Source organism: Roseovarius ramblicola (assembly GCF_042430665.1).
GTDB classification, from domain to species: Bacteria; Pseudomonadota; Alphaproteobacteria; order Rhodobacterales; family Rhodobacteraceae; genus Roseovarius; species Roseovarius ramblicola.
In genome coordinates this window covers 1-56,233 of record NZ_JBHMEC010000010.1, presented here as the reverse complement: position 1 = coordinate 56,233, position 56,233 = coordinate 1, and the positions used below count along the sequence as shown (strand labels likewise).

49 protein-coding genes and 1 pseudogene (1 of these 50 cut by a window edge) are annotated in these 56,233 nt (G+C 67.6%); 19 read left to right on the top strand and 31 right to left on the bottom strand.

Annotated features, from left to right (window positions below; all coding sequences use genetic code 11):
- Nucleotides 1–495: the 3' portion of an MBL fold metallo-hydrolase gene (locus ACFFU4_RS06615; RefSeq protein WP_377068323.1), read on the top strand. Its footprint begins 393 nt before the window's first position; 495 of the gene's 888 nt are visible here — the last part of the coding sequence; the start codon falls outside the window, past its left edge; it ends in the stop codon at nt 493–495.
- Nucleotides 496–1,099: 604 nt separating this feature from the next.
- Here ACFFU4_RS06615 and argE read toward each other — a convergent pair.
- Entirely contained in the window at nt 1,100–2,263 is a 1,164-nt protein-coding gene (argE, locus tag ACFFU4_RS06610; RefSeq protein WP_377068321.1) for an acetylornithine deacetylase, read from the bottom strand.
- A 178-nt stretch (nt 2,264–2,441) separates the two neighbouring features.
- Between argE and ACFFU4_RS06605 the strand changes: the two genes are divergently transcribed.
- Both ACFFU4_RS06605 and ACFFU4_RS06600 read left to right on the top strand, forming a co-directional pair.
- The gene (locus ACFFU4_RS06605; RefSeq protein WP_377068319.1) at nt 2,442–3,677 is read left to right on the top strand and encodes a hypothetical protein; all 1,236 of its coding nucleotides are present in this window, start codon (nt 2,442–2,444) and stop codon (nt 3,675–3,677) included.
- Nucleotides 3,674–5,065 (top strand): cytochrome P450, encoded by a 1,392-nt coding sequence (locus tag ACFFU4_RS06600; protein ID WP_377068317.1) that lies wholly within the window; start codon nt 3,674–3,676, stop codon nt 5,063–5,065. The genes ACFFU4_RS06605 and ACFFU4_RS06600 overlap by 4 nt, the downstream gene beginning before the upstream one ends.
- Before the next feature lie 96 nt (nt 5,066–5,161).
- On the opposite strand, the gene ACFFU4_RS06595 is transcribed toward ACFFU4_RS06600, so the two are convergent.
- The 6 genes from ACFFU4_RS06595 to ACFFU4_RS06570 all read right to left on the bottom strand — a co-directional run bounded on the left by ACFFU4_RS06595 (nt 5,162) and on the right by ACFFU4_RS06570 (nt 12,901).
- Nucleotides 5,162–6,376: an NADP-dependent isocitrate dehydrogenase gene (locus ACFFU4_RS06595; protein WP_377068315.1), complete on the bottom strand. Its 1,215-nt coding sequence runs from the start codon at nt 6,374–6,376 to the stop codon at nt 5,162–5,164.
- Nucleotides 6,377–6,753: 377 nt separating this feature from the next.
- Nucleotides 6,754–8,958 (bottom strand): NADP-dependent isocitrate dehydrogenase, encoded by a 2,205-nt coding sequence (locus ACFFU4_RS06590; RefSeq protein ID WP_377068313.1) that lies wholly within the window; start codon nt 8,956–8,958, stop codon nt 6,754–6,756.
- Nucleotides 8,959–9,181: 223 nt separating this feature from the next.
- Nucleotides 9,182–10,408, bottom strand: a complete 1,227-nt coding sequence (locus tag ACFFU4_RS06585; protein ID WP_377068311.1) for an MFS transporter — start codon at nt 10,406–10,408, stop codon at nt 9,182–9,184.
- Nucleotides 10,405–10,728 (bottom strand): potassium channel family protein, encoded by a 324-nt coding sequence (locus ACFFU4_RS06580; protein ID WP_377068309.1) that lies wholly within the window; start codon nt 10,726–10,728, stop codon nt 10,405–10,407. Before ACFFU4_RS06580 ends, ACFFU4_RS06585 begins: the two co-directional genes overlap by 4 nt.
- Nucleotides 10,729–10,734: 6 nt before the next feature.
- Entirely contained in the window at nt 10,735–11,382 is a 648-nt protein-coding gene (locus ACFFU4_RS06575; protein ID WP_377068307.1) for a DsbA family oxidoreductase, read from the bottom strand.
- Nucleotides 11,369–12,901 (bottom strand): class I adenylate-forming enzyme family protein, encoded by a 1,533-nt coding sequence (locus ACFFU4_RS06570; protein ID WP_377068305.1) that lies wholly within the window; start codon nt 12,899–12,901, stop codon nt 11,369–11,371. The genes ACFFU4_RS06575 and ACFFU4_RS06570 overlap by 14 nt, the downstream gene beginning before the upstream one ends.
- A 345-nt stretch (nt 12,902–13,246) precedes the next feature.
- Between ACFFU4_RS06570 and ACFFU4_RS06565 the strand changes: the two genes are divergently transcribed.
- Complete coding sequence (locus ACFFU4_RS06565) at nt 13,247–13,864, top strand: sugar transferase (RefSeq protein ID WP_377068473.1); 618 nt, start codon at nt 13,247–13,249, stop codon at nt 13,862–13,864.
- Nucleotides 13,865–13,979: 115 nt separating this feature from the next.
- The gene (locus ACFFU4_RS06560) at nt 13,980–14,954 is read left to right on the top strand and encodes a KpsF/GutQ family sugar-phosphate isomerase (RefSeq protein ID WP_377068471.1); all 975 of its coding nucleotides are present in this window, start codon (nt 13,980–13,982) and stop codon (nt 14,952–14,954) included.
- A gap of 92 nt (nt 14,955–15,046) precedes the next feature.
- Here the strand turns inward: ACFFU4_RS06560 and speE are convergent, their stop codons facing one another.
- From speE to ACFFU4_RS06545, 3 genes are all read right to left on the bottom strand, one after another.
- Nucleotides 15,047–15,892 carry a polyamine aminopropyltransferase gene (gene speE / locus ACFFU4_RS06555; protein WP_377068303.1) on the bottom strand — a complete coding sequence of 282 codons (846 nt, stop codon included), beginning with the start codon at nt 15,890–15,892 and terminating at the stop codon, nt 15,047–15,049.
- On the bottom strand, nt 15,889–16,416 hold the full coding sequence (gene speD / locus ACFFU4_RS06550; RefSeq protein WP_377068301.1) for an adenosylmethionine decarboxylase: 528 nt from the start codon (nt 16,414–16,416) through the stop codon (nt 15,889–15,891). Before speD ends, speE begins: the two co-directional genes overlap by 4 nt.
- A 226-nt stretch (nt 16,417–16,642) precedes the next feature.
- Nucleotides 16,643–16,849 carry a DUF1127 domain-containing protein gene (locus ACFFU4_RS06545; RefSeq protein ID WP_377068299.1) on the bottom strand — a complete coding sequence of 69 codons (207 nt, stop codon included), beginning with the start codon at nt 16,847–16,849 and terminating at the stop codon, nt 16,643–16,645.
- 119 nt (nt 16,850–16,968) lie between these two features.
- Between ACFFU4_RS06545 and ACFFU4_RS06540 the strand changes: the two genes are divergently transcribed.
- The 3 genes from ACFFU4_RS06540 to rpsI all read left to right on the top strand — a co-directional run bounded on the left by ACFFU4_RS06540 (nt 16,969) and on the right by rpsI (nt 19,456).
- Entirely contained in the window at nt 16,969–18,333 is a 1,365-nt protein-coding gene (locus ACFFU4_RS06540) for an aminotransferase-like domain-containing protein (protein WP_377068297.1), read from the top strand.
- 167 nt (nt 18,334–18,500) lie between these two features.
- Nucleotides 18,501–18,965 carry a 50S ribosomal protein L13 gene (gene rplM, locus ACFFU4_RS06535; RefSeq protein ID WP_129433510.1) on the top strand — a complete coding sequence of 155 codons (465 nt, stop codon included), beginning with the start codon at nt 18,501–18,503 and terminating at the stop codon, nt 18,963–18,965.
- Nucleotides 18,965–19,456 (top strand): 30S ribosomal protein S9, encoded by a 492-nt coding sequence (rpsI, locus tag ACFFU4_RS06530; protein ID WP_377068294.1) that lies wholly within the window; start codon nt 18,965–18,967, stop codon nt 19,454–19,456. Before rplM ends, rpsI begins: the two co-directional genes overlap by 1 nt.
- A 120-nt stretch (nt 19,457–19,576) precedes the next feature.
- Here rpsI and ACFFU4_RS06525 read toward each other — a convergent pair whose 3' ends face one another.
- On the bottom strand, nt 19,577–20,053 hold the full coding sequence (locus tag ACFFU4_RS06525) for a GNAT family N-acetyltransferase (protein ID WP_377068292.1): 477 nt from the start codon (nt 20,051–20,053) through the stop codon (nt 19,577–19,579).
- A 315-nt stretch (nt 20,054–20,368) separates the two neighbouring features.
- Between ACFFU4_RS06525 and ACFFU4_RS06520 the strand changes: the two genes are divergently transcribed.
- The 6 genes from ACFFU4_RS06520 (at nt 20,369) to ACFFU4_RS06495 (ending at nt 26,813) form a co-directional block, all read left to right on the top strand.
- Entirely contained in the window at nt 20,369–21,115 is a 747-nt protein-coding gene (locus ACFFU4_RS06520) for a glutathione S-transferase family protein (protein ID WP_377068290.1), read from the top strand.
- A 106-nt stretch (nt 21,116–21,221) separates the two neighbouring features.
- A complete protein-coding gene (gene tig, locus ACFFU4_RS06515) occupies nt 21,222–22,553 on the top strand; it encodes a trigger factor (protein ID WP_377068288.1) in 1,332 nt (443 codons plus the stop codon).
- 131 nt (nt 22,554–22,684) lie between these two features.
- Entirely contained in the window at nt 22,685–23,278 is a 594-nt protein-coding gene (locus ACFFU4_RS06510) for a LysE/ArgO family amino acid transporter (protein WP_377068286.1), read from the top strand.
- Nucleotides 23,279–23,364: 86 nt separating this feature from the next.
- Nucleotides 23,365–24,291, top strand: coding sequence for a pirin family protein (locus tag ACFFU4_RS06505; RefSeq protein WP_377068284.1), 927 nt, complete (start codon nt 23,365–23,367; stop codon nt 24,289–24,291).
- Nucleotides 24,292–24,389: 98 nt separating this feature from the next.
- A complete protein-coding gene (locus ACFFU4_RS06500; RefSeq protein ID WP_377068282.1) occupies nt 24,390–25,310 on the top strand; it encodes a DMT family transporter in 921 nt (306 codons plus the stop codon).
- A 264-nt stretch (nt 25,311–25,574) separates the two neighbouring features.
- On the top strand, nt 25,575–26,813 hold the full coding sequence (locus ACFFU4_RS06495; RefSeq protein WP_377068280.1) for a glycosyltransferase family 4 protein: 1,239 nt from the start codon (nt 25,575–25,577) through the stop codon (nt 26,811–26,813).
- 108 nt (nt 26,814–26,921) lie between these two features.
- Here the strand turns inward: ACFFU4_RS06495 and ACFFU4_RS06490 are convergent, their stop codons facing one another.
- The 7 genes from ACFFU4_RS06490 to ACFFU4_RS06460 form a co-directional block, all read right to left on the bottom strand.
- The gene (locus ACFFU4_RS06490) at nt 26,922–28,511 is read right to left on the bottom strand and encodes an FMN-binding glutamate synthase family protein (RefSeq protein WP_377068278.1); all 1,590 of its coding nucleotides are present in this window, start codon (nt 28,509–28,511) and stop codon (nt 26,922–26,924) included.
- 108 nt (nt 28,512–28,619) lie between these two features.
- Nucleotides 28,620–32,351, bottom strand: a complete 3,732-nt coding sequence (locus ACFFU4_RS06485; protein ID WP_377068276.1) for a translocation/assembly module TamB domain-containing protein — start codon at nt 32,349–32,351, stop codon at nt 28,620–28,622.
- Nucleotides 32,351–34,117, bottom strand: a complete 1,767-nt coding sequence (locus tag ACFFU4_RS06480; RefSeq protein ID WP_377068274.1) for an autotransporter assembly complex protein TamA — start codon at nt 34,115–34,117, stop codon at nt 32,351–32,353. Before ACFFU4_RS06480 ends, ACFFU4_RS06485 begins: the two co-directional genes overlap by 1 nt.
- A 121-nt stretch (nt 34,118–34,238) precedes the next feature.
- A complete protein-coding gene (locus ACFFU4_RS06475) occupies nt 34,239–37,352 on the bottom strand; it encodes an efflux RND transporter permease subunit (RefSeq protein ID WP_377068272.1) in 3,114 nt (1,037 codons plus the stop codon).
- Nucleotides 37,349–38,461, bottom strand: a complete 1,113-nt coding sequence (locus tag ACFFU4_RS06470; protein WP_377068270.1) for an efflux RND transporter periplasmic adaptor subunit — start codon at nt 38,459–38,461, stop codon at nt 37,349–37,351. Before ACFFU4_RS06470 ends, ACFFU4_RS06475 begins: the two co-directional genes overlap by 4 nt.
- Nucleotides 38,462–38,550: 89 nt before the next feature.
- Nucleotides 38,551–40,674, bottom strand: coding sequence for an ATP-binding protein (locus ACFFU4_RS06465; protein WP_377068268.1), 2,124 nt, complete (start codon nt 40,672–40,674; stop codon nt 38,551–38,553).
- 14 nt (nt 40,675–40,688) lie between these two features.
- The gene (locus tag ACFFU4_RS06460) at nt 40,689–41,255 is read right to left on the bottom strand and encodes a putative pterin-binding protein (RefSeq protein ID WP_377068266.1); all 567 of its coding nucleotides are present in this window, start codon (nt 41,253–41,255) and stop codon (nt 40,689–40,691) included.
- A gap of 149 nt (nt 41,256–41,404) precedes the next feature.
- Here ACFFU4_RS06460 and ACFFU4_RS06455 point away from each other — a divergent pair, with 149 nt between their 5' ends.
- A complete protein-coding gene (locus ACFFU4_RS06455; protein ID WP_377068264.1) occupies nt 41,405–42,010 on the top strand; it encodes a response regulator transcription factor in 606 nt (201 codons plus the stop codon).
- A gap of 89 nt (nt 42,011–42,099) precedes the next feature.
- Here the strand turns inward: ACFFU4_RS06455 and ACFFU4_RS06450 are convergent, their stop codons facing one another.
- The gene (locus ACFFU4_RS06450; protein WP_377068262.1) at nt 42,100–42,609 is read right to left on the bottom strand and encodes a PhnA domain-containing protein; all 510 of its coding nucleotides are present in this window, start codon (nt 42,607–42,609) and stop codon (nt 42,100–42,102) included.
- Nucleotides 42,610–42,775: 166 nt separating this feature from the next.
- Nucleotides 42,776–44,575, bottom strand: a complete 1,800-nt coding sequence (lepA, locus tag ACFFU4_RS06445; RefSeq protein ID WP_377068260.1) for a translation elongation factor 4 — start codon at nt 44,573–44,575, stop codon at nt 42,776–42,778.
- A gap of 80 nt (nt 44,576–44,655) precedes the next feature.
- Between lepA and ACFFU4_RS06440 the strand changes: the two genes are divergently transcribed.
- A complete protein-coding gene (locus ACFFU4_RS06440; protein WP_377068258.1) occupies nt 44,656–44,934 on the top strand; it encodes an acylphosphatase in 279 nt (92 codons plus the stop codon).
- 53 nt (nt 44,935–44,987) lie between these two features.
- Here the strand turns inward: ACFFU4_RS06440 and ACFFU4_RS06435 are convergent, their stop codons facing one another.
- Complete coding sequence (locus ACFFU4_RS06435) at nt 44,988–45,473, bottom strand: PaaI family thioesterase (RefSeq protein ID WP_377068256.1); 486 nt, start codon at nt 45,471–45,473, stop codon at nt 44,988–44,990.
- A gap of 67 nt (nt 45,474–45,540) precedes the next feature.
- Nucleotides 45,541–46,407: a methylenetetrahydrofolate reductase [NAD(P)H] gene (gene metF, locus ACFFU4_RS06430; protein WP_377068254.1), complete on the bottom strand. Its 867-nt coding sequence runs from the start codon at nt 46,405–46,407 to the stop codon at nt 45,541–45,543.
- A gap of 105 nt (nt 46,408–46,512) precedes the next feature.
- Between metF and ACFFU4_RS06425 the strand changes: the two genes are divergently transcribed.
- Nucleotides 46,513–47,418 carry a LysR family transcriptional regulator gene (locus ACFFU4_RS06425; protein WP_377068252.1) on the top strand — a complete coding sequence of 302 codons (906 nt, stop codon included), beginning with the start codon at nt 46,513–46,515 and terminating at the stop codon, nt 47,416–47,418.
- 25 nt (nt 47,419–47,443) lie between these two features.
- Here the strand turns inward: ACFFU4_RS06425 and ACFFU4_RS06420 are convergent, their stop codons facing one another.
- From ACFFU4_RS06420 to ACFFU4_RS06380, 9 genes are all read right to left on the bottom strand, one after another.
- On the bottom strand, nt 47,444–48,685 hold the full coding sequence (locus ACFFU4_RS06420) for an MFS transporter (protein ID WP_377068250.1): 1,242 nt from the start codon (nt 48,683–48,685) through the stop codon (nt 47,444–47,446).
- 423 nt (nt 48,686–49,108) lie between these two features.
- The gene (locus ACFFU4_RS06415) at nt 49,109–49,546 is read right to left on the bottom strand and encodes a hypothetical protein (RefSeq protein ID WP_377068248.1); all 438 of its coding nucleotides are present in this window, start codon (nt 49,544–49,546) and stop codon (nt 49,109–49,111) included.
- A 100-nt stretch (nt 49,547–49,646) separates the two neighbouring features.
- Nucleotides 49,647–50,408: a CPBP family intramembrane glutamic endopeptidase gene (locus ACFFU4_RS06410; RefSeq protein WP_377068246.1), complete on the bottom strand. Its 762-nt coding sequence runs from the start codon at nt 50,406–50,408 to the stop codon at nt 49,647–49,649.
- A 360-nt stretch (nt 50,409–50,768) separates the two neighbouring features.
- Nucleotides 50,769–51,278 carry a YHS domain-containing (seleno)protein gene (locus ACFFU4_RS06405; RefSeq protein WP_377068244.1) on the bottom strand — a complete coding sequence of 170 codons (510 nt, stop codon included), beginning with the start codon at nt 51,276–51,278 and terminating at the stop codon, nt 50,769–50,771.
- Between the two features lie 50 nt (nt 51,279–51,328).
- Nucleotides 51,329–52,192, bottom strand: coding sequence for a cysteine hydrolase family protein (locus ACFFU4_RS06400; protein WP_377068242.1), 864 nt, complete (start codon nt 52,190–52,192; stop codon nt 51,329–51,331).
- Between the two features lie 193 nt (nt 52,193–52,385).
- Nucleotides 52,386–52,580: a hypothetical protein gene (locus ACFFU4_RS06395; protein WP_377068240.1), complete on the bottom strand. Its 195-nt coding sequence runs from the start codon at nt 52,578–52,580 to the stop codon at nt 52,386–52,388.
- A 61-nt stretch (nt 52,581–52,641) separates the two neighbouring features.
- Nucleotides 52,642–53,250, bottom strand: a complete 609-nt coding sequence (locus ACFFU4_RS06390; RefSeq protein WP_377068238.1) for a pyridoxamine 5'-phosphate oxidase family protein — start codon at nt 53,248–53,250, stop codon at nt 52,642–52,644.
- Between the two features lie 11 nt (nt 53,251–53,261).
- Nucleotides 53,262–53,726: a nuclear transport factor 2 family protein gene (locus tag ACFFU4_RS06385; protein ID WP_377068236.1), complete on the bottom strand. Its 465-nt coding sequence runs from the start codon at nt 53,724–53,726 to the stop codon at nt 53,262–53,264.
- 86 nt (nt 53,727–53,812) lie between these two features.
- Nucleotides 53,813–54,361, bottom strand: coding sequence for a carboxymuconolactone decarboxylase family protein (locus ACFFU4_RS06380; RefSeq protein WP_377068234.1), 549 nt, complete (start codon nt 54,359–54,361; stop codon nt 53,813–53,815).
- A 169-nt stretch (nt 54,362–54,530) separates the two neighbouring features.
- On the opposite strand from ACFFU4_RS06380, the gene ACFFU4_RS06375 reads away from it, so the two are divergent.
- Both ACFFU4_RS06375 and ACFFU4_RS06370 read left to right on the top strand, forming a co-directional pair.
- Entirely contained in the window at nt 54,531–55,133 is a 603-nt protein-coding gene (locus ACFFU4_RS06375) for a TetR/AcrR family transcriptional regulator (protein ID WP_377068232.1), read from the top strand.
- Nucleotides 55,134–55,372: 239 nt separating this feature from the next.
- A pseudogene (locus tag ACFFU4_RS06370) lies at nt 55,373–55,614 on the top strand (transposase); the annotation flags it as partial.
- Nucleotides 55,615–56,233: the final 619 nt, after the last annotated feature.

The following is a 56,233-nucleotide window of genomic DNA, read 5'->3' as shown; positions in this document are numbered from 1 at the left end:
CTCTTTGAGGATGGCGACACCTACATGATCGGCACCATGCAGGGCTTTGCCATCGCCACGCCCGGCCATACCCCCGCCTGCATGGTGCATGTCATCGGCAACGCGGCCTTTGCCGGGGATACGCTCTTCATGCCCGATGGCGGCTCGGCGCGGGCCGATTTTCCGGGCGGCGACGCGGGCGCGCTCTATGACAGCATCCAGAAGGTTCTGGCCCTGCCGGGCGAGATGCGCCTCTTTATCTGCCACGATTACGGCCCCGGCGGGCGCGAGATCGCGTGGGAGACGACGATCGCGGAGGAGCGCGAGACCAACATCCATGTCGGCGGCGGCAAGACGAAGGAGGAATTCGTCCGGTTCCGCACCGAGCGCGACGCGCAACTTTCGATGCCGCGGCTGATCATCCCGTCGATCCAGGTCAACATGCGCGCCGGCGAGATGCCCTATGACGGGCAGGGCAACATGACGCTGAAGGTGCCGATCAACGCGCTGAAGTGAGCACGGTGCCCGGCCCGGAACCCGGGTGGAACCTGTCGTGTCGGGTGCCCGGCATGGTCGCCCGTTCTTGAAATTCCGTCGCAACGGGGGAATTCTTGAACGTGAGAGGTGCAGCATGGCCACGCATCTCTGACCGACAGCAATTCCCCGCACCGCCCGGAAAAATGCGTTGCGCATCTGCGCTTGTCCGACGCAAGTGTTCGGCACCTGATGAACGGGCGCCTGTCTGTCTCTGGTGCGCGCCTGGTTGCGTGGACGACGGTCCGGTGGCAGGCGTGCGGTTCCTGGCAGGGGTCGTCGTGAAGGGGGCGGATCTGGTCTGGAGCGGACGGTGGATGCTTGGTCCCGGCGCGGAATCAAGGCCGAAGGCCGCCGCGCCAACGCCAGGCCGCCCCGTCGCACCGGAGGTGCGCCGGTATACGCGGCACGCCTTCGGCGTGACGGACTGGCGATATCGTCAAGTATGCGCACCGATTACAGGTTTTACGGATGCTGAGACATAAAGTGCCCTGAATAACCGTCGGATCGCCAGCCCGCGGCCTGACGATGGCGCGGCTCACCCAACGTCCCCTCAAGGCCATTCCCGTCGATGCCCGCCCCCGGCTCAGGCGTCGAGCTTGTCGCCGAGGTGCCAGAGCATGTCGATGCAGTTCTGCAACTGGTCGAGCGAGATGAACTCGTCGGGCTTGTGCGCCTGCTCGATGGAGCCGGGTCCGCAGACCACCGCCGAGGTGCCGTAGCTCTGAAACAGCCCGGCCTCGGTGCCGAAGGGGACAAGCTCGGGCGCGTCGGCGCCGGTGAGGTCCATGACGATGTCGCGCGCCTCGTTGAGGGTGGCGGGCTCGAGCCCGTCGACCTCGCCGATCACTTCGGTGGTGATCGCGGCGTCGGGAAAGATCGCGCACATCCGCGGCAGCAGCATCTCCTCGCAATAGCGCCTGAGATCGTCCTTGACGAACTCGGCATCCGAGCGCTGCACCGGGCGCATTTCCCATTCCACGGCGGCGTTGGACGCGATGACGTTATGCGCCACGCCGCCCTTGACCGAGCCGGTGTTGATGGTGGACCAGGGCGGGTCGAAGCGGCTGCCCTCCGGCGCGCGGGCGCGCAGCGCCTCGGCCAGTTCCAGCAGGCGGTTGACGTAGCGCACGGCGTATTCCACCGCGTTCACCCCGCGTTCGGGGGCCGAGCCGTGCCCGGCCTGCCCGTAGAAGCGGGTGGTGTATTCGTAGCAGCCCTTGTGCCCCTCGATCACCCGCATCGAGGTGGGCTCGCCGATGATCGCCACGCCCGGGCGGATGCCGCGGGCGCTCAGGCTGTCGATCAGGGCCTGGCCGCCGAGGCAGCCCACCTCCTCGTCATAGGTGAAGGCGAAATGCAGCGGGCGGGCTGTCGCACGCTTGGCGAGCAGCGGGGCCATCGACACGGCGGTGGCGATGAAGCCCTTCATGTCGCAGGTGCCGCGCCCGTAGAGCCGCCCGTCATGCTCGATCAATTCGAACGGGTCCGACGCCCAGTCCTGTTCGGCGACCGGCACCACGTCGGAATGGCCCGACAGAACGATGCCGCCATCGCGCTCGGGGCCGAGGGTGGCAAAGAGGTTGGCCTTGTGGCCGATCTCGTCGTGGAAGATATCGACCCGCGCGCCGCAGGATTCCAGCCGGTGGCCGAGCCAGGCGATCATGTCGAGATTGCTCACCTCCGAGATGGTGGGAAAGGCGACAAGCTCGCGCAGGAGGGCGACGGTATCGGCAAGCTGGGTGCTCAAGGGGACCTCGGATGTTGGACGAGTCTGGAAACCATGTCACAGTGAATCCACCCGCGCCCGGCGTCAAGCCCCTGTCACGGGGGCGGAAATCGGGCGTGCCGGGCGCGGCGCGCAGGGGCCTTAAGCTCGCCGGATTTCCGCTGTAGGCTGAGCACGAGAGGCGGGAACGCGGGCGGATATGCGAAACGAGGACGAACGGGGCCGGGAGGAGGCGCGGGCGCAGGGCGGCGTGCGGCGCCGTCGGGTGTTCTACATCCCCGGCTACGACCCGATCCCGCCGCGCCGCTACCGCGAGCTCTACCGCCAGGAGGCGGCGGCGCAGGCCGCCGTCTCGGGCCACGAGATCACGCTTGCGCCCGCGGCCGGCGGGGGCCGCTTTGGCTGGGACGTGGCGGCGCGGATCGAGGGGCAGCGGGCGGCGGCGCGGATCGAGGTTCTGGGCTGGTCCGACATAGTCAAGGGCAGCATGGCGCAGGGGATCCTGGCCACCTACGGGCAACTGATCCGCACCGCCACCACCTATATCGGCACCGGCGCGCTGTTCCGGCTGATGCGGCTGCGCAAGGGGCCGGTGATCGCGGCGCTTTACCCGGTGGGGGTCTTGCTGGTGCAGCTTGGGCTGGCGCTCTTGGCGGCGTGGCTCCTGGGGCGGGTGCTGGCGATCCTGCACCCGTGGGCCGCGTGGGGCGGGCTGGCATCGGTGCCGGTGGTGCTGGCGGCATTCCGGCGCATGGATGGCCGGTTCTACGCCTATTACCTGATGCACGACTACGCCTGGTCGGCGCGGTGGCTGGGGGCCTGTCCGCCGGAAATGGAGGCGCGGATGGCGGTGTTTGGCGACGCCATCGCCGACGCCTTGCAGGACCGGTGCGACGAGGTGCTGGTGGTGGGCCACTCGTCGGGCGCGCATCTGGCGGTGTCGGTTCTGGCCGGCCTGATCCGCGAAGGCCGCGTGCCCGCGGATGGCCCGGCGCTGTCGTTCCTGAGCCTGGGGCAGGTGGTGCCGATGGTCTCGTTCCTGCCGCGCGCCTGGCGGCTGCGCGCCGATCTCGCGTATCTGAGCGGGCGCGAGGAACTGTTCTGGCTCGACGTGACCGCGCCCGGCGATGGCTGTGCATTCGCGCTGTGCGACCCGGTGGCCGTGAGCGGCGTGGCCCCCCCGGCGAAGCGCTGGCCGCTGGTGATCTCGGCGGCGTTCACGCGGACGCTGAGCCCGGCGCGGTGGCGCAGCCTTCGCTGGCGGTTCTTCCGGCTGCATTTCCAGTATCTTTGCGCCTTCGACCGGCCCGGCGACTACGATTACTTTGCGATCACGGCGGGGCCGCGGACGCTGGCCGACCGGTTCGCGGGCCGCACGCCGTCACCCGCGCGGATCGAGCGGGCCGTTTCGGGCTATCGGAGCGTGGCACCATGATCCCGCCCAAGCCCCCGGCGCGGGAGGGCCGCGTCTCGCTCTGGCGCTACATGCGGCTGTTTCGCGCCGACATCCTCTCGGCGCAGCCGGCGCGGCTCTACCGCGCGTGGATGGCCGAGTTTCGCACGCCGTTCTTTCGCTCCTACCTGTGCAACGATCCCGGTCTCGTCGATCTGGTGCTGCGGCAGCGGCCCGAGGACTTTCCCAAATCCACAAGGGTTTCGGAGGGGTTGCGGCCCTTGCTCGGGCAGTCGGTCTTCGTCACCAATGGCGAGACATGGAAGCGTCAGCGCCGGATCATCGACCCCGCCTTCGAGGGCGGGCGGCTGCGCGACACGTTCCCGGCGATGGTGGCGGCGGGGCAGGGCGCGGTGGCGCGGCTCAAGCCGCTGGCGGATGGCAGCCCTGTGGAGATCGAGGAACAGACCAGCCACGCGGCGGCGGACGTGATCTTTCGCACGCTGTTCTCGATCCCCATCGAGAACGCGACGGCGGCGCGGGTGTTCGCGCAGTTCAAGGCGCATCAGCGCACGCAGCCGGTGCTCAACCTTGCGGCGTTTGTCCCGCTGCCGCGCTGGTTTCCGCGCTTTCATCGCCGCCGGACAAGGGAGACCGCCCATACCATCCGCGCGCTGATCACGCAGTTGACGGCGCAGCGCATGAACGAGATCGAGGCGGGAAACGCGCCCGACGATCTGGCGACCAAGATCATGACCACCGCCGATCCCGAAACCGGCGCGCGGTTCGACACAACGGAAATGGTCGATCAGGTTGCGATCTTTTTCCTTGCGGGTCACGAGACGAGCGCCTCGGCGCTGGCCTGGGCGCTCTATCTGCTGGCGCTTTACCCCGACTGGCAGGAGCGTGTGGCGTCGGAGGCGGCGGAGGTGATGGGCAACCGCGCGCCGGAATTTGCCGATATGGGGCGGCTGCGGGTGGCGCGCGACGTGTTCCGCGAGACGCTGCGCCTCTACCCGCCGGTGCCGATGATGGTGCGCGAGACGGCCTGCCCCGAGCGGTTTCGCGGGCGCGAGGTGCCGCGCGGTGCGCAGGTGGTGCTGAGCCCCTGGCACCTGCACCGCCACGAACGGCTGTGGGAGCGGCCCGATGAATTCGACCCTGCGCGCCATGCCGACGGGAACGGGAGGGACGGCCTGCGCCGGGCCTGGATTCCGTTCTCGGCGGGCAGCCGCGTCTGCCCCGGGGCGGGGTTTGCCATGATCGAGGGGCCGCTCTTGCTGGCGATGCTGGTGCGGGCCTACCGGGTCGAGGCGGTCGCGGGCCGGGCGGCGATGCCGGTGGCGCATCTGACGGTGCGGGGCCGCGACGGGATATGGCTGCGGGTCATGCCGCGCGGGCAGGGAGGCGGCCGCCGTGCCGATGCCTGACCCCGGGGACATGGCGGGAGCGGCGCGGCGTTGCAGGCGCTCGCGCCCAGCGGCGACCGGTTGCCATCCCCGCCGGGAGCGGCCGTTCGCGGTCGCTCAGGCCCCGAGCGCCTTGTCGAGATTCTCGTCCACCTTTTCGAGAAAGCCCATCGTGGTGCGCCAGCCCTGATCGGGGCCGACGAGGAGCGCGAGATCCTTGGTCATGTCGCCCGATTCGATGGTCTCGACCACGACCCGTTCCAGCGTGTCGGCGAAATGCGCCAGCTCGGCGTTGTCGTCAAGCTTGGCGCGGTGTTTGAGCCCGCCGGACCAGGCAAAGATCGAGGCGGTGGAATTGGTCGAGGTCTGTTCGCCGCGCTGGTGCTGGCGGTAGTGGCGGGTGACGGTGCCGTGGGCGGCCTCGGCCTCCATGATCTTGCCGTCGGGGGTGAGCAACTGGCTTGTCATCAGCCCCAGCGAGCCAAAGCCCTGCGCCACGGTGTCGGACTGTACGTCGCCATCGTAATTCTTGCAGGCCCAGACGAAGCCGCCGTTCCATTTCATCGCGCAGGCCACCATGTCGTCGATCAGGCGGTGCTGGTATTCGATGCCCCTGGCCTCGAACCTGTCCTTGAATTCCTCTTCGTAGACCTTCTGGAAGAGGAGCATGAACTGCCCGTCATACTGCTTGAGGATGGTGTTCTTGGTGCTGAGATAGAGCGGCCAGCCCATGTCGAGCGCGTAGTTCATCGAGGCGCGGGCGAAGTCCATGATCGAGGCGTCGAGATTGTACATGCCCATGTAGACGCCCGAGGAGGGGGCCTTGTAGACCTCTTCCTCGATCACCGTGCCGTCCTCGCCCACGAATTTCATCGACAGGGTGCCGGGGCCGGGGAATTTCATGTCGGTGGCCTTGTACTGATCGCCGAAGGCGTGGCGCCCGATGACGATGGGCCGGGTCCAGCCGGGCACGAGGCGGGGCACGTTGCGGCAGATGATCGGCGCGCGGAACACCACGCCGCCCAGGATGTTGCGGATGGTGCCGTTGGGGCTGCGCCACATCTTTTTCAGGCCGAATTCCTCGACCCGGCCCTCGTCGGGGGTGATGGTGGCGCATTTGACGGCGACGCCGACCTCCTTGGTCTTTTCCGCCGCGTCGATGGTGATCTGATCCTCGGTGCGGTCACGCTCCTCGATACCGAGATCGTAATAGAGCAGGTCCAGGTCGAGATAGGGAAGGATGAGTTTCTGCTTGATGAAATCCCAGATGATGCGGGTCATCTCGTCGCCGTCCATCTCGACGATGGGGTTCTCGACCTTGATCTTTGACATGGGGCGCGCTCCGGGGTTTGGGTGGGTCTGGTCAGGCTATATCAGCGGTGGGGTGGTGCGGGAAGGGTTGGGGGGCGGCATTGGCCTGTAGGGGCTGTTGGGGTGAGCCGCGCCATTGCATGTCCGCGGGCAGGCGAGCCGACGGGTGTTCAGTGCGCTTTATGTCTGCTTTCCCGCAAAAGTCTTAATCGGCGCGCTGGCTTGGCCAAATCGCCTGTCCGTCACGCCAAAGGCGTGCCGACTGTATCGGCGCACCTTCGGTGCGACGGGGCGGACATGCGATGGCGCGGCGGCCTTCGGCCTTGATTCCGCGCCGGGGACAGGGAGGCGAATGTCCCTTCCAAGCCAGAATCGCCCCCCTGCCTCCGCCGCTCACCTCACCCGATGATGCCGTTCAGCGTCGCCGAGGGGCGCATCACCGAGGCGAGTTTCTCCGCGTCGGGGTGGTAGTAGCCGCCGGTATCCGCCGCGCTGCCCTGCGCTGCCGCCAGCTCGCCGGTGATCTGCGCCTCGGCCTCGGCCAGCGCGCGGGCCACGGGGCCGAATTCCTCGGCGAGGCCCGCGTCGTCCGATTGTGCGGCCAGCGCCTCGGCCCAGTAGCGGGCGAACCAGTAGTGGCTGTCGCGGTTGTCCGGCTCGCCCGCCTTGCGCGACGGCGAGCGGCCATGGTCGAGCACCTCTTGCGTCGCGGCCTCGACCGCTTCGCCCAGCACGCGGGCGCGGGCGTTGTCGTGGGTCTGTGCGAGGAACTTGAGGCTTTCGCCGAGCGCGCAGAATTCGCCGAGGCTGTCCCAGCGCAGGTGGTTTTCGGCCAGAAGCTGCTGCACATGTTTCGGGGCCGAGCCGCCCGCGCCGGTCTCGAACAACCCGCCCCCGTTCATCAGCTTGACGATCGAGAGCATCTTGGCCGAGGTGGCCAGTTCGAGGATCGGGAAGAGATCGGTCAGGTAGTCGCGCAGCACGTTGCCGGTGATCGAGATACAGCTCTCGCCCCGCGTGATGGTTTCCAGCGAGGCGCGGGTGGCGGCGCGCGGGGTCATGATCTCGAACCGGTCGGCAACGCCCTCGGCATCGAGGATCGGCTTGATATATTTGATGAGTTCGGCGTCGTGCGGGCGCGCCTCGTCGAGCCAGAAGATCGCGCGGTAGCCGGTCTCCTTCTGCCGCGCGATGGCGAGGTGCACCCAGTCCTCGATCGGGGCCTTGCGGGCGTTGGACGAGCGCCAGATATCGCCCGCCTCGACCTGCGTTTCGTGCAGCACCGTGCCGTCGTCGAGGATCATCCTGACGGTGCCCGCCTGCGGGATCTCGAAGGTGGTGGGGTGGGAGCCGTATTCCTCGGCCTTCTGCGCCATCAGGCCGATATTCTGCACCGTTCCGGCGGTCGCGGGGTTCAGTTTTCCGTTCTCCTTGAAGAAGCGGATCGCCTCGTCATAGACCGGCGCGTAGGAGCTGTCGGGGATGACGCAGACGGCGTCGTGCTCCTTGTCGTCGGGCCCCCAGCCCTTGCCACCGCCCCGGATGAGGGCGGGCATCGAGGCGTCGATGATGACATCCGAGGGGACGTGCAGGTTGGTGATTCCCTTGCCGGAATCGACCATGTACATCGCCGGGCGGTCGGCCATGCAGGCGTCGATGGCCTGGAGGATATCCTTGCGGTCCTTCACGCGCTCCAGCAGGTCGCCCAGCCCTGCATTGGGCGACACGCCGAGCGCCTTCATCTCGTCGCCGTATTTTTCGAACACGGGCGCGAGGAACTGTTTTACCGCGTGGCCGAAGATGATCGGGTCCGACACCTTCATCATCGTAGCCTTCATGTGCAGCGAAAACAGGATGCCCTCGGATTTGGTTTTTTCGATCTCCCCGGCGAGGAAGGCGTCGAGCGCGGCGGCACTCATGCAGGTGGCATCGACCACGGTTCCTTCGGGGTAGCTCAGCCCGTCCTTGAGCACGGTTTCGCCGGTCGCCGTCTCCAGCACGACCTTCGCGCCGGTCGCTCCGGGCAGGGTGGCGGAGCGCTCGTTGGAGAAGAAATCGCCCGCCGACATGGTGGCGACGCGGGTCTTGCTGTCTGGCGACCAGTCGCCCATGCGGTGCGGGTTGGCTTGCGCGTACTTCTTGACCGCGGGGGCGGCGCGGCGGTCTGAATTGCCCTCGCGCAGGACCGGGTTCACCGCCGAGCCCTTGAGCGCGTCATAGCGTGCGCGGACGGCTTTCTCGTCGTCGGTCTGCGGATCAAAGGGGTAGTCGGGCAGGGTATGGCCCTGGCCTTGCAATTCGCGGATCGCCGCCACGAGCTGCGGCTCGGAGGCGGAGATGTTGGGCAGCTTGATGACGTTGGCGGCAGGCGTTCTGACAATCTCGCCCAGCGCCTTGAGGTGGTCGGGCTGACGCTGATCGTCGGTCAGATAATCGGGAAAGGCGGCGAGGATGCGCCCGGCGAGCGAGATGTCGCGCGTCCCGACGGTGATGCCGGCGGCGGACGCGAAGCGTTGAATGATCGGCAGGAGCGAGCCCGAGGCGAGCTCGGGGGCTTCGTCCACCTTTGTGTAGATGATGTCGGGGGTGTCGGTGTTGGCCATCTCTGGGCTCCTCCTTGCGATCCGGTGCGGTCCGGACGACTCGTCCGCTTGGATGCCTCATAGCGGAAACGCGTGGCGCGGGAAAGATAGTATGCGACGGTATACATAAAAAATGAACGAAATGGGCTCGGAGCCTTTAACGCAGCCTGCCGTTCGAAAGCGGATAGGTGCTGTGTGGTGCTGCGCGGGTCCTCAACCGGCGGCGGGTCGAATGGCAGCGCCCTCACACCGTCTCTGCCGCCGTGCCGCGCAGCCCGTGCAGCAGCGCCAGCCCCGCCAGCACCGCCGCCAGCACGCCCAGATGCGCGGGCATCGGCGTGCCGTCGAATTGCTGGCCGATGGGGATGGCGAGCGCCACGCTGCCCAGCGTGGCGACCGCGCCGGTCACGCTCGCGGCCATGCCCGCGACCTCGCCCATAGGTGCCATCGCCAGCGCGTTGAGATTGCCGAGCGTGAAGCCCGCCTGCACGAACACGCCGGTTTGCCAGACAAGGAACACCGCGAATTGCGGCCCCGGCGGCAGGCCCACGGCCCATGCGAGGATCGCCAGCGAGGTGAGCGCCACCTGCACCGTGAGTGCCGCGCGCACCATCCGCACCATGCCAAGGCGGCCCACCAGCCGCGCGTTCACCAGGCTGCCGCTGCCCGCGACCAGCGCCATGCCGAAGAACCAGAACGGAAATTCCGCGCCGCGTCCGAAGGTCGCGTCAAATGTCGGCTGCACCACGCTGAGCGAGGTGAAGAGCGTGGTCATCGCCAGCATCTGCACCGCGATGGCGCGGCGGGTGACGGGGTGGGCCACCACCTGCCGCATCGCCAGCGCCAGCGGGCGCAGGCGAAACCGGCTGCGGCGGGCGGGCGGCAGCGGCTCCGGCAGGCGCAGCATCATCCAGGTCGAGAGGGCGAGGGCGAAGAGGATGAACGCCGCGAACACCGCCCGCCATCCCGCCAGCGCGATCAGCCCCGCGCCGATGAGCGGGGCCATCGCCGGGGTGAGCGCGAAGACCATCATCACAAAGGACATCAGCCGCGCCATCTCGCGCCCCGCGGCGACATCGCGGATGATTGCCAGCGCCACGATGCGGAACGCCGCCGCGCCGAGGCCCTGCACCGCGCGCGCCGCGAGCAGCGTGTCGAGCGATTGCGCCGTGATTGCCAGCGCCGCGCCGCCCATGTAGATCGCGGCGCCCGCGAGGATCACCGGGCGGCGGCCATAGCTGTCCGAGAGCGGCCCGGCGATCAGCGTGCCCAGCCCCAGCCCGGCCAGAAAGGCGGTGACGATCAATTGCGCGCGGTTGGGGTCGGCGGGGCTGAGATCGGCGGCGATGACCGACAGCGCGGGCAACATCGCGTCGATGGAAAAGGCCACCGAGGCGGCCATCATCGCCATCAGCGCGATGAACTCCGCGCGCGGCGGCAGCGGGCGCGCCGGGGGCTGCGGGGCGGTCATTTCTTCTTGCTGCGCTGGGCGGCGAGGGAGTGGCGGGCCTCGGATTCCGCCTCGCTCTCGCGGCGGTGGCGGGCGATGGCGTGAAAGCCGAAGCGCTGGATCGCCGCCGCGAAGATACCGAGCCCGGTGATGATGAACACTGTGGTGCCGATCTTGCCCGCCACCGTGGCCGGCACGAGGTTGCCATAGCCCACGGTCGAGAGCGTGACCACGGTGAAGAAATAGCTGTCGAGCCAGCTCCACCCCTCGACGAGGCGGAAAAACACAGTGCCGCCGACGATCACGGCGGCGAGCAGGACCAGAAGCGTGCGCGCGCGCATGGGACTTCAGCCTGCGCCGTTCGCCGTCTGCGTGGTCATCTCGTCGATCACCCGCAGCCACATTTCGGGCGGCTGGCAGCCGGGGACCGCGTGTTGACCGGCCACGACAAAGGTCGGCACGCCGGTCACGCCCATTTGCCGGAACTGCGCGTCGCGGGAGGCGATTTCCTCGCGGTCGGCATCCGAGGCCAGCAGCCGCGAGACGAGCGCCGCGTCGATCCCCAGACCGTCGGCGAGATCGGCCAGCACCTCGTGGTCCGAGATGTCGCGCCCCTCGTGGAAATAGGCGCGGAACAGCGCCATCGCCATCGGCGTCTGGCAGCCCTCGACCTCGGACCAGTGCAGCAGGCGGTGCGCGTCGATCGTGTTGGGCGTGCGCGGGATCGCCGCAAAGTCGATGTCGAGCCCCGCCGCCTCGGCGCGTTCGAGCACCGGCGCATAGGCCCGCGCCGCGCCGTCGCGGCTGCCGAACTTGCCCTCCAGGTATGCGCGCCGGTCCATGCCCTCGGGGGGCATGTCGGGGTTGAGCTGGAATGGCTGCCAGTGGATCTCGAACGGGTGGTCGGGGCGCTGCGCGAGCGCCTGGTCGAGCAGCGTCTTGCCGATGTAGCACCAGGGGCAGATCGGGTCGGAGATGATGTCAAGCCGGACCATTGAGGGCCTCGTAGATCGGCCGCAGGGCGCGGCGCAGGAGTTTTCCGTTAGCCCCCGTCGGCAGGCTTTCGACGTGAAAGAAGCCGTGCGGGCACTTGTAGGCCGCAAGCCGGGCGCGACAATGCGCGTCGAGGCTCGCGGGATCGAGCGGTTCGGGGCCAGTATAGAAGGCCATGACGAGGCGCGCATCCTCTTTCACCTCGATATCGGTGACGGCGGCCTCATGGATGCCGGGATGGAGGCCGAGCGCCGCCTCGACCTCGATGGGTGAGACGCGGTAGCCGCCCGCGTTCATCATGTCGTCGGCGCGGCCCATGTAGGTGACGGTGCCTGTCGCATCCATCGCGCCGCGATCGCCGGTGCGGAACCAGTCGCCGACGAATTTCTCCGCCGTCGCCTCTGGCGCGCCCATGTAGCCCAGCATCAGGCCGGGATCGTCGCGGCGGATGGCGATGGTGCCTTCCGCGTCATCGGCCACCGGCGCGCCATCGTCGCCGATGATCGCCACCCGGCGCCCCTTTTGCGGGCGGCCCAGCGTGCCGGGGGGTGCCGGGCGGTCGGGGCTCGCGGAGATGAAGGTAGAGCATTCCGACATGCCATAAGCCTCGTGGATGGCGGTGCCGGTGGCCTCGTGCCAGCGGGTGCGGATCGCATCCGACAGCTTCTCGCCCGCTGCAAGCCCGTGGCGCAGGCGCGGCAGGGGCGGCAGCGACCCGGCGGCCAGCATCTTGCGGTAGACGCCGGGGGCGGCGGCAAAGAGCGTGGCGTCGTGCCGTTTGAGCAGCAGCGGCAACTGCGCGGGCGTCACGCCGGGCGCGGGAATCAGCGCGGTCGCGCCCGCGCGCCATGGGTCGAGCAGCCCGGTGCCGAGGGTAAAGGTCCAGTTGAACGCGCCCGCGTGGCACAGCCGGTCCTCCCCGGTCAGGCCGTACCAGCCCGCGTGCATCATTTCGCGTGCGATAATGGCACGGTGAGCGTGCATCACCGCGCGCGGTTGGCCCGAGGTGCCGGACGTGTAGATGATATAGGCGAGCCGGTCGGGATCGGCCATGTGATACGCGGCGGGCGGCAGCGCGCGCATGGCGTCGAGCGCCGCCTCGTCCAGCACCGGCAGGCCGGTATCATTCGGGCAGGCGATGCCATCGCCGCGCAGGATCAGCCGCGGTTCTGTGGTGGCGATCACGCCCGCGACTTCCGGCTCGGTGAGCTGCGGCGAGGTGGGCACCGGCACCAGCCCGGCGGTGATCGCGCCGAGATAGGCGAGCGGGAACTCGACGGTGTTGCCGAGCCGCATCAGCACCCGGTCGCCCGGTTCGAGCCCCCGCGCCAGCAGCCCCGTTGCCGTGCCGCGCACCGCAGCCTCGAGCCGTGCGTAGCTCCAGCGTTCGGCACCCGACAGCCCGATCACCGCGAGCGCCACCTTGTCAGGGTGGCGGGTGCCGGCGGCCAGCACGTGGGCGGCGAGGTTGAAGGGTACGGGGCAGGGCGGCGGCGGCCCCTCGTCGAAGATCGCGGTCATGGACGCCGCTTATTCAGCGGCGGTTCGGGATGCAAGGGCACGCGCGCCCGTGGCGGGTATTTGCCGGTTTCGCGGACACGCGGGGCCGCGTGTCAAATGCCGCCGATTTCAGGGTGATAGCCGAATGGACGGGCGCACCACTCCGCCGACGGCGCGCCCTTTGCACAAGGGGCCGACTTGACCTTAAGATGTTAACAAGAATTCACTTCCCGCCTTACGTGTGCTGTGCTAGTCACCTTAAAGAAGAGTAACATCAGGGATTCGTGGTGGGTGATCCCGAAATGACTTGCGGTAGGTTTGCTGGTTAAAACTATGAAAAAACAGAATATCGCCATCAATCTCCCCATATGTAAACTGCAACCTGAACGTGCCGAATCTGCATATCTTCGTTGGGGCAAGCCCATCTTTGACCTCGTGTTCAGTGTGCTGCTGTTGCCGCCGTTGGCCGTGGCCTGTGCCGCCCTTCTGGTGCTCAACCCGATCTTCAATCGCGGCCCGCTGTTTTTTACTCAGCCGCGCATGGGGCTGGGCTGCCGCGCCTTCGGTGCCATCAAGTTCCGCACCATGCGCCCCGTCATGCGGGTGACGCGCCGCGCCGATGATCCGCTGGAGCTGGACCGGATCACGCCCCTGGGCCGCTTCCTGCGGCGCAGCCGGATCGACGAACTGCCGCAGATCATCAACGTGCTGCGCGGCGAGATGAGCCTGATCGGCCCGCGCCCCGATTATTTTCACCATGCGCGACGCTATCTGCGCCGCGTGCCCGGCTATCGCCGCCGTCACGAGGTGCGCCCCGGCATCAGCGGGCTGGCGCAGACCGATCTCGGCTATGTCGATTGCACCGAGGGCACGCGGCTCAAGGTCGCGCTCGACCTGCGCTATGTCGAGCAGATGAGCCTGCGGCTCGATCTCTACATCTTCCGGCGGACGCTCGAGACGGTGGTCGGGCGCAAGGGCTGCTGACGCGGCGGCGCGCGGCCCGGCCGGTCTTGCCCCCGGCGCGGCCTGCCGCTATGGCGGGGCGTGCAGCCAAGGGGAGAGCAGGCCGATGGGCGTATCCGATGATGTCCGGGACGGGATGCCGGGCCCGGCCCTGAGCCGCGAGGCGGTGCGCGGCGTCGCCGCGCGGGTGCTGGGCATGGAGGCGGCGGCACTGGCGGCGATGGCCGAGGAGCCCCCCGAGGGCCTGGCGCGCGCGGTGCGGCTGGTGCTCGACGCGCCGGGCCGGGTGGTGGTCTCGGGCATGGGCAAATCGGGCCATGTGGCGCGCAAGATCGCGGCGACGCTGGCCTCGACCGGCACGCCCGCGCTGTTCCTGCATCCCGGCGAGGCGAGCCACGGCGATCTGGGCATGGTGGCGGCGGGCGATGTCTGTATCCTGCTGTCCAATTCCGGCGAAACGCGGGAATTATCGGACCTCGTGCAATATACCCGCCGCTTCGGCATCCCGATGATCGCGGTGACGCGGGTGGCGGGCAGCACGCTGGCGCGGCAGGCCGACGTGGCACTGATCCTGCCCGACGCGCCCGAGGCCTGCGCGATCGGCATGGCCCCCACCACCTCGACCACCTGCGCGCTGGCGCTGGGGGATGCGATCGCCGTCGCGCTGATGGAGGCGCGCGGCTTCTCGCCGGAGGCGTTCCACGTGTTTCACCCCGGCGGCAAGCTTGGGGCGCAGTTCCTGCGGGTCGCGGACGTGATGCATGTGGGCGCGGCGCTGCCGGTGGTCGGCCCCGGCACCGGCATGGGTGAGACGCTGGTGGAGATGAGCGCCAAGGGCTTTGGCGTGGCGGCGGTGATCGAGGAGGGCGACCGGCTGCGCGGGGTCATCACCGATGGCGATCTGCGGCGCAACCTCGATGGGCTGATGGACCAGAGCGCCGGGGCGGTCGCCACCCCCGATCCGCGCGTCGCCCGCCCCGACATGCTGCTGTCCGAGGCGCTGGGGGTGATGAACCGCCACAAGATCGGCGCGCTGCTGGTGGTCGGCGAGGATGGGCGGCTGCGTGGCCTCGTGCATATCCACGACTGTTTGCGCGCGGGGGTGGCCTGAGGCGTGCGGCGCTGGCCTGACGCTGCCCCTCGAGGCCTGGCCCCGTGCAGTCGTGCTATCGCCGCAAGCTCAACGCCGGGCGGTGACGCCGCTCAGGGGATCAGGCGCTTGACGTAACCGGGCAGGGCAAAGGCCGCCTTGTGCACCTCGGGGGTGTAGTAATCGGTGGCGATGCCCGAGGCATCGAACCGTCCCTGAAGCACGTCGGGCGGCGTGGCGCGCGCGGGGCCGTCTGTGCCCCAGCCGAACGCCATCGGCCCGCCCGCATAGGTGGGGATGGTGGCGAGGTAGCAGGTGGCGTCCGAGAACAGCGCGCGAAACGCCCCCATGGTATTCGTCAGCTCGCCCCCTTGCATGAACGGCACGCCGTTCTGCGTGACAAGGATACCGTCCGTGGTCAGGGCGCGTTTGGCATGGCCATAGAACGTGTCGGTAAAGAGCACCTCGCCGGGGCCGATCGGGTCGGTCGAATCGACGATGATGACGTCATAGCCGCCCGCCGTCCGGCGGATGAACTCGGCACCGTCGGCGATCACCAGCTCCAGCCTCGGGTCGTCGAAGGCGCCAGCGCTCAGCATCGGCAGGTATTCCTTCGAGAACTCCACCACGCCGGCGTCGATCTCGACCATCGTGACATGGGTGACGCTGTCGTGCCGCAGCACCTCGCGCGCCATGCCGCCATCGCCGCCACCGATGATCAGCACGCGCCGCGCGGCGCCGTGGGCGAGGATCGGCACATGGGTCAGCATCTCGTGATAGATGAAATTGTCGCCCTCGGTGGTCTGCACCACGTCGTCGAGCGTCAGCACGCGGCCGAAGGTGCCGTTTTCGAACACCTTCAGCCGCTGATGGTCGGTCTTGCTGTCATAGAGCATCTCGTCCACGCGCAGCGATTGCGCGTAGTCGGGATGCAGCCTCTCGCGGGTCCAGTCGCTCATGCCGCGACACCGGCCTCGCTCACGAGGCCCTCGCCACGCTTGAGTTCGCGCACGCGGACATCGGCGGTGCCGAATGCCGATTTCAAGACATCCACGGCCAGCCACGGCCGGGCCTCGCCGCACATGAACACGTCGAACGCGCCATAGCCGATTTCGGGCCAAGTGTGGACCGAGATATGGCTTTCGGCCAGCACCGCCACGCCCGACACGCCCTGCGGGCTGAACTTGTGGGTGTGGATATGCAGCAGCGTCGCGCCACAGGTGTCCACGCAGTCGCGGAACGCCTGCCCGATGCGGGCCTCGTCATCGAGCCCGTGGCCGTTCACCACCTCGATGATGAGATGCGTTCCCGCAAACACAGTGCCGTCGCGCCGGATAAAGTGATCCTCGCGGTCCTCGTCCAGCACGTCGCGGGGCAGAATGGTAGTGTAATCGTTCGCGGGGGTGATCCCGCGGGCGGTGTCTTCCTCTTGGGCGCCTGTCTCCAGACCGATCCCCAGTTGGAAGAGGTTGGCGTCTTTCATGGCGCTCCCCTTCTTACCAGCAGATTGAATCCAGTCGGTCCCTTAGCGCCCCCCCGGAAGACATCCGAAGTTGGGATCGGTCCCGATCAAGTGAGAGCGCAGATAGGGGCAGGGCCTGAGTCGCGCAAGGGGTTTCGTGACGCAAGGGCAAGAATTCCGGCACCGGCACCGGGGTGCGGGTGAGCCGGCCAGGGCGGGGACGCCGCCCAGGCCGATCTTGCCCGGTTCAGCGCCAGAACGGGCGGGCGGCTTCCGCGCGCGCCGTGTGAGTTTCAAGGCCGATGTCATGCAGAAGATGTGCGTCAAGCCTGGCAAGCTGCGCGCGGGTTCGGCGGTTCATGTCCCAGGTGATGACCAGCACGGCAAAGGCGATGGCCAGGCGCGCGACGAGAGGTGTCGGATACGCCGCGGCGAGGAGCGGATGCGGGGCCATTTGTTGCTGTGTGCGTGTCATGGGAACCTCATATTGTATTGACACAATGGTAATTACTGGTAATTATGTGGATACAATCATGAAATTGAGTCGTCCATAAAAGGATTGTAATGGATACAATGTTCTCTCCCAACCTGGCGAATGCCGGGCGATCGAAGTACAAGGCCCTGGCCGATGCGTTGCGCAAGGCGGTCGTGGACGGCTCGCTTACGGCGGGGGATAGGCTGCCGCCGGTGCGCGAACTGGCCTATCGTTGCGGCGTGACCCCCGGCACCGTCGCACGATCCTATTCGCTGTTGATCGACGAGGGGCTGCTGGAGGCGGGCGTGGGGCGCGGAACCTTCGTTGCCGGGGCCGGGCCGGCACCCGAGCCGCCACAGTGGCCTGAAACCCTGTCGTTGCGCACACCGGTGCTGCCCGATGGTGGTCAGGGGGCGTTGCTGCGCGATGCTTTGCACCGGATGGCCGAAGGCGGCGATATGAGCGCCTTGCTGGATTATCCCGGGCGCGGCAATGACGGGGCGCTGCGCAAGGCGCTGCACGCCGGGATTGCCGACCTGCCGATCGGGAACTTCGATGCCGATGATATCGTGATGGCGCATGGCGGGCAGAGCGCGATGCTCGCGGTGTTGCAGACCGTGTTGAAGGGCTCTGACCCGGTGGTTCTGATCGAGGCGGCGGCCTATCCGGGGTTTCGCCGCGCCGCCAGCCTGTGCCGGGCGCGGGTGATCAACATCGCGTGCGACGAGGAAGGGCCGCTGGTGAGCGAGATCGAGGCGGCGGCGCGAGACGAGGGTGCGCAGATTTTCGTGACATCGGCAGAGGTAAACAACCCGACGCTCCGCTGCACGAGCCGTGAACGCCGGCGCGAGATCGCCACGGTGGCGCGACGGTATGGGCTGCATGTGCTGGACGACGACTGCTACCGGTTGAGCAGGCCCAGCGCCGAAAGCTATCGTGCGCTGCTGCCTGATTTGGGCTGGTACGTGTCGTCCATGTCGAAATCGTTCGGACCGGGCCTGCGGGTCGGCTGGGCGATCGGCCCCGAGGGCAGCGCGCCGGAACTGGCGCGATCGGTTGCCTATGGGTGTTTCGGCCTGGCGCGGCCGCTGACCGAACTGGCGTATCATGTGCTGACAGACAAACGATACGAGGCTGTTCTGGCCGCCTCGCGTCGAACCATGGGGCAACGCGTGCGGCAGGCGGTGAACCATCTGGGCGGCCATGATGTCACCTGGCACGAGGATATCCCGCTCTTGTGGATTTCTCTGCCCCTTGGCTGGCGGGCCAGCCGGTTCGTGAGGGCGGCACAGGCGCAGGGCGTGCTGCTTAAATCCTCCGAGGAGTTCGTGGCCCGCGATGCGCGCGCGCCACATAGCGTGCGCCTTGCCGTTGACGGCAGGATCCCCGAGGGATGTTTCGAGCGCGCGGTCGATACGGTGCGCAGGCTGTTGGACAATCCGCAGGAGGAAATGTCGGTTTGAGCGAGGGGTATTATGATACCTTATTTGTAACCCATTGAACTAACTGATTTAATTGATCACAAGGCCCATTGACGTGGCGCGAAACCGGCGTATAACCCGCCCATCGACCGGCCCGGCCATGCCCGGGGCCCGGACATCTCTGGAATAACAGCAAGGTTCTGCCCGAAATGAAGACGTTTTCCGCAAAACCGGCAGATATCGAAAAGAGCTGGATCGTGATCGACGCCGAGGGCGTCGTTCTGGGCCGCCTCGCCTCGATCATCGCCATGCGCCTGCGCGGCAAGCACAAGCCGAGCTTTACCCCGCACATGGACATGGGTGACAACGTGATCGTCATCAATGCCGACAAGGTGCAGCTTACCGGCAACAAGCGCAACAAGCCCAATTACTGGCACACCGGCCACCCCGGCGGGATCAAGAGCCGCACCACCGGCGAAATCCTCGAGGGCAAGTATCCCGAGCGCGTGGTGATGCAGGCTGTCAAGCGGATGCTGCCCGGCAACCGGCTGAGCCGTCGTCAGATGACCCATCTGCGCGTCTATGCCGGCACCGAGCATCCCCATGAAGCCCAGAACCCCGAGGTTCTGGACGTCAAGAACATGAACTCCAAGAATACGCGGGTGGCTTACTGATGGCTGAAGAAATCAAATCCCTCGAAGGTCTCGACGCCGTCGCAGGCGAGGTGACCGCGCCCGCCGAGGCCGTTGAGGCGCCGCGCGAGCCGGTGCGCGACGCGCTCGGCCGCTCCTACGCCACGGGTAAGCGCAAGGACGCGGTGGCCCGCGTCTGGATCAAGCCCGGCTCGGGCAAGGTTGTCGTGAACGGCAAGCCGATCAACGTCTATTTCGCGCGCCCCGTGCTCCAGATGATCCTCAAGCAGCCGTTCACCGTGTCGGGCACCGAGGACCAGTTCGACGTGATGGCGACGGTCAAGGGCGGCGGCCTGTCGGGACAGGCGGGCGCCGTCAAGCACGGCGTGTCCAAGGCGCTCCAGCTTTACGATCCGTCCCTGCGCGGCGCGCTCAAGGCCGCCGGGTTCCTCACCCGCGACAGCCGCGTGGTCGAGCGCAAGAAATACGGCAAGGCCAAGGCGCGCAAGAGCTTCCAGTTCTCCAAGCGCTGATCGTCGGCAACTGCCAGATCAATGGAAGGGTCGCCCCCAGGGGCGGCCCTTTGCATTTCGTGGTGCGGACGAGGGCTCCTGAGGTTCGGAGCGCAATCTTGGCTGCGCGCGGTAAACGCCTCAGCCGAGCGCCTTGTGCATCTTGCAGCGCGCCAGCGTCACGCCCCTCCGCCCGACCCGCTCCTCCTTCACAACGTGCCAACCATTCTTCAGAAAGAAGGGGCGGGCAACCAGACTGGCCTCGGTCGTAAGTCGCTTTGCGCCACGGTCTTTGGCCCACCGTTCTGCTTCACGCAGGAGCGCTCGCCCCACGCCTAGCCCGGTTGCTGATGGCAGAACGAAGGAGAGTTCAATGTAGCCCGTTGGGTCGATAGTGAAGAAGCCGACCGGCTCGCCATCCATCTCCGCGACAAATCCGTTGAGGGCCTCCAGTCGTTCTTTCCAGCGATCAAGATCAATCGTCTCTCCGCCCCACGCGAGCCGCTGTTCGTCGTTGTAGGCTCCTCTTGTGCCTTCATGGACCGCGCAGAAGAAGATGCGACCAACAGCACGATAATCCCCAACGACCAAGGGCCTGATATCTACACGATCGCCCATATCTTCCTCTCTTACTGGTGCTGTCGTCCTTGTAGCGGGCTCTAGCAACGGCAGGAATGTCCACCGAACCGACCTCCAACATACACCACCCCCGAAGGTTTTTCGGAAGCCCCTGTTCGACAGGGTTTCGTAGGCACGAGGGCTGTCGCCCGAGCATGCACCGCGAAACGCAATGATCTGGCCTCCGGGACGGGTCAGGGGGGCCGTTCACGGCTCCGTCAACAGGTGCGATTCAGGTTCACTCACCGTGATGCCGGTGCATACTCCGCCCCCGAGGCGCGGCCCCGTGCGGAGGGCCGGGAGGGAGGAGAGGCCATGACCGATACAGTGACGTTCCTGCATCACCCCACGTCGCAGCCCTGCCGGGCGGTGCATCAGCTCATGCTGGAGACGGGCGTGCCGTTCGAGGAGGTGATCGTCAACCTGATGGATGGCGAGAACGAGACCGAGGAGTTCAAGACCACCTACAACCCCACCGGGCAGGTGCCGATCCTCGTCGATGGCGATTTCACCCTGTGGGAAAGCGCCGCCATCGGCTCTTACCTCGCCGAGCGGTTCGAGCTGCCGGGTAACTGGCTGGGCCGCGACATGCGGCAGCGGGCGCGCATCCAGCAATACAGCCATTTTCATTCCACCATGCTGCGGCGCGGGGCCGGGGCGTTCTTCTACACCCGCTTCGCCGAGTGCATCTGGGGCCCGCGCGACTATTCCGCCGAAATCGCCATGGGGCGCTACATGCTGGCGGAGTCGATGCCGATCCTGGAGACGTGGCTGGAGGCCCGCAGCCATCTGTGCGGCGACGAGATCAGCTTCGCCGACCTGCTGGCGTTTCACGAATTCGTCTCGCACGAGGCCGGCGCGATCATCCCGTCCGACGAATGGGCGCGCTTCCCGCGCACGCGCGCCTGGTTCGAGCGGCTGCAGCAACGACCGCAGGCCCGCGCGGTGAGCGGCATGATCATGGAGGTGGGGGCGATGCGCCGGGCCGGTCACATGATCCCGATGACGCGCCGCACCTCGCTGGCCAAGGGAACCGCGGTCAAGCCCGGCCTGCCGGGCTGATCCACGCCCGGTTTCTTCTTGCGTGTGACGGTGCCCGCCCATAGAAGGACCGCGATCTTGACCGCCGCGGACGCCTCCGCGGCCCGATGCATAGGAAAGGACGAACATGCAGGTCACCGAAACCCTCAACGAAGGTCTCAAGCGCGGCTACCGGATGGTGCTGACGGCGCAGGATCTGGACGACAAGGTCACCGCCAAGCTCAAGGAAGCGCAACCCGAGATCGAGCTCAAAGGCTTCCGCAAGGGCAAGGTGCCGCTGCCGCTGCTGAAGAAGCAGTTCGGCCAGCGCGTGCTGGGCGAGGCGATGCAGGAAAGCGTCGATGACGCGATGAAGGCGCATTTCGAGGAAAAGGGCGAACGCCCGGCCTTCGAGCCGGACGTGAAGATGGCAAACCAGGAATGGAAAGAGGGCGACGACGTCGAGGTCGAGATGACCTACGAGGCGCTGCCGGAGATCCCCGAAATCGATCTCGGCGCGCTCAAGCTCGAGCGGATGGTCGTCAAGGCCGATGACGCAGCCGTGGAGGATGCGCTGAAGAACCTCGCCGAAAGCGCGCAGGACTTCAAGGACCGCCGGAAGGGCACCAAGGCCAAGGATGGCGACCAGGTGGTTGTCGATTTTGTCGGCAAGGTCGATGGAGAGCCGTTCGAGGGCGGCGCGGCCGAGGATTACCCGCTCACGCTCGGCTCCGGCAGTTTCATCCCCGGTTTCGAGGAGCAGCTCGTCGGCGTCAAGGTGGGCGAGGAAAAGGCCGTTACCGTGACGTTCCCGGAAGAATACCAGGCCGAGCATCTCGCCGGCAAGGAAGCGGTGTTCGACTGCACGGTGAAGGCCGTGAAGGAACCCGTTCCCGCGGCGATCGACGATGACCTGGCGCAGAAATACGGGGCCGAGGATCTCGACGGTCTCAAACAGCAGATCGGCGAGCGGCTCGAGCAGGAATATGCCGGGGCGGCGCGCGCGATCCTCAAGCGAAATGTGCTGGACGCGCTCGACGAGAAGGTGAGCTTTGACCTGCCTCCGACGATGGTCGAGAGCGAGGCCAAGCAGATCGCGCACCAGCTATGGCACGAAGAGAACCCCGATCACGAGGGCCACGACCACCCCGAGATCGAGCCCTCGGAGGAGCACATCAAGCTGGCCGAGCGGCGCGTGCGGCTGGGGCTCTTGCTGGCCGAGCTGGGTCAGAAGGCCGAGGTCGAGGTGACCGATGCCGAGATGACGCAGGCGGTGATGAACCAGGCGCGGCAGTATCCCGGGCAGGAGCGGGAATTCTTCGAGTTCGTGCAGAACAACCCGCAGATGCGTCAGCAGATGCGCGCGCCGATCTTCGAGGACAAGGTGATTGACTACGTGGTCGAGCTTGCCGAGGTCACCGACAAGGACGTGACGAGGGAAGAGCTCGAAAAGTCGATCGAGGATATGAACGACGAGTAGCATGGCGGCTTCAGGCTTGATCTGACGGACACATCAGCGAACGGCGCCGGGAGTGGGGGGCCGGGCTTTGGCTTGCACCCCCGGGGCCTCCGTGTCTTCCGGGTGGTGACGGGCATCCCGCAGGAGGTCAGATGCAGGCAGCGGTGGCGGGCTTTGCGCTCGGGTTTTCTCTGATCCTCGCGATCGGGGCGCAGAATGCCTTCGTGCTGCGGCAGGGGCTGCGGCGCGAGCATGTGCTGCCGGTGGTGCTGGTCTGTGCCTGGTCCGACGCGGTGCTGGTGGCCGCCGGAGTGGCGGGGTTCGGTGCGCTGGCCGAGGCGGTGCCGGGGCTGGAGCGGGTGATGCGCTATGGCGGCGCGGCCTTCCTGCTGGTCTATGGCGCGCGCGCCTTTCTCGCCGCCTGGCGCGGCGGCGAGGTGCTCGAGGCGGGCCACGGCGCGGGCAGCCTCGCACGCGCGGTGCTCACCTGCCTTGCGCTGACATGGCTCAATCCGCATGTCTATCTCGATACGGTGGTGCTGCTGGGGTCGGTCTCGGCGCAATACGAGAACCGGCTGGCTTTCGGCGCGGGTGCCGTCTGTGCGAGCTTCGTGTTCTTCTTCGCGCTGGGATTTGGCGCGCGCCTGCTCGCCCCGTTCTTTCGCCGCCCCCTGAGCTGGCGGGTGCTCGATGCCCTGGTAGGGGCGGTGATGTGGGCGATCGCGGCGCGGCTGCTGCTGGGCTGAGGGGTGCACAGGCGCTGTGCAGGGACCGACCTGCGCGCTCAGGCGCGGATATGCTAGCATTGCCCGGTCAACACGGAGGACATGCGATGAGCTGGAACCCCGGGCTGGAACCTAAGTGCCCCGCGGCCGATGAGATGGACGCCATCGAGACGGTGATCGTGCCGCGCGCCCGCGATATCGGCGGATTCGAGGTGCGCCGCGCGCTGCCTGCGCCGCGGCGGCAGATGGTCGGCCCCTTCATCTTCTTCGATCAGATGGGCCCGGCAGAATTCCTCACCGGGCAGGGGATCGACGTGCGCCCGCACCCGCATATCGGCCTCGGCACGGTGACCTACCTGTTCGAGGGCGAGTTTCAGCATCGCGACAGCCTCGGGACCGACCAGATGATTCACCCCGGCGCGGTCAACTGGATGGTGGCGGGCCGGGGCGTCACCCATTCCGAGCGCACGTCCGAGGCCACCCGCCGCGGCGAGAGCCGCCTTTTCGGCATCCAGACATGGGTGGCCCTGCCCGAGGCCGAGGAAGAGCGCGCCGCCAGTTTCGAGCATCACGGGGCAGACGCGCTGCCGGTGCTGGAGGACGCGGGCGCAAAGGTCCGCCTCATCATGGGGCGGGGCTGGGGCGCGCGCGCGCCGGTGCACACCTTCTCCGGGATGGTATATGCCGATGCGCGGCTCGATCCGGGGGCGGCGCTGCCGTTGCCCGACGACCACGAGGATCGCGGCATCTACGTGGTCGCGGGTGCGGTCGAGGTCGCGGGGCAGGTGTTCGGGGCCGGGCGAATGATGGTGTTTCGCCCCGGCGACCGGATGTCCCTGCGCGCGGGCGCGCCGGGCGCCCGGATCATCGTGCTGGGCGGCGAGACGCTGGAGGGTCCGCGCTATATCTGGTGGAATTTCGTGGCCTCATCCCGCGAACGGATCGAGGCGGCCAAGGCGGATTGGGCGGCGGGCGACCGGGCGCGCTTTCGCCTTCCGCCGGGGGACGAGGACGAGTTCATCCCGCTGCCCTGAGCCATGCGCCTGGTGAAGCCCCGGCCTTGCACTGAGCGCATGGCAAACCGCCCTGCGCGCGCTCGACAGTTCGTGCAAGGCGTGAGTTAATGCCGCCCATGAGCGCGAATGAGGGACTTTCGGCGGAGGCTGCCGCGCGCCCCGGTTGGGGCGTGTTCTGGATGGTGGTGACGGGGCTCCTCTTCGTGGGGGTCACGGCGCTGGTGAAGGTGCTTGGCACCCGCGTTCCCGCCCCGCAGGCGGCGTTCCTGCGCTACGCGATGGGGTTGCTCTTCCTGCTGCCGATGCTGGCGACGCTGCGCGATTTGCGGCTCGACCGGGGGACATGGGGCCTGATCGGCGTGCGCGGCGCGTTTCACACCGCGGGGGTGGCGCTGTGGTTCTACGCCATGGCGCGCATTCCGATCGCGGACGTCACCGCGATGAATTACCTCTCGCCGATCTACGTCACGCTGGGGGCGGCGCTGTTTCTCGGCGAGCGGCTGGCGGTGCGACGGGTGATGGCGGTGGTGGTGGCGCTCTGCGGCGCGCTGATCATCCTGCGCCCCGGCTTTCGCGAGGTGGGGGCGGGGCATCTGGCGATGCTGTTCACCGCCGTCTTCTTCGGCGGCTCCTACCTGACCGCCAAGATGATCTCGGGCCGCGTGAGCGCGGGGGTGGTGGTGTCGATGCTGTCGATCATCGTGACGCTGGGGCTCGCGCCGCTCGCGTGGGCGGTCTGGGTGCCGCCCACCTTGTGGGAACTGGCGGTGCTGTTCTGCGTGGCCTGCCTCGCCACGGGCGGGCATTACACCATGACGCTGGCGTTCCGCGCTGCGCCGCTGACGGTGACGCAGCCGGTGACCTTCCTGCAACTGGTCTGGGCGGTGATCCTCGGCGCGGTGGTGTTCGGCGAGGGGGTGGACCCGTTCGTGGTGCTGGGCGGCACGGTGATCGTCGCGTCGGTGAGCTTCATCTCGTGGCGCGAGGCGGTGCTCAGGCGGCGGGTGACGCCGCCGGTGTCGGCGACGAAGGTGTGAGCGTGGCGGCGGTGTGGCATGTGCGAACGCGGGGGTTGATCGTGACGGCTCGTGGACGGCTTGTCGAAACTCCGGCTCTGTTTGGAAGCGCGCGGCTGTCGGCCCAAGAAATTTTTCGGGCGGTCAGACGACCGCAGACGTGGCCCGGAGAGCAGACGCCTTGATCTTGCTGTAAAACCCGGCAACGTTGACGTCAGGCATCGGGCCGCCTGCGGACTCCCGGATGAATGTCTGGCAAGGTTTTCGAGAGCAAAGGCGGGTGCAATGGCAATACCTGACGTCGAGAGCGCGTCATCGGCCAAAACAGTCATGTTTTTGTCCGATATGTGTGTTTTGGACCGTAACAGCGGAGCGGCCCTGTCCGCATTGAGCTGGATGCATACCCTGACCGGTGCTGGCTACACCTGCCATTCCGTCTCGTTGTCCTTGTTCGATGGCGAGGCAGAAACCGATATGAAGGCTGAGTTCGGACTGGATATCGACCCGCGGGACCATGTCGGTGCCCGCATCCGCTTTACCCTCGACGGGATCGAGCACAATATTGTGAGCGCCGGAACCTCGAGCGCGACAAGGTTGGCCCCCGGGATGTCCGAGACGTTCCTGGAACTGGCGGCGGACGACCTGCGCCGGGTCAGGCCCGACATCGTGTTCGGTTACGGGAGCGGCCTTCTGGTCCCCTTGCGCAAGCTGGCGGGCGAGTTGGGTTCCGCAAGGGTATTCTATCTCGCAAATGCGTCTTATGGGGACAGCCCCGATCTTTTGGAGCACGTGGACAAGATCGTTTGTCCAAGTCGGGCGCTGGCCGATTACTATCGTGAGCTTCACAGCTGGGATTGTGACGTGATCCGCGACCTGGTGCCCGATTTTTCGCGTCCGGAGACACTGACACCGGATTTTATCGAGGCGCGGCGCAGGCTTGGGCTCGTCACCATGATCAACCCGAGCTTTGCCAAGGGCGGGATACAATTCATCCAGATCGCGAATCTCTGCCGCTCCCGCTTGCCAGATGCGAGATTTCTCTGCCTCGAAAGCCGTGGAACGCGCAAGAGCCTTTCCCAGCACCTGAATGGTATCGAGACGCTGTCAAATATCTGGTGGCTGCCCGAGCAACGGGACATGAAGCCGGTTTTCAACCGAACGGCCATCCTGTTGGTGCCGTCACTGTGGTTTGAGGCCTCCGCCCGCGTGATCGCCGAGGCCCAACTCTGCGGAATCCCGGTCATCGCCAATGACGTCGGCGGGACGGTAGAGCAACTCAACGGCGGTGGCCTCCATTTTTCCCCGCCCGAGACACTGGCGCGAGATCGTCTCGCCTTGTGTCGGCCCGAAGAGGTCGAGCCGTGGGTGGATGCCATCGGGAATCTGCTTGGAGATGCCGGATATTATCACAAGTGCAGCGAAGCCGCGATACGCGCCGCTCGCCCGTTCAAACATGAGGAGCGTCAGGCTGCGGTGCGCGATTACTTTTCGCGGGTGGCGTCGATGAATGGGGGCGCCCCGTGACGTGGTGCGGGAGCGGATGATTCAAGGCGGTACGCCGCCGAGGATTGTCCACCGCGTTCCCTCCATGATCGACCTTGGCATGACCCCTGCCGTGGTGCCGGGTATGGCTCAGGCAAAGGCGAATCTGTCGGGCCGTGCGTGATCCCAGTACTTGGCAAAGGCCGGGTGGCTCACCTCGCCCGACAGCAGCTCGCCCGGCTCCAGCCACAGGTACTGGCTGGCGGCCGAGCGCACCTCGCGGCTGCTGACGCGGATCATCAGGTGATGCGGGGTGAAGTCCTGCGGGGCGGCCAGCCCCGAGGATTCCACCGCCTCCTTGAGGGCGATCATCGTGTTGCGGTGAAAATTGGCGACACGCTGATACTTGTCCGCCACCACCAGCGCGCGGTAGCGGCCCGGGTCCTGCGTGGTGACACCCGTAGGGCACTTGCCCGAATGGCACACCTGTGCCTGGATGCACCCCACCGCGAACATGAACCCGCGCGCGATGTTGCAGCCATCCGCGCCGAGCGCGAACATCCGGCACATGTCGAACGCGCTGATCAGCTTGCCCGAAACGATGAGCCGGATGCGGTCGCGCAGCCCCATGCCCACCAGCGTGTTGTGCACCAGCATCAGCCCCTCGCGGATGGGGGCCCCCTTGTGGTCGGCGAATTCGGCGGGCGCGGCCCCGGTGCCGCCCTCGGCCCCGTCTATGGTGATGAAATCGGGTGTGATGCCGGTGCCGTGGAATGCCTTGGCCATAGCGAAAAACTCCCACGGGTGGCCGACACAGAGCTTGATGCCGACGGGTTTGCCACCCGAGAGAGCGCGCAGCCGGGCGATGAACGCGCAGAGCTCCTCGGGGGTGGTGAACTCCGAGTGGCCCGGCGGGCTGATGCAGTCCTCGCCCACGGCCACGCCGCGCGCTTCGGCGATGGCCTCGGTCACCTTGGCACCGGGCAGGATACCGCCATGGCCGGGCTTGGCGCCCTGGCTGAGCTTGATCTCGACCATCCTGACCTGATCGTCGGTGGCGGTCTCGGCGAAGCGGTCCGGATCGAACGCCCCCTCCGGCGTGCGGCAGCCGAAATAGCCCGAGCCGACCTGCCAGATCAGGTCGCCGCCGTGCTTTCGGTGAAACCGCGAGATCGAGCCTTCGCCGGTGGTATGGGCGAAGCCGCCGATCCTGGCCCCCCAATTCAGCGACTCGATGGCATTGGGCGACAGCGCGCCGTAGGACATACCCGAGATATTGAGCGGTGAACTGTCATAGGGCTGCGTGCAATCCGGGCCACCGATGCGCAGGCGGAAATCGTGACTGTCGAGATGGGTGGGGGCCATGGAATGGTTGATCCATTCGTGCCCGATCTCGTTGACGTTGCGCAGGGTGCCGAAGGGGCGCAGCCCCTCGATTCCCTTGGCGCGGCGATAGACGAGCGCGCGCTGCTCGCGGGAATAGGGCGTTTCCTCGTGGTCGCTTTCAAGGAAATACTGTCTGATTTCGGGGCGGAAATGCTCAAAGATAAAACGCAGCCGCGCCGAGACGGGATAATTCTTGAGTACCGCGCTGCGGGTCTGGAAGAAATCGTAGAGCCCGATCAGTGCGACGATCCCGGCAACCCCGGCGAGCATCCCGCCCCAGAACGGCTGCAGGATCGCAAGCATGAACCCGAGAGGGATGAGCGCAAGGCTGATGATGAGCGGAATGTAACGCACGTGCCCCTCCCACGGTTATGGCGTATGGCGGCACTGTTGCAGATTGCCGCGCAGGAAGGCGAGTCATTTCTGCCCGCAAAACGGGCAGGTAACGGGAACGGGGCGGCGTCAGTAATCCTTTTCGAAGAAGATGCCGATCCCGGTATTGCCATCGCTCGACGCGCTGCCCTTGGCAGTGAGGTTGCGGGTGACGTCGAGGTTGAGGTTGATCTTCTGGCGTCCGGTACTGTCGGCGGTGATCTCGGTATAGATCTTGTCCGAGATATAGGCACCGGCGCTTACCTCGGTGTCGCCCTCGGCGGTTTGTGTCACGTCGAGATCGCTCAGCCCGAAGCCGCTGCGCAGCCGCTCCACGAGGCCGGCACCGCCGCCCGAGAGCTTGGCCACCGCCGAGGCGAGCTGCGCCGCCTGAATGGGCGAGATATTGTCGAGCCCGCGGCCGAAGATGAGCCGCGCGACGATCTCTTCCTGCGGCAGGTCGGGCGCGGAGGAAAAGCGCACCTCCGGCGCGCTCGCCAGCCCTTCGACGATGACCTGAACCTCCACGTCCTCGATCACCGTCTCGGCCACGAAGCGCAGCCACGGGTCGAGCGAGCCCTGCATGGTCACGCGCCCCTCGGTCAGCTCCAGCCGCTTGCCGAGGATGTCGAGCCGGCCCCGGCGCAGTTCGAAAAACCCGTCGGGGGCCACCGCGGCGGACGTGCCGCCGATGCGCAGCCGCCCGCCAAGCTCCGCATCGAGCCCGCGCCCGCGCACGAAGATGCGGGCGGGCGCGCGGATAGTGAGGTCGAGAGGGTAGGGCCGCGCGCGTGCCTTTTGCGTCGGTTCACTGACGATCAGCTCCGCCCGCGCCCGCGTGACGCGCGACGCGGCGGGCTCGCCCACATGGCGCAGCCCCGGCAGCGCGGCGGTCTCGGGGCCAAGCCCCGAGGGGATGCGGATCTCGGTCTGCTCCAGCTCGATCCCGCCGCCGATGCGCGCCCCGCCTGCAAGCGCGCCGCGCACCGTGACTGTACCGTCCGCCGTGGTGGTGTAGACCAGCCGGTCGGTCAGCACCGCGCTGTCGAGTGTGATCGACAGGTCGGCATCAAAACCGGGATCGAGCGAGACGGGGCCGGATACGCGCAGCCTGCCGCCGTCCCGAAGCCGCGCGGCAAACTCTGTTTCCACCCGGCCCGCGCCCAGCCGCGCGGTCCCGCTCAGGTCGTCGAAGGCCAGCCCGGCATCGGGCACCGACACTTGCGCGTCCTGCGTCCCGACCGTGCCCGACAGCGCCGACAGCCCCGGTGGCCCGTCGGCGCGCAGGTCGAACGTGGCGCTGCCCGACAGCGCATTGGGCCGGATCGCGCCGTTGGCGAGCGCCAGCGGCAGCCGCCCCGTGGCCGCGAGGTCGATCCGCGCGCCGTGATCGAGCACATCGCCGGTGACGCGCGCCGTGGTTCCGCCCGGCCCGGTGGCATCCAGCGCCAGCGCGATGCGCCGGGCCTCGGGGCCGTGCAGCGTGACCGTGCCCTCCGCCGTGGCCGCGCCGGGAAACTCGGGCAGGAACAGGCCCAGGTCGGCCAGCCGCGCCGCCACGCGCACCGGCCCGCCCGCGCCGTCATCGCGCGCCGTCAGGTCCAGTTGCGGTGTGCTGAGGGAAACATCCTCGATCTCGATCCGCTCGGGCGTGCGCCGCGCCTTGGCGCGCATGTCCAGCCGCCCGGCAAGGAGCCGGTCGAGATCAACGATCCCGGTGGCAAGGTCGCGCCCCTCGGCGTCGACCGTGACCGCCAGCCGCCCTGCCTGCACGGTGCCCTCGGCCTCCAGCGTGGTGGCGATCCGGCCCTTCAGCGGCCGCCCCGCGAGCGCGGCAAAGCGCGACAGATCCTCGGCGTGCAGGCGCAACCGCCCCGCCATCGGCAGATCCCCGGCCCCGGGCTCGAAGCGGCCCGTGGCCGTGGCCTCGGCCCCCATCGCCGTCACCTCGACCCCGTCGAGCGTGACCGCGCCGCCCGCCTGCCAGCCGACCCCGCCCCCAAGGCGCGCCGGGCCGTCGAGACGTCGGTCGGCCAGTCCCAGATCGGCGATCGCCGCGGTCACATCCAGCGCGCCGCTCTGCCCGTCGAGCCGGCCCGAGGCGGTGGCCTCGACCGCGCTGTTGGCGATGCGCAGCCGCTCCAGCACAGTGCCGTCGGTGTCACGCCGCGCCCTGAGCGACAGCGTGCCCGGCGGTGCGAGCAGCGGGTCGGCTTGCGCGATCCCGACCGCCAGCGCCTCCGTTTCCGCGTCGAGCGTCACGTCGAAATCGCCGCCCAGCAGGCTGCCCGAGCCGCTGAGCGTGGCCTCTGCCGCGCCGGCCAGATCGTCGCGCCCCGCCAGCGCGGCAAAGCGCGCGAGGTCGGGCGCGTCGACCCGCGCGGTACCCTCCACCGGCAGTCCCTCGGCCAGCGCCGCGATCCGGCCACTCGCTGCCAGTACCGCCGCCCCGGCGGTCATCCGCAACCCGCGCACCTCCAGCGGCTTGCCCTCGCGCCAGTCGAGGCTTGCATGGCCGGAGACCGCGCGCCCTGCCGCCTCGGCGAGGCCCGCGTCGGCGATTTCCAGACCGTCGAGAGCGAATTCCGCCAGCGCGCTCACCCCGCGCGGGGCAACGCGTCTCAGCTGCCCGCGCGCCGACAGGGTGGCCCGGGCAACGGAGACACCCGGCTGCGCCAGCCCCTCCACCGTCGCGCGCGTGCGCCAGCGGTCGCCCGCCGCCGCGTCGTAGCGGGCGGTGAGAGTGGCCTGCCGCAGCGTCACCGGCGGCCCGGCCACCGGCAGGCGCACATCGCTGCCGCCGCCGATCTCGCCGGTCAGATCGAACCGCACGGGCCAGCCCGCGGCATCGAGCGCGAGCGTGCCGTCGAGCGCCAGTTGCGCCGCCGAGAGGCTCAGTCGCTCGATTTCGAGCGCGCCATCACCCGCCCGCGCGCCCGCGAGGGAGACAGTGCTCTGTGCTCCGAAGAAGGGCCGGAACGCCTCGGCCATGAGCGGCGTGAGGTCGCCGCCGAGCGTTGCCTCGAACCGCGTCGCCCCCTCGGTGTCGCCGTCCAGTGTCACCCGGCCTGTCACCCGCTCCACCCCGCCGGTCGCCAGCCGCAGATCGGCGGCATAGGCATCGAGCGGGGCCTCGCCCGCGATGGTCAGGGTCACCGCCGGGCGGTCCGGCAGGTCGAGCAGCGTGGCGGCGATGCCGCCTGGCCCCTCGTCGAACGCGAGATCGAGCGCCAGAACCCGGCTCTCGTTGTCGAACGCGGCATCGAGATTGACCGTGCCGCGCGCCCCGTCGCGCCGTTCGGCCACCAGCCGCGCCTCGCCCGCGCCGCCGCCCAGCGTCAGCGCGCCTTCGAGCGTCATCCGCACCTCCTCGCCCAGCACCGGCGCGCCGAGAACGATGGTCTCGGCTTCCAGCGCGTCGATGCGCACCGAGACGGGCAATTCCGGCAGGGCGAAGGGCTGCGCCTCTGCCATCTCGGGGCTGAGGCCGGGCGCGGGCATGGGCGGGCGCAGCAGCGATATCTCGTCTGCCGCCAGCCGGTTCACCTCGATGCGCCCGCGCAGCAGCGCCGAGCGTGTCCAGTCGAGCGTGACGCCCGTCAGCCGCAGCCAGACGCCGTCGGCGTCGGCGATGGTCATCTCCTCGAGCGTGGCCTGCGACGACAACGCACCCGCAAAGCCGATGATCGTCACCTCGCGCCCGGCCCCCGACAGGCTGTCTTCCAGCGTGCGTTCGAGGAACCCGCCGCCATCCTCGTCCTGCGCCGTCGCGGGCGGCGCAAGAAGCGCGACACACGCGCTGATGATCGCAAGATACCGCATCAAAAGGCCTGCCCTATTCCGATATAGATCTCGAATTCCTTGCCGGCACCGCTATCGAGCGGGGTGGCGAGATCGACGCGGATCGGCCCCACGGCGGTGAAATAGCGCGCGCCCAGCCCCGCGCCACCGTGCCATTCGCCGGTGCCGACGCCGAGCGCCTCTTTTCCGATGTACCCGCCATCGGCAAACGCCACGGCCTGCACGTTGTCGTTGATCATTGCCCGCACCTCGCCCGAGACCCCCATGAACGACCGCCCGCCAACGGTGATACCCGGGCCCAGATCGACGCCCAGTGTTTGATAATCCTGGCCGCGCACGGTGCCCGCACCGCCCGAATAGAACAGCATGTCGGCGGGCACGTCCTCGCGGTTCGCCCCCGCGACCGAGCCGATCTGAGCGCGCCCGGCAAGGGTAAGGCGGTCGCTGCCGCCAAGGGTGAGATAGTCGCGCAGGTCGGCATAGAGCCGCGCGCCGCCGCCGCCCTGATCGAGCCCCGCGAACGGCGTGAGCGCGACCTCGAGATACCGCCCCTCGCGCGGGTTGAGCGGGTCGTCGCGCCGGTCCCATGTGGCACGCAGGGGCAGCAGCAGGTGTTGCAACTTGCGCTTTCCAAGGTCATCGTCAATCTCGGAATAGCGGTACGTGATACCCGCCTCGGCAGTCAGCGTGTCGGAGAAGACATGGGTGAGCCCGCCGCCGATCTCGGCCTTTCGCTCGCTGTAATCGGGCTCGTTGCGGTCCTCGATATCGGCAAGCAGAAAGGCCCCCGTGTCCGGTGTAAAGGTGGCGGGCCGGTCGAGCCGTGCGCCGAGGCGGACATCCTCGCCCCCTGACTGGCCGCCGATGCCGCCGATCATCGCGTCGATGCGCAGCCGTTCGGCCCCGCCCAGCAGATTGCGGTGCAGCCAGAACCCCGACAGCGTCACCCCCTCGAGCGAGGCAAGCTCCGCGCCCGCGCCGACGCGGCGCCGCTTGGCATCGCTCACCTGCGCCTCGATGTCGAGTGTGCCGTCGGCCGCGGGCACCTCCGCCTCGGTCAGCCGCACCGAGCGGAACGCGCCGCTGCGGCGCAGGCGGTTTGCGGCGTCCTCCACCTCCTCGGGCGAATAGACGCGGCCCGTGGGCAGGCCCGCGATCTCGCTGATGCGTGCGGCCCGCACGCGGCTGGGACGATCGCCCTCGATCAGGCGCAGGTCGCCGAAGCGCAGGCGCGGACCGGGGTCGAGCGTGATGCGCGCATCGAGCAGGGCGCGCGGGTGGTTGGCCACGATATCCTCGGCGGCGACGCGCGCCTTGGCATGGCCCGCCGCGCGCCAGCCCTCGATCCCGGTCTGCGTGGCCTCGCGGACGAGCCCCGCCCTCGCCAGCGCGCCCGGCAGGAACTTGCCCGGCAGCCCGGTGCCCGGTGCGAGCGGCGTTACCTCGGCGTCGCCGAAGCGGAACGCAGCCCCGCGCACCACTTCGATGGCGATCCGGTCGATCGCGTCGGGGGCCGAAAGCGGCGGGATGTCGGCGGCCTCACGCCCGTCGATGCGGACCGAGACTTTGCCGCCGTAAAACCCCTCGGCATAGAGCACGCCGACAAGGCGCGCGTAATCGGCGCGGGCGGCGGCGAGCAGGTCCTGCACGGTGCTGTCCGCCTGGCCGGCGGTGCTCACCGAGAGCGAGGCGGCGCGCAGCCGTTCGGTGAATGCCTCGGGGGCCCGCGGCGCCGATAGACGGACCTCCGCTGCGCGCACGGGAAGGGGCGCGAGCCAGGCCAGCATCAGAATACATACCAAGAATCGGGCCGGAAATTTCTGCACGACAGCCCCCCACAGACACAGGTCCTCTATCGCATTGCTTGCCGCCGATTGCCAGCATCGTCGCCGCCACGGCGGCGGAAAGTCACTCGGCTGGCTGGGCCCCCTGTCGGGCCCCGTGGTGCGCCATCTCGCGCTCCAGCGCCGCCTCCATCGCGCCCCGCGGGCGGGTGAACCGCGCCAGCAGATTGTAGAGCACCGGGGTCACGAACAGCATCAGCGCGGTGGCAAGGCTCAGCCCGGCGATGATGACCGTGCCCACGGCGATGCGGCTCTCGGCACCTGCACCGCTGGCCAGCACCAGCGGCAGCGCACCCAGCACGGTCGAGATCGCGGTCATCATGATCGGGCGCAGGCGCAGCACCGAGGCCTCGATCACCGCCTCGCGCACATCCCGCCCCTCGTCGCGCAACTGATTGGCGAACTCGACGATCAGGATGCCGTTCTTGGCGATCAGCCCGATCAGCAATATGATCCCGATCTGGCTGTAGACGTTGATCGACAGGCCGCCCAGCGCCATCGCGTAGATCGCGCCCGCCACGCCGATGGGCACGGTCAGCATGATCACCACCGGGTGCATAAAGCTCTCGAATTGCGCGGCCAGCACAAGGTAGACGATGACCAGCGCCAGCACGAACACCACGTTGGCACCGCCCGCAGTGTCCTGATAGGTGCGCGACTGCCCGTCATAGCCCAGCTTGGCCTCGGCGGGGAGGATCTCGGTGGCGATCTCCTCGAGATGTTCCAGCACGGTCCCAAGCTGGGCATCGGGGGCGAGCGCGCCCGAGAGTTGGATCGAGGGCAGCCGGTCAAAGCGCCGCAGCGACGGCGCGGCGGCGTTTTCGTCAAGCGAGACCAGCGCGCCCAGCGGCACCAGCGTCTCGCCGTCGCCCGCGCGCAGGAAGATGTTCTCGATATCCGTGGGGGTGCGGCGGTCCGCGTCCTCGGCCTGCAGCAGCACCGGGTATTCGCGGCCCCGGCTGACGAAGGTGGTCACCTCGCGCGAGGCGAGCATGGTTTGCAGCGTGGCGGCGATGGCCTCGGCCGAGATGCCGAGATCGTCGGCACGGGCGCGGTCGATGCTGATGTCGAGCTGCGGCAGGTTCTCCTCGTAATTGATCTCGGGGTTGACCAGCCCCGGCACGTCCTCGGCGCGGGCAAGGAAAGCCGTGGCCCAGTCCTTGACGCTCTCGAAATCCGGCCCGCCGATGACCACCTGCACCGGGGTGGAGCTGCCGCGCAGCCCCAGCCCGGCGGGCGTCACCGGAAAGCCGCGGGCGATGGTGACGCGGCTCATTTGCGGGGCAAGTTCGCCCACCAGCGCGGAAATGGGGCGGTCGCGCTCTTCCCAGGGTGCGAGGCGGAACACCACGAAGGAGCGCCACGCCCGCCCGCCCCAGCCGGTAAAGGTGAATACCGTCTCGATTTCGCCGCTCTCGACATGCGGCACGAGGATCTCCTCCACCTGCCGGGCGGCCATGTCGGAATGCGCCACGGTCGAGCCCTGCGGCGCGGTGAGCGGCACGAACCCCACACCGCGATCCTCGCGCGGGGCCAGTTCGCGCGGCAGCCCGTCGTAGAACAGGGCCGCACCCCCGGTGACCGCCAGCGTCAGCGCCAGAACCACGATCGGCATTCCGACGGCGCGCGAGAGCATCCCGCGATACACCCGCCTGGTCAGCGACTCGCGAACCGGGGTATCGGCTTGCGCCCCGCGCCGCGCGCGCGCGCTCAGCACCTTCGAGGCCAGCGCCGGGCAGGCGGTCAGCGCCACGAAGGTCGAAATCGCCACCGTTCCCGCCAGTACCCAGCCGAACTCCACGAACAACCGCCCCACCTGCCCGGGCATGAACGACAGCGGCACGAACACCGCGATCAGCGTGAGCGAGGTGGCGACGACTGCGAACGTCACCTGCCGCGCGCCGTTGAGGCTCGCTGCCAGCGGCGCCTCGCCCTCCTCGATGCGGCGCTGGATGTTTTCCAGCACGACGATGGCATCGTCCACCACCAGCCCGATCGCCAGCAAGAGTGCCAGCAACGTCAGCGTGTTGAGCGAGAACCCCCACAGCCCGATCAGCAGGAAGGTGCCGACGAGCGAGACGGGAATGGTGATCGCCGGGATGAGGGTCGCGCGGCCCGAGCGCAGGAACACGAGGATCACCGCGATCACCAGCGCCAGCGAGATGCCCAGCGCGATCACCACCTCGCGGATCGACGCGCCCACGAACAGCGCGTCGTCCGAGCCGACGATGATCTCCATCCCCGCGGGCAGGGTCGGCTCCATCGCCGCAATCTCGGCGCGCACGGCGTTCGAGATGGCCAGCGTGTTGGACTGGCTCTGGCGCAGCACCCACAGGCCCACGGCGTCGTTGCCATTGGTGCGCACGACGGTGGAATCGTCGGCCACGCCCGGCTCCACCCGCGCCACGTCGCGCAGCCGCACCGGGTAGCCGCCCATCCGGTCGATCACCACGTCGCGGAAATCCTCGATGCTGGCCAGCCGGCTGTTGAGCCGCACGGTAAGCTGTCGGGCGTCGGATTCGACCTCGCCCGCGGGCAGCTCGATATTGGACCGGCGCAGTGCTGCCTCGACATCGGCCACCGTCAGATTGCGTGCTGCCAGCGCCCGACGGTCGAGCCAGATGCGCACGGCAAATGGCCGGTCACCCGCGATGTCGACGCTCGCCACGCCCGCGACGGTGGCCAGCCTGTCGGCGATGAAGCGGTCGATGTAATCGGTGATCTCGGCGGTGGTCATCCGGTCCGAGGTGATCGCCAGCCGCATAACCGGCGAGGCGTCGGCGTCGCTCTTGACGACCTGCGGCTCCTCGGCTTCGTCGGGCAACTCGCCCCGGACCCGGCCCACAGCGTCGCGCACATCGTTGGCGGCCACGTCGATATCGACGCCGGTCTCGAACTCGATGGTCACCCGCGACCGGCCCTGGCGGCTCTCCGACGAGATGGTTCGGATCCCCGCGATCGAGGCGACGGCCCCCTCCACCGCCTCGGTGATGTCGGTGTCGATCACCTCGGGCGCGGCACCGCGATAGGTGGTGGTGACGGTGACGACCGAGTTGTCCACGTCCGGCAACTCGCGCACCGGCAGGTCGCGCAGCGCGGCAAGGCCGAAGATGATGATCAGAAGGCTTGCCACCGCCGCGAGGACGGGGCGGCGCACGGCGATGTCCGAGAGCGTCATGTCGGGGCCCCGTCCGCATCCGCGCTGCCCGCCGCGGTGGCGTCGCGGTCGCGCGCCAGCACATTGAGCGGCGCGCCGTCGCGCACCTGTTGCAGCCCGCGCACCACCACCTCGTCGCCCAGCGACAGCCCCGAGGTCACCGCGATCACCCCGTCGCGGCGCTGCCCGGTCTCCACCGCGCGCCGCCGCGCGGTGCCGTCCTCGGCCACGAACACATAGGTCTGCGCCGCCTGGAACACGATCGCCTCCTCGGGCACCACGATGCGTTCGGCCTCGTCCAGCACCAGCGTCAGCGACAGGAACATGCCCGCGGGCAGGGCGCGGTCGGGATTGGGGATAAGTGCGCGGGTCAGGAAGGACCGGCTGACCGGGTCGATGCGGCTGTCCACCTCGGAGATTGTCCCCTCGAAGCGTCGGTCGGGAAATGCAGCGGCGCGCGCGATCAGCGTCTGGCCCTGCGCCACCTGCGCGAATACCGTCTCGGGCAGACCGAATTCCACCTCCACCTCGCTCAGGTCGTCGAGCCGCGCCAGCAGCTCGCCTTCGGTCACGCGCGCGCCCACGTCATAGCCGGTAAGCCCCACCACCCCGTTGAAGGGCGCGGTGATCACCCGGTCGTCCAGCCTGCGCCGCGCGCGCTCGACACGCGCCTGCGCCTCGGCGACCCGCGCCACCGCTTCTTCCACCGAGGCGAGCGAGACCGCGTTGGTCGCGCGGAGTTGCCGCAGGCGGTCGAGCGCGTTGGCCTGCTCTTCCAGCACCGCCTCGGCCTCGGTCAGGTCGGCGCGCTGAATGGCGTCGTCGAGCCGCGCAAGCACCTCGCCTTTCGCCACGTTGGTTCCCGGCGCGATGTTCAGCGCGACCAGCCGCCCGTCGGTTTCGGGCACGATCTCGACCGAACGGCGCGCGCGGGTGGTGCCCACCGCCTCGACGGTGCGCTGCATCACGCGGGTCTGCGCGGTGGCCAGCTCGACCGTGGCCGGGCGCGGGCCGCCGCCGCCCGGTTCCGCCCCGGCACCCGCCTCCTGCGTCGTGCGCCAGTAGCCGTAGCCGCCATAGGCCAGCCCGCCCAGAAGCGCGAGAACGACGAGTTGCCTGAATATCGACATGGGGTCATGATCCTTTGTCGCGGCGGTCGCTGCGCCACTCCTGCATTATACCTACTGTGCCTCCCGAAAAAGGCAACTCCGCGTGAGCGTCAGGGCGCATGCCGCTGGGCGCGCAGCGCGGCGCGCGTGCGCTGCCACAGCGCCGGGAGGCCGTCGCACAGGCTCCGTGCCCGGTCGTCCTGCCCGGCCTCCAGCGCCGCCTCGATCCACTCCAGCCGAGCGTGGAGAGCCGTGGCGCCACAGGCTCCGGCGGTCCCGGCGAGCCGATGGATGCGTCCGGCCAGATCGCGCGGCGTGTCCGCTTCGAGTGCGGCCAGCAGCGCCTCGGCCTCGCACTCGAATTCCGCCATCGTCTGTGTCATCCGGGTCGTCGGTAGGGCGGCGTGCATGTCGGCGATATGGCCCGAATCCACAAGGATGCAACCCTGCGCTCCCTGCGCCAGCAGGTGACGCAGCGCGGTGCGCGACAGCGGCTTGACCTCGACGGCATCCGCCCCGGCGTCGCGCAGCCGCGCCACCGTGCTCTCGCCGTGATAGGCGGTCAGCGCGACGATACGCGTTTGCGCGTTCGGTCCGGCCCCGTCGCGGATGCGCCGGGTCGCCTCGACTCCGTCAAGCCGGGGCATGTCCACATCCATCAGGATCAGATCGAACGGGGCCTCCCCGGCGGCGCGCACGCCCTCGATCCCGTCACCGGCCTGCACCACCGCATGCCCGTCCCGTTCCAGCATCGCCGAGGTCACGGTGCGGCTTGCCGGCGTATCCTCGACCAGCAGGACACGCAGTGGCGAGGGCGGCGAGGGCGGGCCCGTCTCCGTCTCCGCGTCTTCTCTTGCGACCGGGGGCAGGGGCACATGCACGGTAAAGGTGCTGCCTGCGCCGGGCCGGCTCTCGACCTCGATGCGCCCACCCATCGCGGTCACGATCCGCCGCACGATGCCGAGGCCGAGCCCGGTGCCCCTCGCCTCCTCGTTCTCCGGTTCGGCGCTGTCGGACAGGCGGATGAAATCCTCGAAGATCGCGGGCTGCGCGGCCTCGTCGATGCCGATGCCGGTGTCGCGCACCGCCAGGGTCACCTCGGCTCCCGCTGCACGCCGCGCCGACAATGTGATGGTGCCGTCGCGGGTGAACTTGACGGCATTGGCCACGAGGTTGAGCACCACCTGCCCCAGCCGCCGCGCATCGCCGACGACCATGCCCAGCCGCGGCTGTTCGGGGTCGAGCCGCAGCGTGTTGTCGCGCGCACGGGCGGCGATCCGCTGCCCGGCCACCAGATCGGCCAGCAGCGCGTCAAGATCGAACGGCGCCGGGCGCAGCACCGGCGCGTCCCCGCGCGGGTCGAGCCCGCCCAGCGCCTCGTCGATATGGCTGCGCAGCGCCTCGCCGCTCATCCGCATGAGGCGCGCGTGGTGGCGCTGACCGGGGTCCAGATCGCTGTCCTCCAGCAATTCCAGCGCACCCAGCAGGCCGCTCAGAGGGGTGCGCATTTCGTGGCTCGTCATGCCGAGGAACCGCGCGCGCGCCTGCTCGGCGGCCAGCGTTTCCTCGCGCGCCGCCGCCATCGCCGCCTCGGCCTTGAGCCGCCCGCGATAGAGCCGCCACACCAGCACAAGCAGCAGGAAAAGCGCCACGAACATCATCGCGCTCAGCGCCGTGAGGGTCACGATCTGCGTCGTCAGTTGCGTGCGTTCGGCATCCGAACGGCGCGCGTCAATGGTCAGGGCGGCGGTGGCGATCCGGCGGATCGGCAGGGTCATCCGCGCCGCCTGCGCACCCAGCGTGCCGCGCGCCGCTACCAGCGCCGGGTCGCTGCCGTCGATCACCGGAATCATCTCGTCGAGGATCGCGATGACCCGCGCCACCTCGCCCGCCGCGTCCGAGCGCGCCAGCGCGTCGCGATAGGCAGGGGCGCTGCGCAGGGTGGTGGCGCGGCTGTAGAGCAGATCGAAGCGCCGCCGGACGGCATCGAGCGACGGCGGGTCGGCGGCGTCGAGATCGTCGAGCGCCAGCCGGAACTTGAGCTGATCCACCTCGATCTGCGAAATGGTCCATTGCAGGTTGTCGTCGCGCGCCGTGCCATAGGCACCGATCCGCGCGGTCACCTGTGCGGTGATGACCACCGCCGCGATCATGCAGGCGATGGCGAACACCGCCAGCAGCACCAGCACCAGCCGCTCGCGTGCCGAGAGGCGGTGATCCCCGGAGCCCGTCATCCGCGACCTCAGCCTCACTCCGCCGCCGGGTACACGGTGATCCGGTCAAGCTGCCAGATGCTGCGCGTATAGACCGTCTCGCGACGGAAATCGGGATTGCTGTCGAAATTCCACAGCAGCCAGAACGGCCCCTTGTCGCGCAGGCTCATCGGTTCGCCGTTGCGGGTATGCGCGATCACCGGATAGACCGGGCCGATGGCCCGGGCGGGCAATGACACGGTGTAGTCATTCAGCGCCACGAGGTCGAGCCGCACCGCGCCAAGATCGTGCCGCGCCAGAAGCTCTGCCAGCGACACGCCCAGGAAATGCTGCGGGCCCTCGGTCCAGATCGTGCGGGTGGTGAACTCGGTCTGCGGCAGCGCCGCCAGAGCCGCGCGGTCCAGCGCTGCAAGCTGCGTGCCGTCCGCCGCGAGGATGACCAGCCGCGCCGCGTCCCGTGCCTGGGCCGCCGGGCCGGGGGCGGCCAGCACCGCCGCCAGGCACAGCCCGAGCGCACGGACGACCTTGATGATCGCGACGATGCGGTGCGGCATGGTCCCTCCCCGTTTCTGCGCCTCCAGTGTCGGCACTTTTCGGCGCATGCCCAGCCCCCCTATGCTTTTGAGACGGGCACGGGCGGGTGCGGGCCATGCGTGATCACGCATTTGTCATTCCATTCCCTGCGGATTAGACTATCGATGCATATCAGATGATCACCCGACCCGACAGACACCCATTAACCGGAGTTGCAATGAGCCGCGTTCTGCTCGCCGACGATCATGATCTCGTGCGCGACACGCTCGCCGCCTACCTGCAAAGCGAGGGGGGCTTCGAGGTGGAGGTGGCCGGCGGCTTCGACGCCGCGCTCGAGGCGGTGCGCGGCGCGCGCGGCTTTGACCTCGTGCTGCTCGATTACCGGATGCCGGGGATGGAGGCACTCGCCGGGCTCGCGCGGATGCAGGCCGAGGTGCGCTGTCCGGTTGCGATCCTGTCCGGCACCGCCCCGCCCGGGGTGGCGCGGCGCGCCCTCCGCGCCGGCGCGGCGGGTTTCCTGCCCAAGACGCTCGCGCCCCGCGCGCTGATCGCCGCCGTGTCCCGCATCCTCGGGGGAGAGATCTACGCGCCGCAGGACTTTCTCGAGTCCGACCAGGATGCGGAGGCGGATGTCGCGCTCACCGCGCGCGAGCGCGATGTGCTGACCGGCGTCTCCGACGGCAAGTCGAACAAGGAGATCGCCCGCGATCTCGACATTCAGGAGGTGACGGTCAAGCTCCACCTCAAGACCCTGTCGCGCAAGCTCGGTGCCCGCAACCGCACCCACGCCGCCATGCTCGCCCGCGACATGGGACTGGCCTGACCGGATACGCGCGGCGCAGGCCGGGTACCGCCCCGGCGGCGTCGGAGGCGATACCTGGTTGCGCGTGAGGGGGCGTCAGCCCCACCGCTTCAGCGTTTCTTGACGAACTCCGTCAGGATCACGATACGCTGACCCTCGACACGTCCCTCGATATGGGCCGGATTGTCGGCCACCAGGGAGATGCCACGCACCGCCGTGCCACGCTTGGCGGTGAAATTGGCTCCCTTGACCGGCAAATCCTTGATCAGCACGACGGTGTCGCCCTGTGCGAGCGGTGCGCCGTTGCTGTCCCGGTGGCCGCTGTCTTCCGGCAGGTTCTCGACCCAGGCGCGGGCGTCATCGTCAAGCCAGAGCTGATTGGCCAGATCGCGGGCCCAGGCATGCTCGGCGAGGCGCGCCAGCATCCGCGCGGCGAGAACCTGGGTGGCCGGGTCCTCGGACCACATCGAGGAGGCGAGGCCGCGCCAGTGATCGGGCTCGGGCGTGCCTTCGATCTGGCTGGCACAGGTGGCGCAGATCTGCGCGCTGGCCCCCTCGGGGCCGCCGGGCACGGGATGGGTGACAAGGTCGGTCTCGGCGGAACAAAGGGCGCAGGTCATCGGCAATAGGTCCGGGATACGGGAGCGGTTGCCACGGCTATAGGCGCAATGCAGCGGCGGGGAAAGGGCGTAGGGGCAACCAAATTACGATGCCGGTCCGGGTGATGGCGGGTTGGTGCCCGCCCTCCGGGGTGTTGGACATCCGTGACATCACGCGCCCCGGCGCTCACCCATCCATCTTCAGCGCCGAAATGAACGCCTCCTGCGGGATTTCCACGCGCCCGAACTGGCGCATCTTCTTTTTCCCCGCCTTCTGCTTTTCCAGCAGTTTCTTCTTCCGCGTCGCGTCCCCGCCATAGCATTTCGCCGTCACGTCCTTGCGCAGCGCCGACAATGTCTCGCGCGCGATCACCTTGCCGCCGATGGCCGCCTGAATGGGGATCTTGAACATGTGGCGGGGGATCAGGTCCTTGAGCTTCTCGCACATCGCCCGCCCGCGCATCTCGGCGCGATCGCGGTGGACCATCATCGAGAGTGCGTCCACCGGCTCGTCATTGACGAGGATCTGCATCTTGACAAGCTTGTCCTCGCGATACCCTTCGAGAGCATAGTCGAACGAGGCATAGCCCTTGGTCACCGATTTCAGACGGTCGTAGAAGTCGAACACCACCTCGTTCAGCGGCAGGTCATAGATCACCATCGCGCGGCTGCCCGCATAGGTGAGATCAAGCTGCAGCCCGCGCCGGTCCTGGCAGAGCTTGAGCACATCGCCGAGATACTCGTCGGGCACCAGGATCGTGGCCTTGATGCGCGGCTCCTCGACCCGGTCGACGAGGCTGGGATCGGGCATGTCGGCGGGGTTGTGCAGGTCGATCCGCGCGCCGTCCCTCATGTACAGGTGATAGACCACCGAGGGCGCGGTGGTGATCAGTTCGATGTCATACTCTCGCTCGATCCGGTCGCGGATCACCTCGAGGTGCAACAGCCCCAGGAAACCGCAGCGGAAGCCGAATCCGAGCGCGGCGGAGCTTTCCATTTCGTAGCTGAAGGAGGCGTCGTTGAGGGCGAGTTTCTCGATGGCGTCTCGCAGATCCTCGAACTGCGCGGAATCGACCGGGAAGAGGCCGCAGAACACCACCGGCACCGACGGCTTGAACCCCGGCAGCGCCTTGGCGCACTGGCGTTTCTCATGTGTGATCGTGTCGCCCACGCGAGTGTCGCGGACCTGCTTGATCGAGGCGGTGATGAAGCCGATCTCGCCCGGGCCCAATTCGTCCACCACGGTCATGGCGGGGCGAAACACTCCGATCCGCTCGACATTGTAGGTGGCCCCGGTCTGCATCATGCGGATGCGGTCGCCCTTCTTCATGACGCCGTCCATGATCCGCACGAGCACCACGACGCCGAGATAGAGGTCGTATTTGCTGTCCACCAGCATCGCCTTCAAGGGCGCGTCGCGGTCGCCCGAGGGTGGTGGCAGGTGTGCGATGATCGCCTCAAGCGTCTCGCGGATGCCCTCGCCGGTCTTGGCCGAGACGGGGATCGCGCCGGAGGCGTCGATGCCGATCACCTCCTCGATCTGCTGCGCGGTGCGGTCGAGATCCGAGGCGGGCAGGTCGATCTTGTTGAGCACCGGGACAAGCTCGTGATCGGCGTCGATCGCCTGGTAGACATTGGCCAGCGTCTGCGCCTCGACGCCCTGCGTGCTGTCCACCACCAGAAGCGAGCCCTCGACCGCGCGCATCGAGCGGCTGACCTCGTAGGAGAAGTCCACATGGCCCGGCGTGTCGATCAGGTTGAGCACGTATTGCTGGCCATCGTCGGCGGTATAGTCGATGCGGACGGTGTTGGCCTTGATGGTGATGCCGCGCTCGCGCTCGATATCCATGGCGTCGAGCAATTGCTCCTTCATGTCCCGCTCGGCGACCGTGTCGGTCATCTGGATCAGCCGGTCGGCCAGCGTGGATTTGCCGTGGTCGATATGCGCCACGATGGAGAAATTGCGGATGTGAGAGAGCGGTGTCATGGCTTTGGCGTATGGCCGGGAAGTGCTGCCCGGTCAAGGTGGATCGTGCTAGGGTGGTGGTGCTGGAAAGGTAGGATAGGATGTCCGGGATCAAGGCGGTCGGGGTGCGAGTGCGGGGCCGGGTGCAGGGGGTGAGCTTTCGCGCATGGACGCAGGTGGAGGCGCAGGGGCGCGGCCTGTCGGGCTGGGTTCGCAACGAGCCGGACGGGGCCGTGCGTGCGCATATCGAGGGCCCGGCACCCGAGGTCGATGCGATGCTTGCCGCGCTGCACACGGGCCCGCCCGCGGCGGTGGTGCGCGAGGTGACGGTGCACGACGCGGCACCGGAGGACGCGGCGCGTTTCGAGATCAAGAGGTAGCGCCGGGGCGGTCGCGGAAGCGGACGGAATGCCCCGGATTGCCGCATCCGGCCCTACCCGGGCCGCATCACGAGACAGGTGGTGGTGCCGGTGGCATAGAGCCGGTCGTCGTCGCGCCCGCGCAATTCGCCGCGCGCCACGGCGGTACTGCGGCCGCGGTGTTGCACCTCGCCCACGGCGCGCACGGGCGTGCCCTCGGGCAGCGCGCGGGTGATGTTCACCGAGAAGTCCAGCGTGGTGTATATCTCGCCCCGTGCCAGCTCGGTCATCACCGCGCAGCCCATGCAACTGTCGAGGATGGCCCCGTACCAGCCGCCATGCACGCCGCCCATCGGGTTCATCGCGCCGAGCCGCGCGGCACCCGCAAACACCGTGCCCCCGCGCGTGGCCTCGACCGCGGCAAAGCCCAGCGTCTCGCCGATGGGCGGCGGCGGCAGGCGGCCCGCGATCATGTCTTCGATGAATTCCAGCCCCGAACGCGTGAGGAGCGCCGCGCGATCGGGCAGGTCGGCGGAAGAGGTGGCAGGAATGCGGGGCATGGCGGTCTCCGGTCTGGTGCGGCCTTGGTAGGCCGTGCCCCGTGCCGAGGCAAGCACCCGACCCCGCTCAGGCCACGTCGCGAAGCTCCACCCGCGGCGCGATGCCCAGCGCGTGACAGACGTCACGGGTGAGGTCGGGCCGGTTGAGCGTATAGAAATGCAGGTCCTCCACGCCTTCCTCGATCAGGTCGCTGCACAGCTCGGTGGCGACGGCGGTGGCCAGCAGGTCGTGGCGGTCGTCGCGGATCGCCTTGGCGAAGGCGTCGTCGAGCCAGGCGGGGATACGCGTGCCGCAGGCGGTGGCGAATTTGCGCGCGCCGGTCCAGTTCTCGATGGGCAGGATACCGGGGATGATCGGGGCGTCGATCCCCGCCGCCGCGCAGGCGTCGCGGAACCGCAGGAAGGACTCGGCCTCGAAGAAGAACTGCGTGATCGCCTCGGTGGCCCCGGCGTCGAACTTGCGCTTGAGCCAGTCGATATCCACCGCCTCATCCGCCGCCTCGGGGTGCTTTTCCGGATAGGCACCGACGCGGATTGTAAAATTGCCGGTGTCGGCCAGTGCCGAGATCAGTTCGCAACTGTCGGCGAAACCATCGGGATGGGGGGTGAAGCCCGCCGCGCCCTTGGGCGGGTCGCCGCGCAGGGCGACGATTTCCCGCACGCCCGCGCGGGCGAATTCGTCGGCGATGGACAGTGTCTCGTCGCGGCTGGCATCGACGCAGGTCAGGTGCGCGGCCACGTTGAGGCCGGTGGCGCCGTGCAGGGTGCCCACCGCCTCGCGCGTCAATTCGCGGGTGGTGCCGCCCGCGCCGTAGGTGACCGAGACGAAGCGCGGCCCGAGCGGCGCGAGGGTGTGGATCGTGTCCCACAGGCGGAAGGACGCCTCGAGCGTCTTGGGGGGGAAGAACTCGAAGGAGATGCGCGGTGCTGTCATCGGGATGATCCTGTCATGGAATAGGGCTGTCCCGGCTCTTGTTGCAGGCGCGGCATTGTGAGACAACTTCATTAAATTCATGGTTTGAATGAGGCGCGCTAATATATGCATATCGAGTTCCGCCATCTCCGCACGATCCGCGCGATTCATCAGGCGGGGGGCCTCGCGCGCGCGGCAGAGATGCTGCACATCACGCAATCGGCGCTCAGCCACCAGATCAAGGGGCTGGAGGACCAGGCGGGGGTGGAGCTGTTCGTCCGCCGCTCCAAGCCCTTGCGCCTGTCGGCGGCGGGCCAGCGCCTGCTGCGTCTTGCCGAGAAGATCCTGCCCGAGATCGAGGCGCTGGAGCACGAGTTCGAGGGTCTGCGCGAGGGCAGCGCGGGGCGCATGCACATCGCCATCGAATGCCATGCCTGTTTCGAATGGCTGTTCCCGGTACTCGAACGTTTTCGCCAGAACTGGGGCGATGTGGACGTGGATATCCGGCCCGGTCTCGCCTTTGATGCGCTGCCCGCGCTGCAGAAGGAGGAGGTGGATCTCGTGGTCTCCTCGGACCCCGAGGACCTGCCGGGGATCGCGTTCAAGCCGCTCTTCGACTACGAGCCGGTTTTCGTGGCGTCCTCGCAGCACCCGCTGGCGCAGAAGTCCTATGTCGAGGCCGCCGATTTCGCGGGAGAGGTGCTCATCACCTACCCGGTGGACCGCTCGCGGCTCGACGTGTTCACCGAGTTGCTGACGCCCGCGCGGGTCGAGCCGCGCAGCGTGCGGCAGGTGGAGCTGACGGCGGTGATCCTGCTACTGGTGGCGTCCAATCGCGGGGTGGCGGTGCTGCCCGACTGGGTGGTGCGCGAATTGCGCACCAGTGCCGATTACGTCACCCGCCCGCTGACGGCGGAGGGCAAGACCAAGCGGCTCTATGCCGCGATCCGCGAGGCCGATGCCGACAAGCCCTACATGGCGCACCTGATCCGGCTGGCACGGGAAATCCCGGTACGGATGCAGCGGGCGTAGGCGGCCATCCGCCTCCCCGGTGCCCTCACGCCCCGTTACCCGTGTCGTTGCGGTCCCGGCTGCGCCCGGTCAGCCGCCCGATCAGGAACGAGGTGCGCGGGGCCCAGACATAGCGCGTGCGCGCCGCTGCCGCGGGCCGCGCGCGCATCCGCAGGAGGCCGAAGAGCACCAGCCCGGCATGGCCCGCCGCGATCATCGCGAACATCGCGCCGGGCCCGAACAGGTCGATCAGCGCCGAGGCCATGAGCGGGGCCGCCATCGCGCCCGCGGCAAAGAAGAACATCAGCGCCGCCGAGAGCTCGACCCGCTCGGAACTGTCAGCGAAATCATGGGCATGGGCTGCGCAGACCGAGTAGATCGGGAAGGTCGTGAGGCCGAAGAAGAACGCCGTCGCGAGGATGCCGGGGGTGCTCAGATCATGGGTCATCGCGGTGGTGATACTGGAGACGATCGCGGCCACCGACAGCCCGATCAGAACCCAGCGCCGGTCATACCGGTCCGCCAGCCACCCCACCGGGTATTGCGCCACGGCCCCCCCAAGCACGAACACCGCGAGGAACCCGGCGATCTGGTCCACGGCAAGGCCGACCTGCTGGCCGTAGAGGGGGCCCACCATGCGGAACGAGGCCGACGACAGGGCGGCCACCAGCACCCCCGCCGTGGCCAGCGGCGAGCGGGCCAGCAGCAGCATCGGGCGCAGCCGCGGGGCGGCCGGGGTTTCGGGCTGGCGCAGGCGCGACAGGGTCAGCGGAAGGAGCGCCGCGCAACACAGCAAGGCCATGAGATTATAGGAAAAATACGTGGCAGGTGGCAGTACCGAGATGAGCAGTTGGGCGGCCAGAGACGCGCCCATGTCGACCACCCGGTAGATGCCCATGGTGCGCCCGCGCGTGGCGTTGGTGACCTTGGCCTGAAGCCATGCCTCGATCACCGTGTAGCACCCGGCGACGCAGAGGCCCGAGGCCACCCGCATGATCGCCCAGGCGTAGGGGTCGGTGACCATCATGTGGCCCAGGAGGCCGATGGCCCCGGCGGCGGTGAAGGCGGCGAAGGCGCGGCTGTGCCCGACCGTCCCCATCAGGCGCGGTGCCCACCAACACCCCAGAAAGAAACCGAAAAAATGCGCCGAGCCCAGCAGGCCGATCTGCGCGGTGGTGTAGTCGAGCGCCAGCCCCGAGAGCGCATCCAGCGGGCCGACGCCGCCGTTGGAAAGCTGCAGCAGGACGACCGAGAGGAACAGGGCGGCGAAGGAGACGAGCAGGCGCATGGTGTCGCCAGCATCGCAGGTGCCGCCCGGAAGACCAGCGCGTTTTCGACATGACCGTGTCGGATTCTGGCGGAGGGCGGCGAATCAGGGTTAAAGCGCGGAAATCACGGGAATTTTACGGGCTGTATCGCGTCGGTATCCTGTCGGTATTCCGTCGGTGGGGATTGGCGCGACAGGGGGGTTAAAGGGGCGCGCGGTGGGAGGGCCGCCGCCGGCTGCCGGGGTGAGGGCCGACCGGGGTTTGGGCAGTCCTCACGACGGCACCGTCAAGGGCGCGCGTGCTCTCTGTCTGGTGTCACGGTTTGTGATCGTGTCCCTTGACGTGGTGCCGGATCACTGTGCGGCGATCTTCGTCGCCGCGTCGGTCCCGGTGTACATGGCGGTCAGCCTATCCACCGGCATGTAAGGGCTTGTCCGGTTTTCTCACGCGGGCCGGCAGGTCGCGCCGGAAATCCACGGGGCAGCGTTGCCAGCCGGCACCGAGCCTTCGGGGCGGCGGCTCGGGAACGCCCGCGCCCGTTCGTCGATCTCGTCGCACAGCCGCGACACCTGGCTCCATGACGGGGCAATGGGCGTGGCCAAGGCGCGGATGGACGCGATGATGTCGATAGGCGATGCGGTCACGTTCGACACATAGGCCGGGATCCAGCCGCCGTGACCGCAGACCGGACCGGGCGGCGTCCGGGCGTAGCTCGCGACTCCCGCACCGCAGAGGGTGTCGGGCATAGCCGGCGACACCGGCACACCGTCGAGCAGCCTGTCGGGATGCGGCGCCTTTATCGCCTTGCCGGCGAATAGTGCATGCCCCCGGCGCGCGAGACCGGACGAGGTGGACGCGAGTCCGCCGCCAGTCCATTCCATGGCCGGGTTGGCAGACTCGTCTTGCCATCCGCCAATGCCGGATCTGCAACCGCAAGCGACAGGACCGCGGCAAGCTGTGCCAGCGCCGACCCCATAGCGCTCAGCCCGCTGCCTGCTGCGGGCCGCGCGACGGGACGGCGACGATCTCGGTGACGGCACCGTCGCGGGTGAACATTGTCTTGCGATTCCACAAGACGACGACCACAGCGACACCGGCGAGGATCCATGTGTCCAAGGGCTGGGCGTCGGGCCAGAACGGGTTGATCAGTTGCCAGTGGAACAGCATCGGCCAAAGCAAACTGCCACCGGTGCGGTTGAAAACCGGTGTCACCAGAACCGCCAGCACCACATTGCCAAAGAAAAAGGGCAGGAAACTCCAGCCGACGAAGACCGTTCCTGCAAGGTAGAAGGCGGGAAGATGCCAGAAACCCCAGGTGGCACCGATCAGCAAACCGGCCCAAATCGGTGCCATGTGGCGTTGAAGCAGCGGTTGCAAGACCCCGCGCCATCCGAATTCCTCAATGGGTCCGAGCAACAGCATCATGACCATCACGGCCAGCACCGGCCGCACGCCTTCTGGCGGCAGCGGTGCCAGGACCGGGCCGCCCTTGATCAGCGATCCTGCGACGAATACCAGCGGCAGACCGACAAGGATGAACGCGGTCCAGCCTGCCGTGCTGCGCCAGAGCAGAAGCCGCGCCAGGAAGCGTCGGAGCCCCTTGATGCCACCATGCCGGAGAACCACGACGAACGCGGCAATCGCAGGTGCCCAGGTCGCAAGGAAGAACAGCGGATGCGTCCCGCTGATCTTGCCGAACCACGCTGCGGCGTGCTCCGGCAGAGCGACGTAGAGCCCGATCACCCCCCATGTGATCAGGAACGTAATCGCAAGGAAAGGGCCTGCTGAACGGGACGGGATTCCCCGAGGCCGTATGGCAGCCGGGTATCCATACATCGGACCTCTCCCTGTCGAACGGGCGTGTGACGTTGCACATGGTGCTTAGGCGAATTACCCGCTGCGTGCGATGATACAGGTCAACCTTGGAAGTCCAGGATTTCGGCCATTCCCGCGTATCGCGGCTATTCTCCATGCCGGCGCGTCGAGACACTCCTCATCCAGCGACCGGATCAATCGGATGCCGGGACCGAATACGTTGATCCCGGAAACCTGAAGGGCGGCCCGAGCACGCGCCCGGGCCGCCACACTTGCCTGTTATCCGGATCAGAGATCGCTCACAGGCATATTCACGATACCAGGCCACTTGGCGTAGGCGCCTGCGATAACCGCCTCCGGGTCTTCGCGGTATTTCTCCAGGATCGCGGCGGTCACGAAGAGATAGAGCTTCCCCTCGACGATATCGGCATAGCGGACATCGCCATCGAGCTTCTTTCCGACGAAGACGCCGAAGGCGCAGAAGCCGCCGAATTGGGGCAGGTAGCTCGTCGGGTTCGCTTCGAACGCCTGCTTTGCCGCCGCAGAGGCGAAGTAGTAGCCGATGCCGTCATGGCTCGCGGTGAGCGAGGCGTCGCCGGTCAACGGCCCCCGGTCGCCGAACATCGACACCGGGTCGACCCCGTGCAGGCCCAGCGGCTGCCCCGCAAGGGTGTGGCCGTTGACGACGTTGTATTCGTCGGCGGCATTAGCCCATGTCGCAAGGGTGAGCGTGGCCGCCGAGGCGACCGTGAGGATGGTTGCCCAGTTCGCGATGTCCTTGATGAGTTGGGGTTTCATTGGAAATCTCCTTCAGGGTTGATTGTATCTTTGGGTATGGGGAAGAAAGCTCAGCCCGCGGCGGCGATGCGTTTCACGGCGTCGTCCGTCCACCAAACGCCGTTGGCGACCATGCGGAAATTGATGATGGCGGCGAGATAACCGTCGCCCTCGGGCACCTTGGCCCCTGCCGTGGCATCACGGACGACGGCCACTTCGTAGCCAAGCTCCAGCAACTCGTAGAGATGCGCCTGGGTGCAGAGGTTGGCGGACATGCCCGCGAGGATGACCTTGTCGATGCCGCGCTTGCGCATCTGCAGGTTCAGGTCGTTCTGCGCGGGGCTGTAGACCTTGTGGGGCGAACAGACGATGGTTTCGCCGTCCTCGATGTATTTCTTGTACTGCGGCATCCAGTCGGCGCCGGAGCCCTGGAAATTGTCGAGGTTGAGCGGCCCGAGACGGTCGAACATGCCGATCGAATGCATGGTTTTTTCCAGCGTGCCCTCGAAGTGCCAGTCATGGTCGTGCGGGTAGTAGTAGTGGGGCGAGATGAAGACCGGCATACCGGCGGCCTTGGCGGCGGCGAAGAGGCGCTCGATATTGTCCACCGTGCCCTGCTCGGTCACGCTTTCGCCGACGACGCCCCAGGTGACGCCATCCTCGGACAGAAAGTCGATCTGCGGGTCGGTGACGACGAGCGCGGTGCGGCCGGGGTCGATCTCCATGTCGATCTGCGGCAGGCCGGGGGTCTCGGGATCGGCGTAATGGGCGCGGGCCTCGTCGGTGGCTGCCGTGGCGGCGCCGGCGGTGAGGGCCGCGGCCCCGGCAGCGGCCCCGGCCGCAGCACCGGCAATCACCCGTCGGCGCGCAAGATCGACGTATTCGGGCGCGATCCCGCAGCCACATTCGTGATCGTGGTCATGGTGGTGTGTCATGGTCAGTCTCCTCTTCGGGGGGGGGTAGGACAGCGCGGCGTCCTTGCCGCGTTGCCGGGTTGGCGGGACCTCTCCGATCGCATCAGGAGACGCAGGTCACCTGTTCGCGGCCTTCGGTCACGCCGCGTGCAAGTGGGAGGGATGTCCGCTTTCCTTCGGGATCGACGCCGCCTGGGCCGCGCCGGAAATGGCTTCAGTCGGCCGGAAGGTCGGTGAGCGCACGGGCGCAGGCGGAGGCGCTGCCCGGCTCGCGATGGTCAGGTGCGGCCTTGGCCGCCAACTGTGCGTGGGCACGCCCGGCGGCAGGCATGGTTGCGGGAATTGCAAGGTTGCCGACGGTGATCGCCACGGCCAAGGCGGAGATGAGAAGCGAATTCCTGTCTTTCATGTCAATGTTCCATTTTCTGGCTTGAATATCGGGCTTGCGCCCTTGGGTTTGATCCTTCCAGTCAGGCCGGGGAAATCCCGGCCTTGGTCAGTGTGTCTTCCAATGCGTCGATACGGGCCTGAAGCCGGGCAATCTCGTCGTCATGCTCGGCATCGGTGCGGCGCACCGGGATGTGCCGGGGGCAGTTCCAGTCATAGGCCGCGACCCGGATGACGATGGCGCGCTCGGCGGGCGGGGCATCCGCAGATGACAGCAACTCGATGATCCTGGCATCTTCGGAGATTTCAACCTCACCCCACAGCTTGAGCCGCTTGCGCGCCGGATAGTCGACCGCGATGATCGCGATGCGGGGATTGGTGCGCAGGTTGCCGGTGCTGATGTATTGCCGGTTGCCGCGGTAATCGGCATAGGCGACGGTCTGCGGGTCGATCACCCGGAGAAACCCGGGCGCGCCGCCACGGAACTGGACGTAGGGCCAGCCGGTTTCGGAAACGGTGGCCTGAAACACCCCGTCGCGGGCCTCGAGGAAGGTGGCCTCGCGCTCGGTCAGGGTGCGCCCGCCATCGCGGTCGGGCGACATGGCACTCGCGTAGAGCGCGGCGGAGCCAAGACGCTCCTGCTCGGCACGCACGGTCGGGGTAAAGGCGATATCGGCAACTCCGAGAGGCATGGCGTCACTCCTTAGAGGCCAAGGGCCGACAGGCCGGCATGATCGTCCGGGCGACGCCCGAGCGGCCAGTGAAACAGGCGCTGATCCTCGGTGATCGGCAGGTCGTTGATCGAGGCGATGCGCTGGCGCATCAGACCGTTTTCGGCGAATTCCCAGTTCTCGTTGCCATAGGCGCGGAACCACGCGCCGCTGTCGTCGCGGTATTCATAGGCGAACCGCACGGCGATGCGGTTGCCGTGGGCGGCCCAAAGTTCCTTGATGAGCCGGTATTCCAGCTCTCGCGCCCATTTGCGGGTGAGAAACGCGACAATCCGGTCGCGTCCCTGAAAGATCTCGGCCCGGTTCCGCCACTGGCAGTCGGGCGTATAGGCGAGCGAGACCTTTGCCGGGTCGCGGCTGTTCCAGCCATCCTCGGCCATGCGGACCTTGGTGATGGCGGCGGACTCGTCAAAGGGCGGCAGCGGGGGGCGTGTCATCGGGCGACCTCCTGTGGGGTGAAATTCTGGCGCCCCGGCCGGGACAGGGAGCGATCCGCGTGGGGGATGCCGGGGCGCCGCCGGGATCAGGCCACCCTGGCGCTGACCACCGGGAAGTCGATCGGCGTGTCGAGCGCCGAATTGATGTAGTTGGTCAGCGTGTTGAGCGCGACATGGGACACGATCTCCACGATCTCCGCCTCCGAATATCCGGCGCTCCTGAGCGCTGCGATATCCGCGTCACCGACATGGCCACGTTCGCTGACGAGTTTGACGGCGAAGCGCACAGCCGCGTCGGCCCTGGCATCGTTGGATTTGCCGGCGCGGTTCGCGGCGATTTCCGCGTCGCCGAGCTTGGCCACGTTGGAGCCCAGATAGGTGTGCGCCGCGAGGCAGTATTGGCACCCGTTGATCTGGGCGACGGCAAGCGCGATGCGCTCGCGGGTCGGAGCATCGAGACTGCCCTTGGCGAGCGCGCCGTTGAGGCCGAGATAGCCTTCGAGCGCGGCGGGACTGTTCGCGGTGATGCGGAACAGGTTCGGCACGCTGCCGAGCATTTTCTTCACGGCCTCAAGAAGCGGCTGTGCCGCAGTCGGCGAGGATTCGATCGAAGAGGGAAGTGCGATACGGGTCATGGGTTTGTCTCACTCTGGTTGCTGCGAATGGACAGCATATATACAGACCGATCTGTCTATATACAAGAGGCAATCGTGAAATTCTCCTTGGGGGATTGCATCTTACCCCTTGAAAAAGCGAGGCGCCCCTGAGATATGTATACAGAACTGTCTGATTGGATTATGGAATATGGCAAAATCCCGTCGCGACGACCTGGTGGATGCCGCTTTGAAACTTTTTTACGCGGGCGGCTTCACCGCGACCGGGATTGACAAGATCCTGGCCGAATCCGGTGTCGCGAAAATGACCCTCTACAAGCACTTTCGGTCAAAGGAAGAGCTGATTGTCGCCGTGCTGCACCGGCGCGACGAACAGTTCCGGAACTGGCTGATGGGAGAGATGGAAAAAGCCTCAAACGACCCGCGTGAGAGGCTTTTGGCGATGTTTGACGCATTGGAGGTCTGGTTCCAGGGACGGGCATTCAAGGGGATGGGGTTCAACGGCTGCGCCTTCATCAACGCCGCCGGCGAATTCGGCGATCAAGATCATCCCGCGCACCGCGCGGCCGCCGAGCACAAGCGCAGCATCGTTGAGTATCTGAAGCGGCTGTGTTCGGAGGCCGGCGCGTCCGATCCGGCAAGGCTTGCCGAGCAACTGGCACTGCTCAAGGAGGGCGCCATCGCCACGGCGCATGTGCGCGGCATGTCGGACGCGGCGCAGATCGCGGGGGAGATGGCCGCGCGGATCATCGACGCATCCACCGGCGCGACATCTACCATTGGTTCAGAATAATAGGTTGCGAAACAAGCTGATAACTTAGGCTATGGGCTCGATCAAGAATGCATATGGCAAGAGGGCAAGGATAGCCGCGACCGTGGAGTCGACCTGCTCTACAAGCGTCCCGACGCACCGGTCAGGAATTCGGCGACGGCTTGACCGATGGCACGTCTCAGTGGCGAAACGCGCCATCCCGACGTGTCGGCGCTGGCGCGATCAGTTCAGCGGCCTTTCGGGTACGCGAAGGCGGCGACCCACGCGAGCAGTGGATCCAGACCGCCTCGATCAACCCGCCGGAGAGGGTAAACCGCGAGGCCAGGCGGCGCACCGATGTGGCAGCCGTCTTTCCCAACGATGACGCCATCATCCGGCTTGTCGGGGCGATCATGCTCGAAGCCAGTGACGAATGGATCGTGGCGCGCAAATACATGAGCCATGGACCCCCGCGCGCGTGACCAACGATCTCAACGTCACGCCGCCCGCTGTGGCGTCCTGATCAGACCCCGCGCCTGCCCCAAGGTCAGCGTTCTTACACCATCCCCTGGGGCACTATCATTGCCAGGCAAAGTTGGCGGGCGGGGCGAGATGAAACTGGGCACCAACTGGCCTACGATTTATCTGGCCCGTTCCCTTGGCAGAAACAAAGATCTCCCCGGCTGTCCGCAGCACGAGTTCTGGCGGAGGAATTAGTGGCTCACTACGCCCGCGAGCTCGGCCCGAGATACGTTTTGGCGCGTCGGAGAGAGATCGCTTGTGAGGTTAAAGAAAGATGTGGAGCAACTTGGACACAAGCCTGCAGCGCCGTCTGGAAGGCCATGCGCTATCACGGGGTGACATAGCCGGGCGCTGTAATCGCCAAAAAACAAATCTCGCGGGTTTATAGGGTCGCTTCTTGACAATTTCGGTAAGCGCCGACCGGTTCCCACCTTTTCTTGAGGTTGGATGGGTGGGAGCGCGTCGACTTCGCGTGATGCAAAATCGCTCCCACGGGAAAAATGATCGCAGCCTAATCGGCATCTGACAAGCACTACCCGACCGACATCCGGATTGAGCTACCCCCCGAAATTCGGACACTGACATAAGCTACGATTTGCAGTCTGCTGATCTTCGACGAA

What these genes read in the sequence shown, in the direction of transcription:
- ACFFU4_RS06605 (WP_377068319.1), top strand. Translation starts at nt 2,442, where the DNA reads ATGCGAAACGAGGACGAACGGGGCCGGGAGGAGGCGCGGGCGCAGGGC.
- ACFFU4_RS06600 (WP_377068317.1), top strand. Translation starts at nt 3,674, where the DNA reads ATGATCCCGCCCAAGCCCCCGGCGCGGGAGGGCCGCGTCTCGCTCTGG.
- ACFFU4_RS06595 (WP_377068315.1), bottom strand. Translation starts at nt 6,376, where the DNA reads ATGTCAAAGATCAAGGTCGAGAACCCCATCGTCGAGATGGACGGCGAC.
- ACFFU4_RS06590 (WP_377068313.1), bottom strand. Translation starts at nt 8,958, where the DNA reads ATGGCCAACACCGACACCCCCGACATCATCTACACAAAGGTGGACGAA.
- ACFFU4_RS06585 (WP_377068311.1), bottom strand. Translation starts at nt 10,408, where the DNA reads ATGACCGCCCCGCAGCCCCCGGCGCGCCCGCTGCCGCCGCGCGCGGAG.
- ACFFU4_RS06580 (WP_377068309.1), bottom strand. Translation starts at nt 10,728, where the DNA reads ATGCGCGCGCGCACGCTTCTGGTCCTGCTCGCCGCCGTGATCGTCGGC.
- ACFFU4_RS06575 (WP_377068307.1), bottom strand. Translation starts at nt 11,382, where the DNA reads ATGGTCCGGCTTGACATCATCTCCGACCCGATCTGCCCCTGGTGCTAC.
- ACFFU4_RS06570 (WP_377068305.1), bottom strand. Translation starts at nt 12,901, where the DNA reads ATGACCGCGATCTTCGACGAGGGGCCGCCGCCGCCCTGCCCCGTACCC.
- ACFFU4_RS06560 (WP_377068471.1), top strand. Translation starts at nt 13,980, where the DNA reads ATGCCGGGCCCGGCCCTGAGCCGCGAGGCGGTGCGCGGCGTCGCCGCG.
- speE (WP_377068303.1), bottom strand. Translation starts at nt 15,892, where the DNA reads ATGAGCGACTGGACCCGCGAGAGGCTGCATCCCGACTACGCGCAATCG.
- speD (WP_377068301.1), bottom strand. Translation starts at nt 16,416, where the DNA reads ATGAAAGACGCCAACCTCTTCCAACTGGGGATCGGTCTGGAGACAGGC.
- ACFFU4_RS06545 (WP_377068299.1), bottom strand. Translation starts at nt 16,849, where the DNA reads ATGGCCCCGCATCCGCTCCTCGCCGCGGCGTATCCGACACCTCTCGTC.
- ACFFU4_RS06540 (WP_377068297.1), top strand. Translation starts at nt 16,969, where the DNA reads ATGTTCTCTCCCAACCTGGCGAATGCCGGGCGATCGAAGTACAAGGCC.
- rplM (WP_129433510.1), top strand. Translation starts at nt 18,501, where the DNA reads ATGAAGACGTTTTCCGCAAAACCGGCAGATATCGAAAAGAGCTGGATC.
- rpsI (WP_377068294.1), top strand. Translation starts at nt 18,965, where the DNA reads ATGGCTGAAGAAATCAAATCCCTCGAAGGTCTCGACGCCGTCGCAGGC.
- ACFFU4_RS06525 (WP_377068292.1), bottom strand. Translation starts at nt 20,053, where the DNA reads ATGGGCGATCGTGTAGATATCAGGCCCTTGGTCGTTGGGGATTATCGT.
- ACFFU4_RS06520 (WP_377068290.1), top strand. Translation starts at nt 20,369, where the DNA reads ATGACCGATACAGTGACGTTCCTGCATCACCCCACGTCGCAGCCCTGC.
- tig (WP_377068288.1), top strand. Translation starts at nt 21,222, where the DNA reads ATGCAGGTCACCGAAACCCTCAACGAAGGTCTCAAGCGCGGCTACCGG.
- ACFFU4_RS06510 (WP_377068286.1), top strand. Translation starts at nt 22,685, where the DNA reads ATGCAGGCAGCGGTGGCGGGCTTTGCGCTCGGGTTTTCTCTGATCCTC.
- ACFFU4_RS06505 (WP_377068284.1), top strand. Translation starts at nt 23,365, where the DNA reads ATGAGCTGGAACCCCGGGCTGGAACCTAAGTGCCCCGCGGCCGATGAG.
- ACFFU4_RS06500 (WP_377068282.1), top strand. Translation starts at nt 24,390, where the DNA reads ATGAGCGCGAATGAGGGACTTTCGGCGGAGGCTGCCGCGCGCCCCGGT.
- ACFFU4_RS06495 (WP_377068280.1), top strand. Translation starts at nt 25,575, where the DNA reads ATGGCAATACCTGACGTCGAGAGCGCGTCATCGGCCAAAACAGTCATG.
- ACFFU4_RS06485 (WP_377068276.1), bottom strand. Translation starts at nt 32,351, where the DNA reads ATGCGGTATCTTGCGATCATCAGCGCGTGTGTCGCGCTTCTTGCGCCG.
- ACFFU4_RS06480 (WP_377068274.1), bottom strand. Translation starts at nt 34,117, where the DNA reads ATGCTGGCCTGGCTCGCGCCCCTTCCCGTGCGCGCAGCGGAGGTCCGT.
- ACFFU4_RS06475 (WP_377068272.1), bottom strand. Translation starts at nt 37,352, where the DNA reads ATGACGCTCTCGGACATCGCCGTGCGCCGCCCCGTCCTCGCGGCGGTG.
- ACFFU4_RS06470 (WP_377068270.1), bottom strand. Translation starts at nt 38,461, where the DNA reads ATGTCGATATTCAGGCAACTCGTCGTTCTCGCGCTTCTGGGCGGGCTG.
- ACFFU4_RS06465 (WP_377068268.1), bottom strand. Translation starts at nt 40,674, where the DNA reads ATGACGGGCTCCGGGGATCACCGCCTCTCGGCACGCGAGCGGCTGGTG.
- ACFFU4_RS06460 (WP_377068266.1), bottom strand. Translation starts at nt 41,255, where the DNA reads ATGCGCCGAAAAGTGCCGACACTGGAGGCGCAGAAACGGGGAGGGACC.
- ACFFU4_RS06455 (WP_377068264.1), top strand. Translation starts at nt 41,405, where the DNA reads ATGAGCCGCGTTCTGCTCGCCGACGATCATGATCTCGTGCGCGACACG.
- ACFFU4_RS06450 (WP_377068262.1), bottom strand. Translation starts at nt 42,609, where the DNA reads ATGACCTGCGCCCTTTGTTCCGCCGAGACCGACCTTGTCACCCATCCC.
- lepA (WP_377068260.1), bottom strand. Translation starts at nt 44,575, where the DNA reads ATGACACCGCTCTCTCACATCCGCAATTTCTCCATCGTGGCGCATATC.
- ACFFU4_RS06440 (WP_377068258.1), top strand. Translation starts at nt 44,656, where the DNA reads ATGTCCGGGATCAAGGCGGTCGGGGTGCGAGTGCGGGGCCGGGTGCAG.
- ACFFU4_RS06435 (WP_377068256.1), bottom strand. Translation starts at nt 45,473, where the DNA reads ATGCCCCGCATTCCTGCCACCTCTTCCGCCGACCTGCCCGATCGCGCG.
- metF (WP_377068254.1), bottom strand. Translation starts at nt 46,407, where the DNA reads ATGACAGCACCGCGCATCTCCTTCGAGTTCTTCCCCCCCAAGACGCTC.
- ACFFU4_RS06425 (WP_377068252.1), top strand. Translation starts at nt 46,513, where the DNA reads ATGCATATCGAGTTCCGCCATCTCCGCACGATCCGCGCGATTCATCAG.
- ACFFU4_RS06420 (WP_377068250.1), bottom strand. Translation starts at nt 48,685, where the DNA reads ATGCGCCTGCTCGTCTCCTTCGCCGCCCTGTTCCTCTCGGTCGTCCTG.
- ACFFU4_RS06415 (WP_377068248.1), bottom strand. Translation starts at nt 49,546, where the DNA reads ATGGAATGGACTGGCGGCGGACTCGCGTCCACCTCGTCCGGTCTCGCG.
- ACFFU4_RS06405 (WP_377068244.1), bottom strand. Translation starts at nt 51,278, where the DNA reads ATGAAACCCCAACTCATCAAGGACATCGCGAACTGGGCAACCATCCTC.
- ACFFU4_RS06400 (WP_377068242.1), bottom strand. Translation starts at nt 52,192, where the DNA reads ATGACACACCACCATGACCACGATCACGAATGTGGCTGCGGGATCGCG.
- ACFFU4_RS06395 (WP_377068240.1), bottom strand. Translation starts at nt 52,580, where the DNA reads ATGAAAGACAGGAATTCGCTTCTCATCTCCGCCTTGGCCGTGGCGATC.
- ACFFU4_RS06390 (WP_377068238.1), bottom strand. Translation starts at nt 53,250, where the DNA reads ATGCCTCTCGGAGTTGCCGATATCGCCTTTACCCCGACCGTGCGTGCC.
- ACFFU4_RS06385 (WP_377068236.1), bottom strand. Translation starts at nt 53,726, where the DNA reads ATGACACGCCCCCCGCTGCCGCCCTTTGACGAGTCCGCCGCCATCACC.
- ACFFU4_RS06380 (WP_377068234.1), bottom strand. Translation starts at nt 54,361, where the DNA reads ATGACCCGTATCGCACTTCCCTCTTCGATCGAATCCTCGCCGACTGCG.
- ACFFU4_RS06375 (WP_377068232.1), top strand. Translation starts at nt 54,531, where the DNA reads ATGGCAAAATCCCGTCGCGACGACCTGGTGGATGCCGCTTTGAAACTT.